Annotated in this window: 51 protein-coding genes and 1 tRNA gene (1 of these 52 running past the window's edge); 23 read left to right on the top strand and 29 right to left on the bottom strand. The window is 66.5% G+C overall.

From position 1 onward, the window contains the following. Positions 1-667, bottom strand: partial view of an NAD-dependent succinate-semialdehyde dehydrogenase gene (locus LJ754_RS13405; RefSeq protein WP_227926969.1) — the 5' end (the start) only. Its footprint begins 815 nt before the window's first position; the window shows 667 of its 1,482 coding nt (coding positions 1-667); its start codon is at positions 665-667; its stop codon lies beyond the left edge, outside the window. 146 nt (positions 668-813) lie between these two features. Next, positions 814-1,704 carry a 16S rRNA (cytidine(1402)-2'-O)-methyltransferase gene (gene rsmI / locus LJ754_RS13400; protein WP_283997677.1) on the bottom strand — a complete coding sequence of 297 codons (891 nt, stop codon included), beginning with the start codon at positions 1,702-1,704 and terminating at the stop codon, positions 814-816. A gap of 43 nt (positions 1,705-1,747) precedes the next feature. Here rsmI and LJ754_RS13395 point away from each other — a divergent pair, with 43 nt between their 5' ends. Beyond that, entirely contained in the window at positions 1,748-3,412 is a 1,665-nt protein-coding gene (locus LJ754_RS13395) for a dolichyl-phosphate-mannose--protein mannosyltransferase (RefSeq protein WP_442860333.1), read from the top strand. A gap of 42 nt (positions 3,413-3,454) precedes the next feature. Further along, positions 3,455-5,263 (top strand): AMP-dependent synthetase/ligase, encoded by a 1,809-nt coding sequence (locus LJ754_RS13390; RefSeq protein WP_227926968.1) that lies wholly within the window; start codon positions 3,455-3,457, stop codon positions 5,261-5,263. 81 nt (positions 5,264-5,344) lie between these two features. Here the strand turns inward: LJ754_RS13390 and LJ754_RS13385 are convergent, their stop codons facing one another. Together LJ754_RS13385 and LJ754_RS13380 are read right to left on the bottom strand one after the other, a co-directional pair. After that, positions 5,345-7,063: a TIGR01906 family membrane protein gene (locus LJ754_RS13385; RefSeq protein WP_227926967.1), complete on the bottom strand. Its 1,719-nt coding sequence runs from the start codon at positions 7,061-7,063 to the stop codon at positions 5,345-5,347. A 96-nt stretch (positions 7,064-7,159) separates the two neighbouring features. Next, entirely contained in the window at positions 7,160-8,146 is a 987-nt protein-coding gene (locus LJ754_RS13380; RefSeq protein ID WP_227926966.1) for a stage II sporulation protein M, read from the bottom strand. A gap of 61 nt (positions 8,147-8,207) precedes the next feature. Here LJ754_RS13380 and LJ754_RS13375 point away from each other — a divergent pair, with 61 nt between their 5' ends. Then, complete coding sequence (locus LJ754_RS13375) at positions 8,208-9,008, top strand: RDD family protein (protein ID WP_227926965.1); 801 nt, start codon at positions 8,208-8,210, stop codon at positions 9,006-9,008. Positions 9,009-9,032: 24 nt separating this feature from the next. On the opposite strand, the gene ahcY is transcribed toward LJ754_RS13375, so the two are convergent. The 3 genes from ahcY to LJ754_RS13360 all read right to left on the bottom strand — a co-directional run bounded on the left by ahcY (position 9,033) and on the right by LJ754_RS13360 (position 11,198). Beyond that, positions 9,033-10,493 carry an adenosylhomocysteinase gene (ahcY, locus tag LJ754_RS13370; RefSeq protein WP_227926964.1) on the bottom strand — a complete coding sequence of 487 codons (1,461 nt, stop codon included), beginning with the start codon at positions 10,491-10,493 and terminating at the stop codon, positions 9,033-9,035. A 16-nt stretch (positions 10,494-10,509) separates the two neighbouring features. Then, on the bottom strand, positions 10,510-10,716 hold the full coding sequence (locus LJ754_RS13365) for a Trm112 family protein (protein WP_227914108.1): 207 nt from the start codon (positions 10,714-10,716) through the stop codon (positions 10,510-10,512). A gap of 92 nt (positions 10,717-10,808) precedes the next feature. Continuing rightward, the gene (locus LJ754_RS13360) at positions 10,809-11,198 is read right to left on the bottom strand and encodes a DUF3499 domain-containing protein (RefSeq protein ID WP_227926963.1); all 390 of its coding nucleotides are present in this window, start codon (positions 11,196-11,198) and stop codon (positions 10,809-10,811) included. A gap of 149 nt (positions 11,199-11,347) precedes the next feature. Here LJ754_RS13360 and LJ754_RS13355 point away from each other — a divergent pair, with 149 nt between their 5' ends. Then, positions 11,348-11,860, top strand: a complete 513-nt coding sequence (locus tag LJ754_RS13355) for a metallopeptidase family protein (RefSeq protein WP_227914106.1) — start codon at positions 11,348-11,350, stop codon at positions 11,858-11,860. 10 nt (positions 11,861-11,870) lie between these two features. Here the strand turns inward: LJ754_RS13355 and LJ754_RS13350 are convergent, their stop codons facing one another. From LJ754_RS13350 to LJ754_RS16770, 3 genes are read right to left on the bottom strand one after another with little or no spacing between them, the layout of a single operon-like run. Then, positions 11,871-13,508, bottom strand: coding sequence for a DUF5719 family protein (locus tag LJ754_RS13350; RefSeq protein WP_227926962.1), 1,638 nt, complete (start codon positions 13,506-13,508; stop codon positions 11,871-11,873). Next, entirely contained in the window at positions 13,505-16,915 is a 3,411-nt protein-coding gene (locus tag LJ754_RS13345) for a glycosyltransferase (RefSeq protein ID WP_227926961.1), read from the bottom strand. The genes LJ754_RS13350 and LJ754_RS13345 overlap by 4 nt, the downstream gene beginning before the upstream one ends. 29 nt (positions 16,916-16,944) lie before the next feature. Beyond that, complete coding sequence (locus LJ754_RS16770; RefSeq protein ID WP_229960803.1) at positions 16,945-17,484, bottom strand: WhiB family transcriptional regulator; 540 nt, start codon at positions 17,482-17,484, stop codon at positions 16,945-16,947. Positions 17,485-17,816: 332 nt separating this feature from the next. Here LJ754_RS16770 and LJ754_RS13335 point away from each other — a divergent pair, with 332 nt between their 5' ends. Beyond that, positions 17,817-18,545: a TIGR03089 family protein gene (locus LJ754_RS13335; RefSeq protein ID WP_227926960.1), complete on the top strand. Its 729-nt coding sequence runs from the start codon at positions 17,817-17,819 to the stop codon at positions 18,543-18,545. On the opposite strand, the gene LJ754_RS13330 is transcribed toward LJ754_RS13335, so the two are convergent. Beyond that, positions 18,523-19,077, bottom strand: a complete 555-nt coding sequence (locus LJ754_RS13330) for a GtrA family protein (RefSeq protein ID WP_227914102.1) — start codon at positions 19,075-19,077, stop codon at positions 18,523-18,525. The two genes, LJ754_RS13335 and LJ754_RS13330, sit on opposite strands and share 23 nt — an antisense overlap. A 234-nt stretch (positions 19,078-19,311) precedes the next feature. On the opposite strand from LJ754_RS13330, the gene LJ754_RS13325 reads away from it, so the two are divergent. From LJ754_RS13325 to manA, 4 genes are read left to right on the top strand one after another with little or no spacing between them, the layout of a single operon-like run. Next, the gene (locus tag LJ754_RS13325) at positions 19,312-20,430 is read left to right on the top strand and encodes a 5-(carboxyamino)imidazole ribonucleotide synthase (protein WP_231706355.1); all 1,119 of its coding nucleotides are present in this window, start codon (positions 19,312-19,314) and stop codon (positions 20,428-20,430) included. 3 nt (positions 20,431-20,433) lie between these two features. After that, the gene (gene purE / locus LJ754_RS13320; RefSeq protein WP_227914100.1) at positions 20,434-20,964 is read left to right on the top strand and encodes a 5-(carboxyamino)imidazole ribonucleotide mutase; all 531 of its coding nucleotides are present in this window, start codon (positions 20,434-20,436) and stop codon (positions 20,962-20,964) included. 9 nt (positions 20,965-20,973) lie between these two features. Further along, a complete protein-coding gene (locus LJ754_RS13315; RefSeq protein ID WP_227914099.1) occupies positions 20,974-22,590 on the top strand; it encodes an LCP family protein in 1,617 nt (538 codons plus the stop codon). A 47-nt stretch (positions 22,591-22,637) separates the two neighbouring features. Then, positions 22,638-23,963, top strand: coding sequence for a mannose-6-phosphate isomerase, class I (gene manA / locus LJ754_RS13310; RefSeq protein ID WP_227926958.1), 1,326 nt, complete (start codon positions 22,638-22,640; stop codon positions 23,961-23,963). Between the two features lie 41 nt (positions 23,964-24,004). Here manA and LJ754_RS13305 read toward each other — a convergent pair whose 3' ends face one another. After that, positions 24,005-25,033: a lipid II:glycine glycyltransferase FemX gene (locus LJ754_RS13305; protein ID WP_227926957.1), complete on the bottom strand. Its 1,029-nt coding sequence runs from the start codon at positions 25,031-25,033 to the stop codon at positions 24,005-24,007. Between the two features lie 131 nt (positions 25,034-25,164). Between LJ754_RS13305 and LJ754_RS13300 the strand changes: the two genes are divergently transcribed. Next, entirely contained in the window at positions 25,165-26,040 is an 876-nt protein-coding gene (locus tag LJ754_RS13300; protein ID WP_227926956.1) for a tryptophan-rich sensory protein, read from the top strand. Positions 26,041-26,121: 81 nt separating this feature from the next. Here the strand turns inward: LJ754_RS13300 and glpX are convergent, their stop codons facing one another. Next, a complete protein-coding gene (gene glpX, locus LJ754_RS13295; RefSeq protein ID WP_227914095.1) occupies positions 26,122-27,162 on the bottom strand; it encodes a class II fructose-bisphosphatase in 1,041 nt (346 codons plus the stop codon). Positions 27,163-27,350: 188 nt separating this feature from the next. Here glpX and LJ754_RS13290 point away from each other — a divergent pair, with 188 nt between their 5' ends. The 5 genes from LJ754_RS13290 to LJ754_RS13270 all read left to right on the top strand — a co-directional run bounded on the left by LJ754_RS13290 (position 27,351) and on the right by LJ754_RS13270 (position 32,759). Beyond that, positions 27,351-27,953 carry a DUF4245 domain-containing protein gene (locus LJ754_RS13290; protein ID WP_227926955.1) on the top strand — a complete coding sequence of 201 codons (603 nt, stop codon included), beginning with the start codon at positions 27,351-27,353 and terminating at the stop codon, positions 27,951-27,953. Between the two features lie 74 nt (positions 27,954-28,027). Continuing rightward, positions 28,028-28,669: a carbonic anhydrase gene (locus LJ754_RS13285; RefSeq protein ID WP_227914141.1), complete on the top strand. Its 642-nt coding sequence runs from the start codon at positions 28,028-28,030 to the stop codon at positions 28,667-28,669. A gap of 61 nt (positions 28,670-28,730) precedes the next feature. Further along, positions 28,731-30,152: a class II fumarate hydratase gene (locus tag LJ754_RS13280; RefSeq protein WP_227926954.1), complete on the top strand. Its 1,422-nt coding sequence runs from the start codon at positions 28,731-28,733 to the stop codon at positions 30,150-30,152. Positions 30,153-30,288: 136 nt separating this feature from the next. Continuing rightward, the gene (locus LJ754_RS13275) at positions 30,289-31,032 is read left to right on the top strand and encodes a TetR/AcrR family transcriptional regulator (RefSeq protein WP_227926953.1); all 744 of its coding nucleotides are present in this window, start codon (positions 30,289-30,291) and stop codon (positions 31,030-31,032) included. After that, the gene (locus LJ754_RS13270) at positions 31,029-32,759 is read left to right on the top strand and encodes an MDR family MFS transporter (RefSeq protein WP_227926952.1); all 1,731 of its coding nucleotides are present in this window, start codon (positions 31,029-31,031) and stop codon (positions 32,757-32,759) included. Before LJ754_RS13275 ends, LJ754_RS13270 begins: the two co-directional genes overlap by 4 nt. Positions 32,760-32,908: 149 nt before the next feature. On the opposite strand, the gene LJ754_RS13265 is transcribed toward LJ754_RS13270, so the two are convergent. From LJ754_RS13265 to LJ754_RS13250, 4 genes are all read right to left on the bottom strand, one after another. Then, the gene (locus LJ754_RS13265) at positions 32,909-33,379 is read right to left on the bottom strand and encodes an NUDIX hydrolase (protein WP_227926951.1); all 471 of its coding nucleotides are present in this window, start codon (positions 33,377-33,379) and stop codon (positions 32,909-32,911) included. A 4-nt stretch (positions 33,380-33,383) separates the two neighbouring features. Further along, complete coding sequence (locus tag LJ754_RS13260; RefSeq protein ID WP_227926950.1) at positions 33,384-33,902, bottom strand: prepilin peptidase; 519 nt, start codon at positions 33,900-33,902, stop codon at positions 33,384-33,386. Positions 33,903-33,962: 60 nt separating this feature from the next. Further along, complete coding sequence (locus LJ754_RS13255; RefSeq protein WP_227914088.1) at positions 33,963-35,285, bottom strand: PhoH family protein; 1,323 nt, start codon at positions 35,283-35,285, stop codon at positions 33,963-33,965. 171 nt (positions 35,286-35,456) lie between these two features. Further along, complete coding sequence (locus LJ754_RS13250; protein WP_227914087.1) at positions 35,457-36,218, bottom strand: isoprenyl transferase; 762 nt, start codon at positions 36,216-36,218, stop codon at positions 35,457-35,459. A gap of 178 nt (positions 36,219-36,396) precedes the next feature. Here LJ754_RS13250 and trhA point away from each other — a divergent pair, with 178 nt between their 5' ends. After that, positions 36,397-37,149, top strand: a complete 753-nt coding sequence (trhA, locus tag LJ754_RS13245; RefSeq protein WP_227914086.1) for a PAQR family membrane homeostasis protein TrhA — start codon at positions 36,397-36,399, stop codon at positions 37,147-37,149. Here the strand turns inward: trhA and LJ754_RS13240 are convergent. The 3 genes from LJ754_RS13240 to mca all read right to left on the bottom strand — a co-directional run bounded on the left by LJ754_RS13240 (position 37,146) and on the right by mca (position 40,617). Continuing rightward, positions 37,146-39,296, bottom strand: a complete 2,151-nt coding sequence (locus LJ754_RS13240; RefSeq protein WP_227926949.1) for a thioredoxin domain-containing protein — start codon at positions 39,294-39,296, stop codon at positions 37,146-37,148. The genes trhA and LJ754_RS13240 overlap by 4 nt on opposite strands. Positions 39,297-39,307: 11 nt before the next feature. Then, positions 39,308-39,637 (bottom strand): hypothetical protein, encoded by a 330-nt coding sequence (locus LJ754_RS13235; protein WP_227926948.1) that lies wholly within the window; start codon positions 39,635-39,637, stop codon positions 39,308-39,310. A gap of 62 nt (positions 39,638-39,699) precedes the next feature. After that, the gene (mca, locus tag LJ754_RS13230) at positions 39,700-40,617 is read right to left on the bottom strand and encodes a mycothiol conjugate amidase Mca (RefSeq protein ID WP_227914083.1); all 918 of its coding nucleotides are present in this window, start codon (positions 40,615-40,617) and stop codon (positions 39,700-39,702) included. Positions 40,618-40,673: 56 nt separating this feature from the next. On the opposite strand from mca, the gene LJ754_RS16765 reads away from it, so the two are divergent. Together LJ754_RS16765 and greA are read left to right on the top strand one after the other, a co-directional pair. Next, on the top strand, positions 40,674-41,138 hold the full coding sequence (locus tag LJ754_RS16765; protein ID WP_227914082.1) for a DUF4307 domain-containing protein: 465 nt from the start codon (positions 40,674-40,676) through the stop codon (positions 41,136-41,138). A gap of 237 nt (positions 41,139-41,375) precedes the next feature. Further along, the gene (greA, locus tag LJ754_RS13220; RefSeq protein ID WP_227914081.1) at positions 41,376-41,867 is read left to right on the top strand and encodes a transcription elongation factor GreA; all 492 of its coding nucleotides are present in this window, start codon (positions 41,376-41,378) and stop codon (positions 41,865-41,867) included. A 22-nt stretch (positions 41,868-41,889) separates the two neighbouring features. Here greA and LJ754_RS13215 read toward each other — a convergent pair whose 3' ends face one another. From LJ754_RS13215 to LJ754_RS13190, 6 genes are all read right to left on the bottom strand, one after another. Beyond that, positions 41,890-42,468, bottom strand: coding sequence for a rhomboid family intramembrane serine protease (locus LJ754_RS13215; RefSeq protein WP_227926947.1), 579 nt, complete (start codon positions 42,466-42,468; stop codon positions 41,890-41,892). 3 nt (positions 42,469-42,471) lie between these two features. After that, on the bottom strand, positions 42,472-43,713 hold the full coding sequence (gene ilvA / locus LJ754_RS13210) for a threonine ammonia-lyase (protein ID WP_227926946.1): 1,242 nt from the start codon (positions 43,711-43,713) through the stop codon (positions 42,472-42,474). A 2-nt stretch (positions 43,714-43,715) separates the two neighbouring features. Further along, positions 43,716-45,023 carry an AI-2E family transporter gene (locus tag LJ754_RS13205; RefSeq protein ID WP_227914078.1) on the bottom strand — a complete coding sequence of 436 codons (1,308 nt, stop codon included), beginning with the start codon at positions 45,021-45,023 and terminating at the stop codon, positions 43,716-43,718. A gap of 48 nt (positions 45,024-45,071) precedes the next feature. Further along, a complete protein-coding gene (locus LJ754_RS13200; protein ID WP_227926945.1) occupies positions 45,072-46,055 on the bottom strand; it encodes an aldose 1-epimerase family protein in 984 nt (327 codons plus the stop codon). Positions 46,056-46,103: 48 nt separating this feature from the next. Further along, positions 46,104-46,820, bottom strand: a complete 717-nt coding sequence (locus LJ754_RS16975) for a GAF and ANTAR domain-containing protein (RefSeq protein ID WP_227926944.1) — start codon at positions 46,818-46,820, stop codon at positions 46,104-46,106. A gap of 267 nt (positions 46,821-47,087) precedes the next feature. Beyond that, positions 47,088-47,927, bottom strand: coding sequence for a Bax inhibitor-1/YccA family protein (locus LJ754_RS13190; RefSeq protein WP_227926943.1), 840 nt, complete (start codon positions 47,925-47,927; stop codon positions 47,088-47,090). Between the two features lie 346 nt (positions 47,928-48,273). Here LJ754_RS13190 and LJ754_RS13185 point away from each other — a divergent pair, with 346 nt between their 5' ends. The 4 genes from LJ754_RS13185 to LJ754_RS13170 all read left to right on the top strand — a co-directional run bounded on the left by LJ754_RS13185 (position 48,274) and on the right by LJ754_RS13170 (position 52,387). After that, entirely contained in the window at positions 48,274-49,581 is a 1,308-nt protein-coding gene (locus LJ754_RS13185; protein ID WP_227927032.1) for a branched-chain amino acid ABC transporter permease, read from the top strand. Between the two features lie 15 nt (positions 49,582-49,596). Beyond that, a complete protein-coding gene (locus LJ754_RS13180) occupies positions 49,597-50,577 on the top strand; it encodes a branched-chain amino acid ABC transporter permease (RefSeq protein ID WP_227926942.1) in 981 nt (326 codons plus the stop codon). Between the two features lie 119 nt (positions 50,578-50,696). Then, entirely contained in the window at positions 50,697-51,644 is a 948-nt protein-coding gene (locus tag LJ754_RS13175; protein ID WP_227927031.1) for an ABC transporter ATP-binding protein, read from the top strand. Then, positions 51,641-52,387 carry an ABC transporter ATP-binding protein gene (locus LJ754_RS13170; RefSeq protein WP_227914073.1) on the top strand — a complete coding sequence of 249 codons (747 nt, stop codon included), beginning with the start codon at positions 51,641-51,643 and terminating at the stop codon, positions 52,385-52,387. Before LJ754_RS13175 ends, LJ754_RS13170 begins: the two co-directional genes overlap by 4 nt. 193 nt (positions 52,388-52,580) lie before the next feature. Here the strand turns inward: LJ754_RS13170 and LJ754_RS13165 are convergent, their stop codons facing one another. Further along, positions 52,581-54,128 carry an HNH endonuclease signature motif containing protein gene (locus tag LJ754_RS13165; RefSeq protein WP_227926941.1) on the bottom strand — a complete coding sequence of 516 codons (1,548 nt, stop codon included), beginning with the start codon at positions 54,126-54,128 and terminating at the stop codon, positions 52,581-52,583. Between the two features lie 241 nt (positions 54,129-54,369). Further along, positions 54,370-55,761, bottom strand: a complete 1,392-nt coding sequence (locus tag LJ754_RS13160; protein WP_227926940.1) for an ABC transporter substrate-binding protein — start codon at positions 55,759-55,761, stop codon at positions 54,370-54,372. 209 nt (positions 55,762-55,970) lie between these two features. Between LJ754_RS13160 and LJ754_RS13155 the strand changes: the two genes are divergently transcribed. Beyond that, positions 55,971-56,525 carry a hypothetical protein gene (locus LJ754_RS13155; RefSeq protein WP_227926939.1) on the top strand — a complete coding sequence of 185 codons (555 nt, stop codon included), beginning with the start codon at positions 55,971-55,973 and terminating at the stop codon, positions 56,523-56,525. A gap of 55 nt (positions 56,526-56,580) precedes the next feature. Here LJ754_RS13155 and LJ754_RS13150 read toward each other — a convergent pair. Further along, positions 56,581-56,654: transfer RNA gene (locus tag LJ754_RS13150), tRNA-Leu, on the bottom strand. Positions 56,655-56,786 lie beyond the last annotated feature (132 nt).

Below are 56,786 nucleotides of genomic sequence, written 5' to 3'. Positions count from 1 at the left end.
CGTCGCCTGCTGCGGTGGTCGGCACAACGTTAAGCACACCTGCAGGCAGGCCCGCTTCCATCATGACGGCGGCGAATAGGGCGGAAGTCAGCGGAGTAAGCTTGGCGGGCTTGAGCACCATGGTGCAGCCGGCAGCCACGGCCGGGGCGATCTTGCGGGTGGCCATGGCCAGCGGGAAGTTCCACGGCGTGATCAGCAGGCATGGTCCCACCGGTTTCTTGTTCACCAGCAGGCGGGACTTCCCGTCCGGTGACATGCTGTACCGTCCGGAGACCCGGACCGCTTCCTCGGAGAACCAGCGGAGGAATTCGGCGCCGTAGGCCACCTCACCGCGGGACTCGGCCAGCGGCTTGCCCATTTCCAAAGTCATCAGCAGGGCAAAGTCTTCGGTGCGTTCGGTGACCAGCTCAAAGGCACGGCGCAGGATCTCGCCGCGTTCCCTCGGGGCGGTTCGTGCCCAAGCGTCCTGCGCAGCGGCGGCGGCGTCCATGGCCAGTGCGCCGTCTTCGGCTGAGGCGTCGGCGATGCTCAGCAGGGTCTTGCCGGTGGCGGGGTCTTCGACGTCGAACGTGCTGCCTGTCGACGCGTCCCGCCACTGCCCGTTGATCAACAGGCCGGTGGGGACCTGCGCCAGGAGTTCGGCTTCACGGTCTGCGGGAATACCCATGGGAATTGCCTCCAAAGTTCATCGGATACTGCGGACGCTGCGCCCGCAGTTCCCTTCACCGTAGGCTTCCCGGCCCGGCCGTGTAAATGCGGAGGCGCACTGGCCACCGGCCGAACCACTGTGCATCTGCCCAGCCGCGTGGTTGGTCAGTTCCGTGCTGCCAGCACCGCAGAGTACAGTTCCCGCTTGCTGATGCGGGCGTCCTCGGCGACGGCGGCAACCGCGTCCTTCAGCCGGATGCCCTGCTCTACGAGTCCGTTCACCGCGCCCACGTGGTCCGCGGCCTGCTCGGGGGCGGCATCCGGTGCGCCTTCCACCACGACGGCGATTTCCCCGCGGACGTCTCCGGCCTCGGCCCATTCCAGCAGCTCACGCAGGGGTCCGCGCAGCACCTGCTCATGGAGCTTGGTCAGTTCACGGGCTATGGCGGCCCGGCGGTCCGAGCCGAAGGCCGCATCAAGTGCCCGCAGCATGGGTTCCAGGCGGTGCGGTGCTTCGAAAAAGACCATCGTCCGCTGCTCGCCGGCGAGCTGGGCCAGCCGCGTGCTGCGCTCCCCCGGCTTACGCGGCAGGAAGCCCTCAAAGCAGAAGCGGTCCGTGGGCAGTCCCGAGAGGGCAAGCGCCGTCAGTACCGCTGACGGGCCCGGAGCAGCCGTCACCGTCAGCCCTTCCGCCGCCGCAGCCTCCACGAGCCGGAACCCGGGGTCGGACACGGCCGGCATTCCGGCGTCGGTGACCATCAGCAGCGTGCTGCCGCTGCGGACCATTTCCAGCAGATCTGCGGTGCGGGTCGCCTCGTTGTGTTCGTGGTAACTGATAATCCGCCCGCGCGTCGTGATGCCCAGTGCGCTCACCAGCCGGTGCAGGCGCCGGGTGTCCTCCGCGGCGATGATGTCGGCGCTTTCCAGCAGGCCGATCAACCGGTTGGTTGCGTCTCCCATGTTCCCGATGGGAGTTGCGGCCAGGACAATTTGCCCGGACCCTGCCCCGCCTTTGTCCGCGTTGCCTGTATCTGTGTCCGCCGTACTGCCGGATATCTTGCTTGAGTCCACCCTCTAACCCTACGCGACAGGCTATAGAGTGGGGCGCGTGAGTCTCACCGCTGCCCCGAGAACCCGCCGCGACGCACTGTCCCGGCTTGAATCCCCGCAACGGGCAGTGACCTACGAGGCACTGCGGGAACGCTTGCTGGGTACCCTGGCCGTGCCGCTGGGCCGAGCCGGCTGGGTCCTGCCGCTGCTGATGGCCCTCCTGGGCGGCGTACTGCGCTTCGTCCGCCTCGGGGAACCCGGTTCGCTGGTGTTCGATGAGACGTATTACGTCAAGGACGCCTACTCGCTGCTGCAGTTCGGTTATGAACGGGAGTGGCCCGAGGACGCCAACGACGCGTTTAACGCCGGCACCCCGCAGGCACCGCTGGACGGGCCGGAATATGTGGTGCATCCGCCTGTTGGAAAGTGGATGATCGCCCTGGGCATGGCGCTGTTCGGTGCGGACAACGGATTCGGCTGGCGGTTCGGCGCGGCCCTGACCGGGACCCTGACGGTCCTGCTCCTGGGGCTGATTGCGGCCCGGCTGTTCAGTTCGGCGACCCTGGGCGGGCTCGCCGGAATGTTGCTGGCCGTGGACGGCCACCATCTGGTCCATTCACGAACCTCGCTGCTGGATGTTTTCCTAACTTTCTGGCTAGTGGCTGCCTTCGGTGCCCTGCTGCTGGACCGCCGGGACGGGCGGCTGCGCCTGGCGCGCGCCTTGTCCCGGGCGGCCGCGCCCCCGGGCGCCGCGCCCCCGGGCGCCGCGGGCAGTCAACTGATGGGCGGGCCGTGGCTGAACGGGCCATGGCTGCTGTGGCGGCCCTGGCGGCTTGTTGCCGGTGTATGCCTGGGCCTGGCGGTGGGCACCAAATGGTCAGCCCTGGCCTTTGTTGCCGTGTTCGGGCTGATGACCGTGCTCTGGGACGTGAACGCCCGGCGGCTGGCCGGGATTACGCGGTGGAAGGGTGCGCTGCTGCGCGACGGCGGCCCGGCCTTCCTGACCGTTATTCCAGCTGCCCTGCTCACCTACCTGGCCGCCTGGACCGGATGGTTCCGATCCGATGACGCCTACAACCGGCAGTGGGCGGCGGAGAACCCGGACGACGGCCTGAACTGGCTGCCGCAGTCGCTGCGGTCCCTGGCCGAGTACCACCGCAGCGCGTACGCCTTCCATAACGGGTTGTCCTCCGAACACAGCTACTCGGCATCCGCCTGGACGTGGCTGTTTATGGGCCGGCCAACCTCCTTCTATTACGAATCCTCCGCCAACGGCGAGGGCGGCTGCACGGTGGACAGCTGCTCGTCCGCAGTCACGTCCGTGGGGAATCCGCTCATCTGGTGGGCGGCGGCACTGTCGCTGCTGGTGGTGCTGTTCTACTGGGCAGGCCGGCGCGACTGGCGGGCCGGCGCGGTGCTCTCCGGAGTGGCTGCTGGATACCTGCCTTGGTTCGCCTATCCTGAACGGACCACATTTTTCTTCTACGCTGTGTCCTTTGAACCGTTCCTGGTGCTGGCCCTGGTCTACGTCCTCGGTCTGGTCCTGGGCCGGCGCACCGACAGCACGCGGCGGCGGCGCACGGGTCTGCTGGTGGTCGGCTGCTTCGCAGCCGCGGTCCTCCTCCTCTCGGCGTTCTTCATGCCGGTTTGGACGGCCGAAACCGTCCCGTATTCTGTCTGGCGGCTGCGCATGTGGATGCCCAGCTGGATTTAAGTCTCGTTATCCATGTGCTCCGGCACAGAAAGAGAGGGCTAAGTGCGCGAATCCGCCACTGACCTCCTGGTTAGTCTTCCCGCAGAATCCAATGTCACGGATCTGTTGCTCCAGATGCATGCGAAGGACCCCGCCCGCGTGCTGTACGCGGTCAAGAACGGCAGTGAGTGGGAAGACATCACCGCCGCACAGTTCCTGGCGGCAGTGACCCGCCTGGCAAAGGGGCTCATTGGTTCCGGAGTCCGCCCCGGCGACAGCGTGGCCGTTATGTCACGGACTTCCTACGAGTGGACCGTTGCCGACATGGCCAACTGGTTTGCCGGTGCAGTGACCATTCCGATTTATGAAACGTCCTCCCCGTCCCAGGTGGAGTGGATCCTGGCCGACTCCGGCGCCCGCCACGTCTTCGTCGAAGATGAGCGGAAGGCCGCCGTCGTGCAGTCAGCCCTTTCAGGGTTGGAAGGCGAGTTCGCCGTGTGGATGATGAACGACGGCGACGGCGCCGATTCGCTCACCGCCCTGGCCGCAGCCGGACACGGTGTCAGCGACGACACCCTGGAAACGGCGCGCAGCACCGCGAACCTCGAGGACACCGCGTCCATGGTCTACACGTCCGGGACCACCGGACGGCCCAAGGGATGCGAAATCACGCACGGCAACTTCGCCCTCTTCGGCGTCAACGTGATTGAAGTGCTGCCGGAGATGCTCAAGGTCCCCAACCCGACCACTTTGATGTTCCTGCCCCTGGCCCACGTCCTGGCCCGCGCGGTTCAGGTGGGCTGCCTGCACGCGGGCGTGAAGGTTGGCCACTCCCGCAGCGCGTCTGATCTGATGAGCGACCTCAAGACCTTCTCCCCGACGTTCCTGCTGGCCGTGCCGCGGATCTTCGAAAAGATCTACACCGGCGCCCAGGCTTCGGCCGAAGCGGCCGGCAAGGGCAAGGCTTTTGCCGCTGCCTCGGCCACTGCCATTGCCTACTCGGAGGCGGTGGATTCCGCTGCCCGCGGCGGCCGCGGCCCCTCCGTCGCGCTCGCCCTCAAGCACAAGCTGTTTGAACGGCTGTTCTACCCGAAGGTCCGTGCGGTCCTGGGCGGCAACGCCAAGTTCGCCATTTCCGGCGCAAGCGCGCTGAGCCCCATGCTGGCCCATTTCTTCCGCGGCAGCGGCGTGACCGTCCTGGAGGGCTACGGCCTCACCGAAACCACGGCCCCGGCCAGCGTCAACCAGGCCACCCGCGCCCGGGTGGGCTCGGTGGGGCTGCCCATGCCGGGCACCACCATCCGGATTGCCGACGACGGCGAAGTCCTGGTCCGCGGCGCCGTCGTGTTCAAGGGCTATCACCGCAACCCGGAGGCAACCGCCGACGCGTTCGAGGGCGAGTGGTTCAAGACCGGCGATGTGGGTGTCCTGGACGACGACGGGTTCCTGCGCATCACTGGCCGGAAGAAGGACCTGCTGGTCACTGCCGGCGGGAAGAATGTGGCTCCGGGTCCGCTGGAGGAAAAGATCCGCGAGAACCGGCTGGTCTCCCAGGCCATTGTGGTGGGCGAGGGCAGGCCGTTCGTTTCGGCGCTGATTACCCTCGACGACGAAGCCCTGGCGGCCTGGAGCCGGGAGAACGGGGCGCCGACCGGGAATGCCGGAGACGACCCCCGGGTCCAGCAGATGCTGCAGGAGGCCGTGGACGCCGCCAACGCGACGGTTTCCCGGGCTGAGCAGATCCGCAAGTTCACCGTGCTGCCCAAGGACTTCACCTTGGAATCCGGGCACCTGACGGCCACCTTGAAGCTGCGCCGCAACGCCGTGATTGCCGACTACTCCGACGAGGTTGAGAAGCTGTACGCGAAGTAGTCTCCGCCAATAGGAAATCCCCCGTACCGTCCAGCGGTCCGGGGGATTTTCTGTGTGCCGTGCGGCGTCAGCTGCCGGGGCCTAGAGCGCGTTCAGCGACTCTGCGTAGCGGCGGCGGGCGTCCTCGCGTGCCTGGCGGACACGTTCCCGGCGGGCTTTGGTCGGCCAGCAGCAGGCGAGAACTGCAGCGCATGTCAGCAGCACCAAGGCGGCGATCACAATTCCTGCGTCCATCCAGAACTGGGCCGGGAACAGCCGGATCAGTGTGTCGTCCAGGCGGAAGGTCCAGTTGCCGTTCGCAAAGAAGATGCTGTGCACCTGTGTGAAGAACTGTTCCCAGCCCAAGACGGCGAGGACCACCAGCACGGCCATCAGCGCCAGGGTCACCAGGGCGCCGGCGAACAGCGAGCGCCGGATACCGCCGGGGCTGCGGCGGCGGAGGTACAGGGCTGCGGCCAGGCTGAGCAGCAGCATCACTGCCGCGGCCGTGAAGGCGGCCGTCAGCACGGTTTTGACGTCCGCCATGTGGCTGACCTCGCTGGCGAGGTACAGCGGTTCCCCGCCGCCCCCCATCAGGTCGCCCAGATACCGCGCCCCGCTCAGGTTTGAAAGATAGTCCACGGCATATGAGCCATATGTCATGCGGTCATCCCGTGAGAAGCCGTAGGCGTCTTCGGGGAAGCCCGGACGGTGGTATTCGGCCCACAGGAACAAGGGTGTGGCAACGGCTCGGATGGCCGCAGCGAGCACCATGACCGGGAAGAACACGGCGATCATCACCTGCAGTACACGGGCAAGCACCGGCTTGCCGGCAGCTGCCTTTTCGCGTTCCTTGGCCCGCCGCTCGACTTGCTCCGGCGACACCGCGGCACCGTCCTGATCGGCCGGGTCCCGGTCAGTGTCCTCCGGATCCGTGTCCTCCGGATCGCTGTCGTCGGGGTGATTGTTCTCTGTATCAGCGAGGTTCCGGTCCGTGTTCTCCGGATCTTCGTTGTTCGGGAGGGCGTCGTCGGCGTGGCCGTTGGTATCGGCACTGCTGCGGTCCGTCTGATGATGATCGGCAGACACGGCTGCGGCCGTCACGGCAGCCCCGGGCACGGGCGAACCGCTTTCGGCCGGCTCGCCAGCGTCTGCGGTGCCTTCCTTCCGGTCCCCGGGCCGGGCAACGCCGCTCAGGTCCGGAAGAGTGCTGGCCCGGCGCATGGGGAGCTCGCTGCGCTGCGCCAAGCTCGGATGGCCGCCCGGGACGGTTTCCGTCCCGTGCGGCGACGGCGACGCCTCCGGGTCGGGGCGCTGCTCGGTGGCGGGGCGCTGCACGGTGGCGGGAAGCGCGGTGGTGGGAACGACGGCTGCGGGCGAGTCCGTGTCTGCCGATACCGCGTCCGGCGTGCCGGCCTCAGCATGCTCGGTGTCCGGCGTGCCGGCCTCAGTATGCTCTGCGTCCGGTTGGCCCGTCTCGGCCGGCTCTGTGTCGGGTCCGGCCGGAGACGAAGCGTCTTCCCGTTTCCCGGCATCCCTGCCATCCCCGGCATCCCCGGCGCTTCCGGTGGATTCCGCAGATCCGGCAAGGCTGTTGAATTCGGCATCCCAGTCCGCGTGTTCGTCCGGGCCCGGCAGGGAGGCAGGTCCGGCCGCGCCGGCCGCGCCGGCCGCCCGGGCCGAATGGGATCCGGACCGGGAGCCGATGCGGTTATCCGGCCCGGCAGGCGCGGATTCGGCGGCACCGTTCTGAGGCTCTCCCGGTGTCGTTGGCCGATCCGTGGGGGTTTCGTCCTGGCTTGCCACTGCTTCCTCTTTCACTACCCGGATTTCACTACCCGAAACTGTTCTCGCTGGTCTTACCTCGACCCTACCGGGACAGTGCGGGTCGTGTGCGCACGCCACCCCGCCCGCAGCTTAGGCAGTCAGCGCCTCGGCGCCGGCGTCGCGCGCGGCAAGGTCCCCCCGGTGTCCGGCACGGTAGGCCCTGCCGCCCAGGATCAGGGTGTAAGCCCAGTAAGCACAGAACACCAGGAACCCAATTGAAAGGCGCAGCCATGCAGGCAGCGGGCTTGGGGTCACGAACCCTTCCACCAACCCGGATACAAACAGCACCAGGATGAGGCCAAGGCCCACGGTTATCAGGGAGCGTCCTTCCCTGGCCAGCGCTGCCATGCGCGGCGTCCGGCCCGGCGCAACCAGGGCCCAGAAGATCCGCAGTCCTGCGGCCCCGGCTATGAAGATGGCGGTCAGTTCCATAAAACCGTGCGGAAGGATGTACGTGAAAAAGACATCCAGGCGCCCGTGCGCCGCCAGCAACGCGCCGGACATCCCCACATTCACGGCGTTTTGCAGGAGGATCCACGGCACCCACACTCCGGTGACGCCGAAGGCCACCGACTGGAGGGCGATCCAGGCGTTGTTGGTCCAGACCATTCCGGCGAAGCCGACGGACGGGTTGTAGTAGTCCACGAAATCTTCTTCGGCGTATTGGCGCATTTCAGCCTCCGTGCCCATGGCTGCCAATACTCCGGGGGTGTTCAGCGCCCACCACCCGCTCAGCCAGGCCACCAGGACAAACGCTGCCCCGATGGCGGCGGTGAGCCAGCGCACCCGGTAGAACGCGGCAGGGAGGGAGTACAGGAAGAAGCGTGAGAGGTCCGTGAGCGCAGCGGAGCGGTTGCCGGTGAACTTCGTACGCGCCCTCGCCAGGCGCATCGAAAGCCCAGCGGACAAAGGCCCTTCCGGGGCCACGGAGCGCACTATGGACAGGTGTGTTGAAGCGCGCTGGTACAGCCGAAGGAGCTCATCCGCTTCGGGGCCGCTGAGGCGGCGTCGGGCAGTGAGCTCGTCGAGGCGCATCCAATCGGCACCGTGCACGGCGGTGAAGGCATCCAGGTCCACGGGTACACCCTAGCGGGTCGGTACAGTGGAGCTCACCAACGGCTTTGGAGGAGGCACACGCGTGAGCAGCATTGTTACCGGCGAGGCAGTGGTCCTGGAGCTCCGCCCTGCCGGTTTCGCGCCCCGGATGCTTAGTGCCCTCATCGACGTTGCCGCCTCCGTCGTGGTATTTGTGCTCCTTGTGCTGGCGCTCGGCGGGATTGCCGCCAACGCGGATGAATCCCTCTTCCAGGCACTTCTGGTGGGGTCCGTGGTGCTCGTGTTCGTTGTGGCTCCAGCCGTCGTCGAAGCGGCCAGCCGCGGCAAATCGCTGGGGCGGCTGGCCCTGGGGCTGCGCATAGTGCGCGACGACGGCGGTGCGGTCCGGTTCCGGCACGCCATCATCCGGTCGGTCACGGCCGTTCTGGAAATCTATACGCTCTCCGGTGCCCTGGCGGTTTTCGTGGCCGTCTTCAATGACAAGTCCAAACGGCTCGGCGACGTGCTGGCCGGAACCTATGCCCTGCAGGAGCGGCTCCCGGCCGCCGCACCGCCTCCGGTGCTGACCCCGCCCGAACTTGCCGGTTGGGCGCGTTTGGCCGACCTTGGCCGGCTCCCCGATCCCCTGTCCTTCCGGATCTCCCGGTTCCTGGCGCAGACCGGCGGGATGTCCGGGCCCGCCAGGACCGCGCTTGCCGCCGAACTGGCAGCGGAAACGGTGCCTTACGTGTCGCCGCAGCCACCCATGGGCACCCACCCCGAGGCGTACCTGCGGGCCGTGACCGGAGAGCGGCGGGATCGGGACTTTGCACGTCTGCACCGGGCCCGCGGATCCGCTGCAGTGCTGGCCGCACGGCTGCACCGGACGCCGTTCAGCCGTTAGGCCCCAGCCGTCAACGGCTCCGGTTCAGTACCGGTAATGGTCCGGTTTGAAGGGACCGGCGACATCCACGCCCAGGTAGTCGGCCTGGCTTTTGGTGAGCTCAGTCAGCTCGACGCCGAGGGCGGACAGGTGCAGGCGGGCCACTTTCTCGTCCAGGACTTTGGGCAGCACGTACACCTGGTTGGCATAGGTCCCGTCGCCGTGGCGGGTGAAGAGCTCAACCTGGGCAATGGTCTGGTTGGCGAAGGAATTGCTCATCACAAACGAGGGGTGGCCGGTGGCGTTGCCCAGGTTCAGCAGCCGGCCTTCGGAGAGCACGATGATGCTGCGCTGTTCGTCCGTGCCTTCATCGAAGACCCATTCATGTACCTGCGGCTTGATTTCGACCTTGCGGATACCCGGGACCCGGGCCAGCCCGGCCATGTCGATCTCGTTGTCGAAGTGGCCCACGTTGCCCACAATGGCCTGGTGCTTCATGGCAGCCATGTGCCGGGCCATGATGATGTCCTTGTTGCCGGTGGTGGTGATGAAGATGTCGCCCTGGTCCAGCACGGATTCCAGCCGGGCCACCTGGTAGCCGTCCATGGCCGCCTGCAGGGCGCAGATGGGGTCGATTTCCGTCACGATGACGCGCGCGCCCTGGCCGCGCAGTGCTTCCGCGGCGCCTTTCCCGACGTCGCCGTAGCCGCAGACGACGGCGACCTTGCCGCCGATCAGCGTGTCCGTGGCCCGGTTCAGCCCATCCGGCAGGGAGTGCCGGATGCCGTACTTGTTGTCGAACTTGGATTTGGTGACGGAGTCGTTGACGTTGATGGCCGGGAACAGCAGTTTGCCTTCGGCTGCAAGCTGGTACAGCCGCAGGACACCGGTGGTGGTTTCTTCGGTGACGCCGCGGATACCCTTGGCGATTGCGGTCCATTTGCCGGGGTGCTCGGCGAGGCTGCGGCGCAGCCGGTCCAAAATGACCGTGGACTCGTAGGAGTAGCCGTCATCGTCCGCCTGCGGATTCTCCGGCACGAACCCGGCTGTTTCGAACTCCACTCCCTTGTGCAGCAGCAGCGTCGCGTCACCGCCGTCGTCCAGGATCATGTTCGGTCCGCCGGAGCCCTCAGGCCAGGTGAGGATCTGTTCCGCTGTCCACCAGTAGTCCTCAAGCGATTCGTTCTTCCAGGCGAATACCGGCACCCCTGCCGGGTTGTCCGGGGTACCCTCCCCCACCACTACTGCGGCGGCGGCTTCGTCCTGGGTGGAGAAGATGTTGCAGGACGCCCAGCGCACTTCGGCCCCCAGGGCCGTGAGGGTCTCGATCAGCACAGCGGTCTGCACCGTCATGTGCAGGGATCCTGCAATGCGTGCTCCGGCCAGCGGCTGGCCGGGACCGTATTCGCGGCGCAGCGCCATCAGCCCGGGCATCTCGTGTTCGGCCAGGCGGATCTGGTGGCGTCCAGCTTCTGCCAGGGACAGGTCGGCTACCTTGAAATCCATGCTTCCGCCCGCTCCCCTAATCCGTTGCTGCAGGAACGGGACCGGTGCCGCCGGTGGCGGACGGCTTCAACATCACGGGAATGCCCTCCTCCAGCCGGTAGCGTACCCGGGCCCCGGAGGTGTCAGGGGCAGTGGAGAGCAGTTCGTCGCCCTCCTGCACAAGGCGGGAACCGGTAACGGGGCAACGCAGGACCGTTAGCAGTCCGGCAGATAGTGTGGCCATGGGACGGCACTTCCTCACAAGTCAGAACACGTCAGGTGCCGCGGCTGGCGGCGCATCACAGCCAAGCCTAACCCCTGGCCCCGGCGCAGGAGCTAGTTCTGTTCGCGCAGGACCCGCAGGTGCGCGCGGCGCGACCCGGGGATGTCAGCGGGCGGCTCCAACGCATGCTTGCCGCTGCGCTTGGGCTCATCGTCGTCCTCCGCCGGGGTCTCGGCGAACCGCTCCCGTACGGCGTCCACAAGGGCCGACAGTTCGTCGCTGGTCGGCGTCCGGGACTGTCCGTCCAGGTTCAGCCGGACCAGCTCCCATCCCATGGGGGCGGTGAGGCGGGCGGAATGGCCGGCACACAAATCGTAACAATGGGGCTCGGCGTACGTTGCGAGCGGCCCCAGCACTGCAGTGGAATCGGCGTAGACGTATGTCAGGGTTGCAACCGCCGGCTGGCGGCATGCTGATCTGGAGCACTGACGTAAGGATTCCACGGAGGACCACTTTACCCGCTCCCCGGCGACGACGGTGCAGGCGCGCCGGGCCCCCACGGTGCCGGGGATTGGCCGGCGGCCGGATGCCCGCTGTTATTGCCCCCGGCGACGGGGTCCCGGCACCCGGGGGCAGCGGTTAGAGTTCTTACATGTCCATGGGATCTTCGCTGCGGGTGAGCCTCGATGATGAGTCGGGTTCGGCTGCTGTGTCCTCGTCCGGCTACTGGGTCCGCTCCTTCCGGCAGCGCCGCCGCAACCGGCACGGCCGCGGGCTGCGCGGGGACCTGATTCCGCCGCATCTGGCCGGAGCACGTACCCGCTCCGAGCGGTTCGACGAGTGGGTCCTGGAATCCGCACAGCGCCTGGAACGGCTGTGGGGCGAGCGGATCCAGAGCTACCAGTTCGTGGTTACGGAAATCCCTCCCCGGCTGGAGGACCTGGCCCGCGAGGGCGGACCCATCCCGCTTGGCGCGGCCACCGCGTCCGCGCCCGGCCGCCCGGCGGTCATCACCATTTACCGGCACGCCGTGGAAACCTCGGCCCGGGGACTGGTTCCGGTCAGCGAACTGGTCCATGACGTGATCGTGGAACAGCTTGCCGGGCTGATGGGCATGGACCCGGAAACCGTGGATCCGGCCTACGGCAGGTTCCGTCCGCTGTAGCCCGGCCGGATTAGTTCCCCACGCCCACCTGGACCCTGTTTGCGCCTGCATTGCCCTTGGGCAGGACCAGCACGCTGAGGCCCCTGTCCCCTTCGGTCACCACCTGCGCTCCGTATACCGGTGCGCCGGTGGCGCGGACCAGGACCGCGACGGGCGAGGTGCCCAGATCGGCCGGAAGGACCGCCGTGGTGGACCCTGCGGACAACGGCAGGATCTTTTCCGCCTGCAGCGACCCGTCCGCCGATACGGCGGCGAGGCTGAGCTCCGCGGCTCCCGCGGGGGCAGCGAAGGACAGAACCGTGTTGGCCGAGGCCAGCACGGCCAGGTGCTCGCTGCCGACCCGCTCCCCTGCACTGGCCACGGCCAGGTCGGTGCCTGCACCGGCATCGGTGCCGCGGGTGACGACGGCGGCCGCCGCCACGGAAACGTCGGAGGAAATGTCCAGCGTGTAGGTTCCCTCGGGCAGTGAATCCAACGGCAGCTTGGTCACCGTCCCGGCTGCGGCGTTGTAACTGCCCCCGCCTTCAAGGTTCACTTCGCCGGCCGCTGAGAAAACGCGCACGTTGACCACGGCGTCTGTTGCCCCTGGCACGGCCACCTGCAGGGAGGGAGTCACGGACGCGTACCCGTCGACGGCTGCGAGCTTTCGGGTTGCCTCCGGGTTTTGGATGAAGACGCCGCCGACCACCTGGTTGGGCCGCGGCGCCGTTGTCGGCTGGATCAGTTCCACCCCGCCCGGGGTCAGGCCGCGCAGCAGGCTCTGCGAGATCACTGCCGAGACAGGCCCGCCGGAGCTGCGGACCCGGACCGCCAGCGCCTCCTGGTTCGCGGCCAGCCCGGCCAGGACCACCGAACGGGTCTGCCCGGGAGCAACGGAAATGCCGCGCGTCCCGGGCCCGTCCAGCGGACCCGCCGGACCGTAAAGTTCCAGGTCCACCGCCGCGGCCGTCTGCGAGGCGTTGGTCAGCTGCAGCACGGCGGTTGCCCCCACAGTTGTCCGGGCACCCACCAGCCACTGGTCGTTGGCCGGTGGCTGGCAGTTGGCGGCGGCCAGGCCGGACAGGTCGCCGTCGGTGGCGGCATAAGTCATGGCTGCCCCGGCGGTCGGCTGCAGGGCTCCCTTGGGATCGGCGCTGAGTACGGTTGCCGCCGAGACCTGCTGGTCCCGGGCGACGCCGGCAGTCCGTGTGCCGGCCAGCGGCACCTGAGTTCCTCCGCCCATGCGCAGCAGTACGGAGCCGTCCTTGACGGACGCCAAAGACGCGGCGGGCAGCGGGTTGCCTGCTGCCGGAAGGACGACGGCGTTGACCACGCTGCGTGCGGACGAGGACTCGGCACTGAATTCGGCGTCGGTGCCGGCCACGTTGCCCGAGAGCAGCCGCAGGGGTTCCGGGCATACCCCGGTCAGCGGCCCGGCCGGCACCTCCGCGTACGGTACGTCCACGGCGCGGCCGGCTGTACCGGTACCGGCCAGGCTGGAACCGGCCACCAACGCTCCGGCACAGGCCAGCAGCAGGACTCCGCCGGACCAGCGGCCCGCTGCCCGTGCCCGGGAAGGCCGCGCGGGAGCGGTCTTCCGCCCCCGTTCCTTCACGGTCTGCTCGCGTGCGGTGGGCTGGCTTTCAGGGCTGGACTTCGTTTCGCTCATGGCTGGTTCCCCTCCCGGGTCCGGTTTTCGGGCCCGCTGCCGGCACCGGTGCGGACAGGGGAAGGCGAAGCGCCGTCCTGCGCCGGAACTTCAGCGGGGGCGGCAGCGGCCGGCCCGTCCGGTCCGGCGGCATCCGTTTCGCTGCCGCCCGCGGCGGTGCTGTCCGCAGCATCGGCACCCGCGTGGCGTTTGCCCGGCAGCCGGATTGTCCTGCCGGCACCCGGAGTAGGCAGTGCCAGCAGCACGGTCAGGCCAATGACCAGCACCTGCAAGGCCTCGACCCAGGGCTCCCAGGGCGAGCGGTAGGCAATAACCAGTTCCCCGCCGTCGGCCGGAAGTTCAAAAGCCTGTTCCCAGCCCCCCTCCGTTGCCGCAAGCGGACGGCCGTCCAGGGTGGCCTGCCAGCCGTCATCGGCGCGTTCGGCCAGGACAAGTGTGCGCCCCTGCACACCGGCCTCGAGGGTGGTGCGCACCTCTTCAGTATGTGAGGGCACAGCTGCTGCCGTGCTGCCGTCGGCGTTCAGGATCCGCACCCGCGCACCCAGCCCCGACTGTGTTTCGGTCCCGGCATCGTTGAGCGGCTCGGTCACGCGCCACAGCCAGCCCGCGCCGGTCTGTCCGACGGCGGCCAGGCCGGGCACGGAATCCATCCGGCCGGCCAGCAGCTCAGCAGCGGTATCGGACTCCTGCAGGACCACGAATGCCACGCCGAGCCGGGCAAGTTCAGCCCGCGGATCAACTCCCGTGCCGGCGGTGATTACCGCAACGGCCCGGCGCAGGTCCGCGGTGGCCGGATCGTCGGCGCCCGGCGTGCCGGGAACGCCTTCCAGTCCGCGGGCGGCAGAAACGGTGGAGAGCTGTTCCAGTGTGGTGCCTCCGCCGCGCATAAGGACGGCGGTGACATTCCCGTCGGCGTCGGCGTGCAGGACCAGGCTGCGGGACTGGGCGTCTCCGTAGCCGGCATCGGCTGCCGTGGCTGGGAGGGTTCGTGCGGGGGCGCCCTGCACGGCGGTTTCCAGTCCCGGCAGGATGCCGGCGTCGTTTGGACCGCCGTTGGCGGCGGTGCCGGGGAATCCATTGCCGGTGAACTGCGGGACCGCCCACAGGGCAAGGCTGGCGGCGGGTCCGGCGGCCAGGACAAGCCCGAGGACCACGGCAAGGGAACGCCTGCTGCGCGGCGGCCGGCGCGCGTGCACCGGCGCGGGGCTACCGGGCAGCACATCCGCGGCGCAGGCCAGCGCGGCGCCCAGGAGCAGCAGCACGGTCGCTGAAACCAGGGGGCCGGCGAACGCGGTGACCACGGAATCAGCAGTGGCGGCCGTACCCAAGTAGGACGCCGCGGCGTTAACCGCCAGTGAGGTGACAGCCAGGATCCAGGCCAGCCGGGCGAGCCGGGCCGTCCTCGTCCGGAACAGTCCGAGAGCGGCCAGCACCACCACGGGCGCGCCGATCAGCAGTGCCAGGACCAGGTTCCACGGACCCTGCGGGAGCAGGCCGGAAAGGGTGCCGTCAACGGTAAACGCCACGGGGTAACCCAGCAGCTGCTGCCACGGTTCGGAACGGTCAAAGGCCAGCGGGACTCCGGGGTCCGCCAGGACAGCGCGCAGATGGTCCGGTGCGGCGGACAGTACCTGCGGCAGCAGGAGCGCGGCAGGCGGGAGCAGGGACCACCAGAGGGTCCGGGCACGGCGGCGCAGGGCAAGCGTCAGGATCAGGACCGCGGCCACCGCAAGGACAAAGAGAATCGGCGCAGCTGCGGTAAGGACCGCCAGGAGCAGCCCCGCGGCGGCAGCTGCCGTCCAGGACGCTGCCCGCCCGGCGCCGGCGGCAGGCGCCGGCTTGCCGGCACCCACCGCACGCGCAACGGCGAGGACCGTGAGTGGAAGCAGGATGTGGGCGATCATGCTGCCCAGCCGTCCGCTGCCCAGGGCCGTTTGGAACGCGGGTACGGCGGCCCAGAAGACAGCTGCCCAGAACCGCAGGCCGCGATGTTGAGTAAAGACCCCTGCCGCGAACCAGGCACTCAGCCCGGCCAGGGGCAGGGCGAGCATCAGCAGGACGAGCACGGCGGTGTTCCCGTTGCCGAATCCGGCCATGGCCAGCAGGGACAACACAAACCCGAAAGGATCTCCGTGGGCGGGGTAACCGGAGCCCGCCTGTGCCCACCATCCGGTGGCCGCATCCCATATTCCAGCCACCCCCGGACCCAAGGGCAGGAGGGCGCCGCCGGAAGCAGCTGGTACGCCAATCAGGCGGTGCAGGCCCGTGAGGGAAGCTGCGGCCAGCAGCAGGGCCCCGGCCAGAGCGCCGAGGCCGACCCAGCTGCGGCCGGATCCTTCAAGGGCAGCAAAGTCATCACTGGCGTCACCGGAGGGGACGTATTCTTCCCCGCCTGGACCGTTTGGACCGGTATGTGCCTCGGTCAGGGTCCGGCGGTGTTCGCGCACTTCCCTGCCGGTGCTGCGCAGGGCGTTCACGGCGTTGCGGGGGCGTGTCCTCGTTGAGGCTGCACGCCGGCGGGAACGGTAAAGATCCAAGGGGCGGCAGACGGCGGCAACGCTTGTGACCAGCGACGCCGCGGCGTATCCGGGATCCTTGGCCAGCATGCCCAGGAAGAACCGGCCAATGCCGCCAAGGACAGCCCCCACGGCGAGGAAGGGCACCTGCCACAGCGGCGCGTGCTTGAGCCGGAGGAAGATCTCGGCCCTGCGCGCGGCAGCTTCCGATGCCGCCGGGTTGGGGCGGTCGCCGGCATGGCGGACTCCGGCGGCGGGAACCACCACCACGCGGTTTCCGGCCAGCCTGTTCCGCCAGCAAAGGTCAATGTCATCGCCGCTGCCGGGCAGGGCAGGGTCGAATCCGCCCAGTTGGTCCCAGGCGTCCCGGCGGATGAGCATACCGGCCGAGTTAACGGCAAAGATATCGCTGCGCGAATCGTATTGGCCCTGGTCCAGTTCGTCGGCGTCGATCAAGGTGAGCCGTTCGGCCCAGCGGTTGACGCTGATCCCCACGTCCATGAGGCGGCGTTCGTTATCCCAATGCACCTGCTTGGCGCCCGCAATTGTGACCGACGGCGCCCGCTCCACGGCCAGGAGCAGTTCCTCCAACGCCCCGGGGGCGGGTGCTGAATCATCGTGGAGCAGCCAGATCCATTCACTGGCCGGATCACGGTCGGCCCCGCCCCGCTTGGGGAGCTCGGCCAGCCCTGCTTTCACCGCGGCGCCGAACCCGCCGCGCGCGGGAGCGGCGATGACTGGGCTGCCCACGGGGAGGCCCAGCTGCAGCAGGGAAGCGCTTGCATCGGTGGAGCCGGCGTCAACGCCGATGCAGAAATCTGCCGGCCTGCTCTGTGCCGTCAGTGCGGAAAGTGTCTCGGGAAGGAACCGGGCGCCGTTGTGCGAAACCACAACAGCACAAACATGGACGTGCGAAAGAATTAGACTGCCTGCTTCCGAAGCCGGCGGCGTTCACGCTCGGACAGACCGCCCCAGATGCCGAACCGCTCATCGTTGGCCAGTGCGTATTCCAGGCACTGTGACCGGACATTGCATGCGGCGCAGACCTTCTTCGCGTCGCGGGTGGACCCGCCCTTTTCGGGGAAGAACGCCTCTGGATCGGTCTGGGCGCACAGTGCGTCCGCCTGCCAGCCAAGCTCGCCCTCGTCCGCGTAGTCTTGGCCGAGGCCGGGAAGCCCGATCCAGACGGGCCGGGTTTCAGGTGCCGCGGGGAACAATGAGACCGGCGGGTCGAGGACGGTTTCCTCTTCCTCCGGGGCTTCAGCCAGCGCCTGGTGGGCAGCGAGGAAGGCAGTGGCCTGATCCTCAATCGAACCGGCAGTATCCCGCCGGTACCGCTCGGCAGCAGCTGGATCAGCGGGATCCACGTACCAGTCAACGGGGACGCCCCGTGAACCGTAGCTGGCGGTGGCCTGCTCAGCAATGACGGTACTGTCCTGCGATTCTTCTGCTTGCCCCATGGAGTCCTCCCGGTGTTACTGCCCCAGCGGCGGCTGTGTGGTGGAGCCGCAGGCACTGGGCCTGCGGGTCCTCCATATGGCTGGAACAAATCCGATACCTAATTACACGCGTGTAATACGACTCCGTCAAGCTGTTCAGGCATCTTATAGAGTTCATTGAGCGGATGCGAGGAACGCCACGCCCGGGATCTGCACCATTTTCCGGGCGCGTCGCACTTTACAGAAGCGCTGCGGCAGTGGGAATGAATTTTCCCGCGCCACCCGCCGGTACCGCACCGGAGCCGATCCGCACCGCACGGATCGGCAGGACCTACGAAAGAGAGCACTTGATAATGAGCACGCCGGCATCCGCCCTGCTTTCGGGCCTGCGCACGCAGCAGGCCACTTCCCCCGCCCTGATTTGGTACGGCAGCGGAGGGGAACGGATCGAGCTGTCGGGGAAGGTGCTGGACAACTGGGTTGCCAAGACCGCCAACTTCCTCGTGGACGAACTCGACGCCGAACCCGGGCTGAGGCTGCGGCTCGATTTGCCCGTCCATTGGAAGACCCTGGTCTGGGTCCTGGCCGGCTGGCAGACCGGCTGCACGGTGGTGTGGGATCCCGAGGGCAGCTCCGCGGCAGCTGATGTCACGGTTACCGCCTCGGCGCAGTCCACGGGCCCGGGGACCGTGGTGGCGGTGGCGCTGGGCGCCCTTGACCTGGCCTACCCGGCAGACCTGGCCCCCGGCGTCGTCGACTATGCCGCGGAGGTACGTTCGTATGCTGATACCTACCTCGAGGGGCCGGCGCCGGACGCCTCAGTGCCTGCACTGGAGGTCCACGGCGGCACGTCGGCAGCCCTGCTGCAGGGAACAGTCCCCTACAGTGCGCTGCCTGCCGGCGGCGAACCCGCCGGAACACCCGGCGTCCTCCTGGCAGCCTCCGCGGACCTCCCGCTGGTGCTTGAGGCTGCCCTGCAGACGTGGGCTTCCGGCGGCGCGCTGGTCCTCACCGGCGAAGGGGTTGATCCGGGCGAGAAGGTCCTGGCCTCGGAGCGGGTTACGAAGCGGTTGGAGGCCTGATAGCCCCGGTCCGGGGCGCCGGATCTTCGCGCGGGGCTGCGGGATCATCCAGCAGCTCGTAGTCCTGCTCGAAACCGGGCTCATCATCCAATTCGGCGTTAAAGACCCAGAAGCGGTAGGCAAAGAACCGCAGGACGGTGGCCACTCCAATGCCGATCACACCAGCCAGGAACAACAGGTTCTTGTCCTCTATCCCCATGGGATAGCGGGCAACCCAGGTGAAGCCGGTGGAGATCAGGATGCCCACGCCGTTGATCAGGATGAACAGCCCGAGTTCACGCGCCACATTGTCTTGGCTGCGGCGCCGGCGGAACGTCCAGTAGCGGTTGGCCACCCAGGAGAACATGGTCGCCACAACGGCGCCGACAAAGCGTGCCTTGACCTCACTGCCGGACATGGGTCCATGCATCAGATACAGGGTCAGCCCGTTGTCGATGAGGAAGGCCAGGGCACCCACGGTTCCGAACTTGGCAACTTCCCGCCAGAACAGGGAAACAAGGCCCCGAAGCCGAGATGACAGCGATGTAAACATGACCCTCCGAGGCCGATCCGCGACAGGGGCCCGCAAAAACGGCGGACTGCTGCCTACACCCGACGCGCGGACGCGCGGCGGTCAAGTAAGCAATATTACCGCCGGTTTATGGGAGTTTGCTCGGGACTGTGGCATGTCCGGGGGTGGCGGCGCAGGATGCACAGGGCTTTTCGGTACCCTTAAGGCGTGGATTTTCCAATTATCGGTGTGATAGGTGGCGGCCAGCTCGCCCGGATGATGGCCCCGGCGGCCACGGCACTCGGATTTGAGCTGCGCGTGCTCGCCGAGGGACCCGATGTGTCGGCGGTGCCGGCAGTGGCAAACGCCACGGTCGGTGATTACCGGGACCTGCAGGTCCTCGCGGACTTTGCCGCCGGCGTCGACGTGCTGACCTTCGACCACGAACACGTACCCGGCGGGCACCTGTCGGCACTGGTGGAGAAGGGATTCAACGTCCAGCCGGGCCCCGACGCCCTGATCCATGCCCAGGACAAGCTGGTCATGCGCGCCGCCGTGGAACGGCTGGGCCTGCCCAACCCCGGCTGGGCCGAGGTTGCCGACGTGGAGGAGCTGGCAGCCTTCGGCGAGTCGATCGGCTGGCCGGTGGTCCTGAAAACCCCGCGCGGCGGATATGACGGCAAGGGCGTGCGGATAGTGGCCGACGGCGCCGCAGCGCGGGAATGCGCCGACTGGTTCGGTGCCGGCCCGCTGCTGGCTGAAGAGAAAGTCCCTTTCACCCGTGAGTTGTCCGCCCTGGTAGCCCGGACTCCCGGCGGGCAGAGCACGGCCTGGCCCGTGGTCCACTCCATCCAGGTGGACGGCGTGTGCGACGAAGTGATTGCTCCGGCACAGGACCTTGATCCCGCGGTAGCCGAAGCTGCCGCAGCTGCGGCGCTGCGCCTGGCCGAGGAACTCGGTGTGACTGGCGTAATGGCCGCGGAACTCTTCGAAACCCCCGGCCGCGGTCCCGGATTCCTGGTCAACGAGCTGGCCATGCGTCCGCACAACTCCGGGCACTGGACCATGGACGGTTCCCTGACCGGGCAGTTCGAGCAGCACCTGCGGGCCGTTCTGGACCTGCCGCTGGGCGCCACCGGACTGCTGTCCGGGGCAACGGTCATGAAGAACTTCCTGGGCGGACCAAATCCCGATCTGTTTGCCGCCTATCCCCTGGCCATGGCTGCCGAACCCGCCGTCAAGATCCATACCTACGGCAAATCGGTGCGCCCGGGACGTAAGATCGGGCACGTTAATGCCGTCGGCGCCGCTGGCGACCTTCCCGCACTCCGCCGCAGCGCCGGCCGGGCAGCGGCCATCATCCGTGACGGCCGCGACCCCCTGAAGGAGAACTGAAGTATGCCCAACCGTGCTACCCCGCCGCTGGTCGGCCTCGTTATGGGCTCGGACTCCGACTGGCCGGTCATGGATGCCGCTGCGGCGGCGCTGGCCGAGTTCGGGATTCCCTATGAGGCCGACGTCGTCTCGGCCCACCGTATGCCCGAGGACATGCTGGACTACGGCAGGGAAGCACACCGGCGCGGACTACGCATCATTATTGCCGGTGCAGGCGGCGCCGCCCACCTGCCCGGGATGCTCGCCTCAGTGACACCGCTGCCGGTCATCGGGGTACCCGTACCCCTGAAGTACCTGGACGGAATGGACTCGCTGCTCTCGATTGTCCAGATGCCCGCCGGCGTGCCGGTGGCGACGGTCTCCATCGGCGGAGCCCGGAACGCGGGCCTGCTGGCCGTGCGGATGCTGGCTGCCGGCACCGACCCCTTTGCTGCCCGGCTGCAGCAGCAGTTGATCGAATTCGCTGCTGGCCTGCGCCAGAGTGCCATGGCCAAGGGCGCCGCCCTGCGCACGTCCCAGACCGGCACGGACTAAGGGCAGATCATGGACCAGCGCCACGCAGCCGATCCAGGCACGCCCTACACTGACCCCGTCCGCTATCCCCAAAGCGCCGCATACGGGGTCCGGACCAAGCGGGCCTTCATCCTCCTGCTGCTGACCCTGGTGCTGCCCGGCGCAGCCCAGGTGGTTGCCGGCGACCGGAAGCTGGGCCGGCGTGCCCTGCGGGTCAGCCTCACGGCATGGGCGCTGGTAGCGGCCGCCGTCGTCATTGCCCTGACCAATCGGGCCCTGCTCATCAATATTTTGACCAACCGCTGGGCGTCGCTGCTGATCATGCTGGCCCTGGTGGTGCTGGCCGTGGGCTGGGCACTGCTGTTCCTGAACACGCTGCGCATCATCCGCCCTCCGCTCCTGCAGCGCGGCGTCCGCCCGGTGGTGGCCAGCGTCCTGGCCCTGCTGATGGTCGCCACCAGCGGCAGCCTTGCCTACGGCGCGTACCTGATGAACGTCTCCCGCCATGCCTTCGACTCCATCTTCGCCTCCGGTCCGTCCCTGGACCCGGTGGACGGCCGGTACAACTTCCTGCTGATGGGCGGCGACGCAGGCGAGGACCGCACCGGACTGCGGCCGGACAGCATTTCCATGTTCAGCGTGGACGCCAAGAGCGGCCACACCGTGGTGTTCAGCATTCCGCGCAACTTCCAAAACGCCCAGTTCCCGGCGGATTCCCCGCTGTCCGATGTGTACCCGACCGGCTATGACTGCGGCGACGAGTGCATTATCAACAGCCTGTACCAAACGGTGACCGAGAACTACGCGGACCTGTATCCCGGTTCCCAGGATCCCGGGGCCGAGGCCATGATGGACGCAGTCAGCGGCACCCTGGGGCTGGAGGTCCAGGGCTACGTGATCGTGGACATGGACGGCTTCTCCACCCTGGTCGACGCCATGGGCGGGATCAAGGTCAACGTAGGCGGCTGGGTGCCGATCACCGCCGGGGAAATTCCCGGAACGAACCGACACTATCCCCCGGACGGCTGGATTCCCCCGGGCACGCAGACCCTGGACGGCTACCACGCGCTCTGGTACGCCCGCTCCCGGGAGTTCGTTACCGACTACCACCGGATTTCCCGGCAGCAGTGCGTGCAGCAGGCCATGGTGGCGCAGATGGATCCCGCGACTTTGCTGACCCGTTTCCAGGCCATTGCCTCTGCGGGCGAGCAGATCGTGGAGACGGACCTGCCGCAGGACCAGCTGGGCAGTTTCGTGGACCTGGCACTGAAGGCCAAGGGACAAACGATGGAGCGGATGACCATCGGCCCGCCGGACTTCGGTCCGGCAGCGGACAACTTCGTGACCTACCCGGATTTCAACCTGATCCATGCCCGGGTCCAGGACATGCTGGACGGCACCTCCGAACCGGCAGCCCCTGCTGAGGAGGCACCCGCTGAGGAGGCCGCCCCTGAAGAGGGCATGGATGCCGGCACAGAAGCCGGCGGAACAGACGGCGAGGCAGCGGACGGAACGCCTATCACCGAGGTTCCCCAGGAGGAGACGGAAGAAATCACCGTGGAGTACCTGCAGTACCTGGCGGAGATCCAGGACGATGCGACGCTCGGTATGCTCCTGAACAACAACGGTGAGTGCAGCCCGGGCTAGTCCTGCACTGCTTCGCATCCGACTCACCTATCAGCCGAAAGAGACCCATGTACCTGCTCCGGAATACGCTCCGACCCTATGCATGGGGATCAACCACGGCCATGGCCGAACTGTTCGGCCGGGAGCCCTCCGGGGAGCCGGAGGCAGAACTGTGGATCGGAGCCCATCCGGGCGCACCGTCGGCCCTGGTGCCGCCGGTGGACGGGGCACAGACCCTCGACGAGCTTATTGCCTTGGATCCGGAGGCCGCCCTCGGCGCGGATACAGCAGCCCGGTTCGGCAGTGAGCTGCCCTTCCTGGCCAAGATCCTCGCAGCCGGCTCTCCCCTGTCGCTGCAGGTCCATCCCACGCCCGCGCAGGCCCGCGCCGGTTATGCAGCCGAAGAGGAAGCGGGTGTGGACCGCGGGGCGAGGGAACGCAATTACAAGGACGGGAACCACAAACCGGAGATGATCTTCGCGCTGACGCCCTTCGAGGCGTTGTGCGGTTTCCGGAACCCGGAGGAGGCAGCGCAGGTTTTCCGGGCCGTCAACGGGGCTATTGCCGCCGAGGGACGCCCGGTCCCGGAACTGCTGGAATGGATTGTTGCGGAGCTTTCTTCCGGCCACCCGGCGGCCGACCGCCTGCAGTCCGTCTTCCAGACCATCCTCAGCGACGGAGAATCCGTCCGGCCCGCGGTGGAGGAGGCGGCCGCTGCCTCGGCATTGTTGTCCGCTGCCGGAACCGAATTTGCCCGTGAGCTGACAACTGTAGCCGAGCTGCAGGGCTTCTACCCGGGTGATCCCGGGGTCTTGATCTCCCTGCTGCTCAACCGGGCCTCCCTGAAGCCCGGCGAAGCGATCTACCTCCCCGCCGGCAACGTCCACGCCTACCTGAGCGGCCTGGGCGTGGAAGTCATGGCGGCATCGGACAATGTCCTGCGCGGCGGCCTGACCCCCAAGCATGTGGATGTCCCGGAACTGCTTCGGACCGTGGATTTCCGGCCGCTGGGCATTCCCTCGCTTACGGCCGGACACACCGCGGACGGGCAGGAAGTCTTCCGCCCGCCCTTCGAGGAATTCCAGCTGCAGCGGATCGAGCTGGCCCAGGGGCCGGACACCGGCCGGGACCTTCCCGCCGAAGTTCCGGTGCTGCAGAACGGACCCGCGGTGGTGATCTCCGTCCGCGGCAACGTTGCGCTGTCCTCCCCCGCCGGCAGCCTGGTCCTTGAACCCGGGCAGAGCGCTTTCCTGCCGGCCGGCGATGCGCCGGCCTTCCTGCGGCTCGCCTCCGATTCGGCGCAGCACGACGACGCCGCGCTGGCCTTCGCCGTTACGGTCGGGTCCGCCCCGGCCAACGGCGGGGATGAGCCCCGGCTGGACCTGCCGGCCTGATCCCGCTGCCGGCCTGATCCCGCTGCCCGCCTGATCCCCGGTTAGGGGCGCAGCCGGCCCTTGAGGCCTGCAACGACGGCGCGGGCCTTCCGCATGCCTGTTTTGGCCAGCGGCAGTGCGGTGGCGAAGACCGGGTAGAGCGGGGAAAGCGGCTTGTCCCAGGTGCCCGTCAGCAGGTCCTCGTGCTTAGCCCAGCCCATCTTGAACTTGGACACGCCGTCGTTGAGCAGCCCGTTGAAGTCGTAGCGGGTAATGCCGCGTTCCTTCATGTCGGAGATGGCGTGCCATTTCAGCGCGTAGTTGGCCCGCAGCCGCTCGCCTTCCTCGGTCATCCCGCCGTAAAGCTCGAAGGCCGTGTAATCGCTGGCCGAGAGCCACAGGAACGCCACCACGTCCTCGCCGCTGAAGGCGGCATACACCGGCGAATCCTCGCCGAGGTTGTCGAAGATGTCCAGGTAGTAGGCGTCTTCATGGATTCCGAAGTTCGCCCGCTGGGCCGTGAGCTTGTACACAGCCAGGCACTTGGCGATTTCCGCACGCTCCACCCGGCGGAAGACCAGGTCCTCCCGCCCGGATTTGCGGATGTACTGGCGGTGCTTTTTGCTCATGTCCCCGGAAAGGTCGTCCAGGCTGCGCTGCAGGTCCAGGATCAGTGTCCGGCCAATCAGGATGGTGTTCTCGCTCCGGCGGAAACCGAGTCCGGGCAGGCCTGCGGAGAGTTTGCCGTCCTCATCCCAGTCCGGCTCGATGGACAGGGCCACGGCGGAGTGCGCCGTCTTTACATAGTCACTGACCGCATCCAACACCTCCAGCTCCCGGCCCGGCTCCCCCTGTGGTCCGCGCGGGATGTACGCCAGGGCGCGGAACGGGAAAGGCAGCGCGCGCAGCAGCACCTGGGCGCAGCCCACCACGGTGCCGGCGTCGTCGCTGACCAGGACGCGGTCCACGCTCCATCCGTGCTCCGCCTTGGTTTTGCCCCAGCCCCACAACTGCTGGGGGTGGCCGCGGAAGCGGTTGACGGTTTCGTTCCAGGAAGCGGTTTCGGAGCAGGGAGTAACGCGCAGTGTCATGCCTTCAAGACTACTTGGCTCCCCTGCCGGGGGCCGAAACGGACGGCACCGGCGGCGGCTAACCGTGCGCGGCAGGCAACGGTCAGGCCACCGGGCGGGTCATGGGTGGGGATGGCTTGCTAGGCTCGACTATGGCTGCTTCCTCTTCCATTCCCTCATCCGGATCCCCCTCCACCGCCAGTCACCGCGGGGCGGACCTTGCACGCCGGATCACCGTCACCAGCTGTTTTGCCGTCTGCATTATCGGCTCCATGATCGGCGTGGGCGTTTTTGGCGGCACGCCCGTGGCGGAAGCCGCCGGCGGTGCGCTGAGTGCCGATGCGACATATCTGGCTCCGGCCGGCACGGCCTTCTCCATCTGGTCCGTGATTTACACCGGGCTTGGCCTTTTCACGGTCTATCAGTGGTTTCCGTCCCAGCGAGCCTCAGGCCGGCAACGTTCCCTGGGCTGGCTGGTTGCCGCGTCGCTGCTCTTGAACGCCGCCTGGATCCTCTCGGTGCAGGCCGGGTCGGTGCTGCTCAGCGTGGTGGTGATCGTGGCCCTGCTGGCCGTCCTGGCCGAGTGTTTTCGGCGCTACGCGGTCCTGCGGACTGCACGCACCGGCGGCTGGCCGGAATGGATTGCAGTGGATGGCGCGCTGGGCCTCTATCTTGGCTGGGTATGCGTAGCCACAGCTGCGAATACCGCCTCTGCGCTCACCTCCGCAGGCTTCCGGGGTTTCGGGTTGCCTCCGGCCCTCTGGTCTGCTGCCGTGCTTGCCGTTACGGCCGCCGTCGGCTTCGGGCTGGGTGCGGCCGGACGCGGCCGCCTCGCTCCGGCGGTTTCACTCGTGTGGGGACTGTCCTGGATAGCGGTCTCCCGGGTCAACGGCGGACTGGAATCTGTTCCCACCGCGGTGGCCGCCGCCGCAGCGGCAGTTGTGGTGGCTGCCGCCACCCTGGCTATCCGCTTCCGTGCCGGCCGTCCGGGAACCAGCGCCGCGCCCCGCTCCGGCCGGCCGGCCTGAGACGCGTCCTCCGCAACAAAGCGTCCCCGCCGGAAGTTTCCGGCGGGGACGCTTTTGGTACTGGGGCGCGAGGCCTGCGGACTAGTTGGCGCGGGCGTAGGACTCCCACTTGTGAGCCTGGTGTTCGCCGTCCACCACGCGGATAGTGCCGGACTTGGAGCGCATCACGATGGACTGGGTCAGGACGCGGTCCTTCTTGTAACGGACCCCGCGCAGCAGATCGCCGTCGGTGATGCCCGTCGCAGCGAAGTAGCAGTTATCGCTGGTGACCAGGTCATTGGTGGACATCACCCGGTCCAGATCATGTCCGGCGTCGATTGCCTTCTGCTTCTCGTCATCGGAGGTGGGCCACAACCGGCCCTGGATAACGCCGCCGAGCGTCTTGATGGCGCAGGCGGTAATGATGCCTTCGGGAGTGCCGCCGATTCCCATCAGGGCATCGACGTCGGTGCCTTCGCGTGCAGCGGCAATGCCGCCGGCGACGTCGCCGTCCATCAGCATCCGGGTCCGGGCACCGGCGTCGCGGATTTCCTGCACCAGCGGCTTGTGCCGGTCACGCTCGAGGATCATGACGTTGAGCTGGTTGATCTTTTTGCCCTTGGCCTTGGCAATCAAGTGGAGGTTCTGCTTGACCGGCAGGCGCAGGTCCACCATGTCGGCGGCTTCCGGGCCGGTCACGAGCTTTTCCATGTAGAACACGGCGGAGGGATCAAACATGGTGCCGCGCTCAGCGACAGCCAGGACGGCGAGGGCGTTGTTGATGCCCAGTGCCGTAAGGCGGGTGCCGTCAATGGGGTCGACGGCAACGTCGCACAGGGCGCCGGTGCCGTCGCCAACGTGCTCGCCGTTGTAAAGCATGGGCGCTTCGTCCTTCTCGCCCTCGCCGATGACCACAACGCCGTTGAAGTGGACGGTGGAAATGAGCGAACGCATGGCGTCCACTGCTGCGCCGTCGGCGGCGTTCTTGTCGCCGAAGCCCACCCAGTGGCCGCCGGCAATGGCGGCTGCCTCCGTGACACGGACCAGTTCGAGAGCCAGGTTGCGGTCCGGCTCCGAATCTCCGACTGCTAGTGCGGGGGAAAGTGTTGAGTACTGGGCACCTTTGGACACGTCAAACCTCATCTTTGAAATTTCGATGTAAACCGTCTGCGGACACCCGTTGGAGCAGATGACCTTTCTCCGATCATAGTCTGAGTGGCTTTTGCCACCACCCGGCGACCGGATATCTGCGGCCCGGTTTGACCCGGCCGGTTTGTCGGAGCGGGTTTTGCGGAGTAGGAGTTCAGCGCCGCATAAGAGAATATGGAGGGGTGAGTGAAACGCAGCCTGATCCCCAGCAGCCCCAGCAGGCCGAAGACGCGGTGACGCCGGTCCTGACCACCAAGCAGGCCAAGCGGGCCAATGCCACCGTGATGGGCATGCTGATCGCCACCGGCCTGACGCTGGCGCTGTGCCTGGTGCCGGTGCTGCTGAATCCGTCCCCCAAGATGCAGGCACGCAATGTCGATGTCACAGCTGCGGCCAACCAGGCTGCCGGGGATGCCGGCTACAGCCCGCTGGACCCTGAGCTTCCCGATGGCTGGACGGCCAATTACGCGCGTTGGAACACCGGAGAGAACAACGGCGTGCCCACGTGGGAGGTGGGATATGTCACGCCTGGAACTGAATTTATTGCCCTCACCGAGACCAATGCGGCCAATCCCACCTGGGTGTACGAGTCGACCGGCGACTCCGCCGTCGCCGGGGAACGGCAGGCCGGCGGAGTGACGTGGGAACTGCGGGATTCCTCCAGCGGGAAGGCATCCATGGTGGCCGAGGTCGAGGGCCTGACCGTGGTGCTCACGGGCTCCGGAGAGCTGAGCGAATTCGATGTCCTGGCCGAGCACGTGGTGGAGGACCTGCGCGGCCACTGATGCCGGGCGCCAAGGAAAGCACTACGGCGTCCGGCCGCCGAAGGAGTAATCTCGGAACCGTGGAGACAGAAAAGATGATCACCCCCGCCCAGGCCTGGCAGAAACTGCGTGAAGGCAACGAACGCTTTGTTGCCGGGAGCGCCAACCATCCGAACCAGGACGCCCCGCGCCGCAGTTCACTGGTGGAGGGCCAGAATCCTTTTGCCGTCATCTTCGGCTGCTCGGATTCGCGCCTCGCTGCGGAAATCATCTTCGACCTCGGTCTTGGGGACGCCTTTGTAGTCCGCACCGCGGGCCAGGTAATCGACGACGCCGTCCTCGGTTCCCTTGAATACAGCGTAGGAACGCTCAACGTGCCGCTGATTGTGGTTCTCGGCCATGACAGCTGCGGCGCGGTCACCGCTGCGAAAGAAGCAGTGGACACCGGCGAAACCCCCACCGGATACGTGCGTTCCCTGGTGGAGCGGATCACCCCGTCCGTACTGGCCTCCCACCGGAAGAACCTGTTTGAGGTCAACGACATGGTGGTGGAGCACACCAAGCAGACCGCCGAGCGCCTGGTGGAGAGCTCGCGGGTCATCTCCGACGCCGTGGAGGACGGACGCGTGGCCGTCATCGGTTTGTCCTACCGCCTGGCCGAGGGCAACGCAGAGCTGGTCTCCGGGTTCGGCGCACTGGAACACCCCGCCGTCCTGCGTTCGGCACTGCCCAAGTAGTGGTTTGCGCTGCGGCGCAGCGGTTTCTACTGCGGCGGGTCGGGACACTAGGCTTGGGGACATGACTTCTGACACCTCCGAATATCGCATCGAACACGACACCATGGGCGAGGTCCGGGTTCCGGCCGCCGCCCTTTACCGTGCACAGACGCAGCGCGCGGTCGAGAACTTTCCCATTTCCGGCACCATGCTGGAAACCTCGCACATCGAAGCGCTCGCCCGGATCAAGAAGGCCGCTGCGACTGCCAACGCCGAACTGGGGGTGCTCGACGAAGAGCGCGCCCGGGCCATTGAAAAGGCAGCCGACGCCGTCGCCACTGGAATGCATGACGGCCACTTCCCCATCGACATCTTCCAGACCGGTTCGGGTACATCCTCGAACATGAACACCAACGAGGTCCTCGCCGAGCTGGCTACCCGTGCTTTGCGGGACGCTGGCAGCGAAACCACCGTCCACCCGAACGACCACGTTAACGCGTCGCAGTCTTCCAACGACGTTTTCCCCACCTCCGTGCACGTGGCAGCTACGTCGGCACTGCTCAACAACCTGATCCCGGCCCTTGACCACCTTGCCGTGTCACTGGAGCGCAAGGCCGAAGAGTTCAAGGACGTGGTTAAGTCCGGACGGACCCACCTGATGGACGCCACGCCGGTAACGCTGGGCCAGGAATTCGGCGGGTACGCCGCCCAGGTCCGCTACGGCATCGAGCGGGTGCAGGCCTCCCTCCCCCGCGTGGCGGAGGTCCCGCTTGGCGGCACCGCCGTCGGCACCGGCATCAACACTCCGGCCGGATTCCCGCAGCGGGTCATCGAACTGCTGGCCGCCGACACCGGACTGCCGCTGACCGAAGCGCGCGACCACTTCGAGGCACAGGCCAACCGTGACGCCCTGGTTGAGGTTTCCGGCATGCTGCGCACCATCGCCGTATCCTTTACCAAGATCGCCAACGACCTGCGCTGGATGGGATCCGGCCCCAACACCGGACTGGGCGAAATCGCCATTCCCGACCTCCAGCCGGGCTCCTCGATCATGCCGGGCAAGGTCAACCCCGTCATTTCCGAGGCCGTTATGCAGGTGGCCGCACAGGTAGTAGGCAACGACGCCGCCGTCGCCTGGGCCGGCACGTTCGGTTACTTTGAACTCAACGTCGGCATCCCGGTGATCGCCGCGAACCTGCTGGAGTCCATCCGGCTGCTGGCCAATTCTTCCCGCGTAATGGCGGACAAGATGATTGACGGCATCGAAGCCAACGTTGAGCGTGCCCGCTATCTCGCCGAAGCATCCCCGTCCATCGTCACCCCGCTGAACAAGTTCATCGGCTACGAGAACGCGGCCAAGATCGCCAAGTACTCCGTCAAGGAAGGCAAGACCATCCGTCAGGCCGTTGAAGACCTGGGTTACCTGGAACGCGGCGAACTGACCGAGGAACAGTTGGACAAGGCCCTGGACGTCCTCTCGATGACGAAGCCGCCCCAGGCATAGCAGGCAGCACAAACGCCGCCTGCAGCACGCCACGCGCAGCTCCGGCGAAAGGGCATCCGGTTTTTCCGGGTGCCCTTTCCCGTCCCTCTCCTGATGGAATTTGCACATGCCAGTCCATAGTGCAAACATTTACCGCGTGAGTAATAGTGCAACAAATGAGGACTGCGGGGGCCTGCGGGAACGCAAGCGCACCGCCACCCGGGCTGCCATAACGGCTGCTGCGCGCACCCTCACTGCAGCCAAGGGCGTGAACGGCTTCACCGTGGAACAGCTCTGTGAACGGGTCGGCATTTCCCGCCGGACGTTCTTCAACTACTTCCCCGCCAAGGAAGACGCCATCCTCGGCTCGCCGGCTGACGACCTCCCGGAGGACCTGGTCCGGCGCTTCATTGAGGGCGGCGCATCATCGGCACCCGGGACACTGTCCTCCACCCTCGTGCCGGACTTTGTGGAACTTGCGGTCGGCATGACCGAGCGCATGGCTATGTCGCGCACGGAAATGGCCCAGCTCAAGGAGGCCATCAGCGCCGAGCCGCGGCTGATTTCCAAAGCCATGCACGGTTCCCGCGAAGCCGAGGAGGAATTCCGACGGATGGTTGCGGCCCGGGAATCCCTTCCTGCGGACGATCCGCGCATTGCCGTCCTGGTGGCACTCTTCGGAGCACTCGTCCAGCGGGCCGGCATGGTCTTCTTTGACCCGGCCAACACGGCGTCCTACCGCAGCACGCTCGTCACCGCGGTGAATGCCGCCGTCGAAGTGTTTTCGGCAGCGGAACCGCTGTCCCTGCCCGCCGAACCGTCTTCCTTACCCGCCCCCACAGGTTCCACCGAACCCGTTGATTCCCCTGACCCCGCCAACCCCGCCAAGGACACCGAATGACAACCACCGCGAAAAGCGCCCCCGGGCCGCTTTTGCTGACCCAGAAACGCATCTGGATCATTTTCTCCGCACTGATCGCGGGCATGCTCCTGTCCAGCCTCGACCAGACCATTGTCTCCACGGCCATGCCCACCATCGTCGGGGAACTCGGCGGCGTCGAGCACCAGACCTGGATCACCACCGCCTACCTGCTGGCGACCACCATCGTGATGCCGATCTACGGCAAGTTCGGTGACGTACTGGGCCGGCGCAACCTGTTCCTGTTCGCCATCGCGCTGTTCACCGCCGCGTCCGTTGGCTGCGCCTTCGCCACCGATTTTTGGGGCTTCGTGATTTTCCGGGCCATCCAGGGCCTGGGCGGCGGCGGCTTGATGATCCTCTCCCAGGCGATCATTGCCGACATCGTGCCGGCGAACCAGCGGGGCAAGTACCTCGGACCGCTGGGCGGCATCTTCGGACTGTCCGCCGTGGCGGGGCCGCTGATGGGCGGCTTCTTCGTTGACCACATGACCTGGCAGTGGGCCTTCTACATCAACATTCCCATCGGCATCATTGCCTTCCTCATTGCGTTCTTCGCACTCACACTTCCCACCAAAAAGGCGGAAAAGCGGATCGACGTCGGAGGCGTGGTGTTCCTCTCCATTGCAACCACCTGCCTGATCTTCTTCACCGATTTCGGCGGCCGGGACGACTACGGCTGGACGGACCCGGCAACCCTGCTCTTCGGCGCGGGGATGCTCCTGGCGGCCCTGATCTTCGTAATGATCGAGCGCCGCGCAGCCGATCCCATCATTCCGCTCAGCCTCTTCCGGAACCCGATCTTCGTCAACAGCACGGCCATCGGTTTCACCTTGGGCATGGGCATGTTCGCGGCCCTGGCCTTCGTCCCCACGTTCCTGCAGATGTCCACCGGCACCTCCGCAGCCGTCTCCGGCCTGCTGATGCTGCCGATGATGGTGGGCATGATGGGCACCTCGATCTACTCCGGCCTGGCCATCACCAAGACCGGCAAGTACAAGAAATACCCGATCATGGGCGCCGTCCTGATTATTGCGGCCATGCTGTGGATGACCACGCTGTCCGCCGACACTCCCGTCTGGGTGATCTGCGCGCAGCTGTTCGTATTCGGCGCGGGCCTCGGCTACATCATGCAGGTTGTGGTGCTGGTGGTGCAGAACTCCGTTCCGGTGGACCAGATCGGCACCGCGACTTCCAGCAACAACTACTTCCGGGAAGTCGGCGCATCACTGGGTGTCGCGATCTTCGGTGCGATGTTCACGTCCCGGCTCGCGGACAAGCTGGAAGCAACCTTCGCCGGTGCAGGGTTCGATGCCTCTGCCGCAGGGGAAGCAACGGCCACCCTGCAGCCTTCCGTGCTGGAAACCCTTCCGGAACCGCTCCGGGACGGCATTGTCACCGCCTACGCCGATTCCCTTGCCCCGGTGTTCTGGTACCTGATCCCATTCCTGGTGATCGCCCTGGTCCTGGCCTTCTTCCTGAAGCAGATTCCGCTTTCCGACGTGGCCGGAATGGTCGCGCGCGGGGAAGCAGTGGGCGGGGAAGAGGCGGACCGGCTGGAGGCCGAACGCCTGGCCGCACTCAACGGCACCGCTCCGAAGTCCGGACACGCAGATCCCTCGGCCGAAGCCGTGCCCCCGGCGACGGAGACTACGGGAACGCGGGTAGCCCCGGAGCAGGCTCCGGAGAATCCCTACCGCGAGCGGTAACCGCCCCCGGGACGCTCTTCGTCCGGAACTGGGTTGGAACAGCCGAAAGGGGCCGTCCCGCTGCTGCGGGGAGGCCCCTTTCGGCTGTTCAGTTGTTCGGCTGTTCTGTTGTTCGGTTGTTCGGCTGTTCGGCTGTTCTGAAGCCCTGCTCAGCGCTGGAAGACGGGCACGCCGTCGGCGGTCAGCGCCAGGTCGATGAGCATCTTGTGCCGGTCACTCAGCGGCGGCAGGTTCTCCAGTGCGAACCAGCCCACCTCGGTGGACTCGTCGTCGTTCACGCGTGCCGTGCCGGAAACGTACCGGCACTTGAACGCCAGGTTCAGGAAGGAACATACATCCCCGTTGGGAAAGGTGACCGGGCCGTGCGCGCCAACATGGATCAGGTGCTCGATTTCAGCCCTTACCCCCGTCTCCTCCTCGACCTCGCGCAAGGCGCCGGGACCTGCTTCCTCCCCTGGATCCAGCATGCCGGTGACCAGCGCCCAGCGGCCGTTGTCGGAGCGGCGGCCCAACAGCACCTGCCCCTCGGAGTTGAACACGACGGCGGTCACGCCGGGAAGCCACAGCGGATCGTGTCCGATCCTCTCACGCAGGGACAGGACAAAATCAGGAGTAGGCATGCCTCTACTGTAGGCCGGGCGCCAGCATAGCCGCGGCGGCACCCAGGAGCATGAACGGCCCGAAGGGCAACGTGGAGGATGCCGTCCCGCGCCGGGAAAGGATCAGCCCCAGGCCCCATATCCCGCCGAACACAAACGCAGCCACGGTTCCCGCCAGCACGTGGCCCGGCCCAAGGAAACCTAGGTAGAGCCCCAGGAGCCCGGCCAGTTTGACGTCGCCAAGGCCCAGCCCGGAAGGATTCAGCAACCGCAGGACGAAAAACCCGGCCCCCAGACCAGCAGCACCCAGCAGCATGCCGGCAATCCGTCCGGACTCCCCGACGGCCAGCGCAGCGGCGGCCAGCAGGGCTCCAGCCACGGGATACGAGGGAAGCACCAGCGCATCCGGCAGGCGCCGGGTGCGGATATCGGCAGCGCTCAAGCGGACGGCCAGCACCGCAAACCATGCCAGCGCCAGGCCCAGCAGCCAGCCGGCATGCATGCCGCCGGGAGCAGTCCAGTAGTCCGCCAGTGTGCCAGCCATGGCTACACGCTATGCCCCGGGCCCGGGCTGTGCAGGCGACGTCCTCCAGATGTGGACAAGCTAGCCGATCTGCCCCTCTTCCAGCAGTTCCGTCACCAGGGCCGCAATGGGGGAACGCTCGGACCGGGTGAGCGTAATGTGCCCGAACAGCGGGTGTCCCTTCAGCGTTTCCACCACCGCAGCCACGCCGTCGTGACGGCCCACGCGCAGGTTGTCCCGCTGCGCGACGTCGTGCGTCAGGACGACCTTGGAATTCTGGCCGATGCGGGAGAGCACGGTGAGCAGCACGTTTTTCTCCAGCGACTGCGCCTCATCCACGATCACGAAGGAGTCGTGCAGGGACCGGCCCCGGATATGGGTCAGGGGCAGCACCTCGAGCATGCCGCGGTCCAGGACCTCCTCCACCACTTCCGGCGAGACCAGTGCCTCCAGCGTGTCGAACACAGCCTGGCCCCAGGGTCCCATCTTTTCCGACTCGGAGCCGGGCAGATATCCCAGCTCCTGCCCGCCGACCGCGTACAGGGGGCGGAATACCACCACCTTCCGGTGTTCCCGGCGCTCCAGGACCGCCTCCAGTCCGGCACACAGGGCCAGGGCGGATTTGCCGGTCCCTGCCCTGCCGCCCAGGGATACTATGCCCACTTCCCGGTCCATCAGCAGGTCAATGGCCAGTCGCTGCTCCGCGGACCGGCCGTGCAGGCCAAAGACATCGCGGTCCCCGCGCACCAGCCGCAGCCGCTTATCCGTACCTACGCGGCCCAGGGCCGAGCCGCGCCCGGCCATCAGCACCATTCCGGTGTTGACCGGAAGATCCGCTGCCTCAGGGTGGAACAGCGGCTGGTGGTCATACAGAAGCGCCATGTCGGCGTCAGAGATTTCCAGTTCCGCCACTCCGGTCCAGCCGGTATCGCGCACCAGGCCGTTGCGGTACTCGTCCGCGTCCAGTCCCACGGCCGAGGCCTTGACCCGCATGGGCAGGTCCTTGGACACCACCGTGACGCTGCGGCCCTCATCGGCCAGGCTTTTGGCCACCGCCAGGATCCTGCTGTCATTGTCGCTGCCCCGGATCCCGGCCGGCAGTACGTCGGTGGAGACGTGGTTCAGTTCCACCCTAAGGACTCCGCCGCTCTCCCCCAGCGGTATGGGTGCGCCAAGTCCGCCGTGCTGCACCCGCAGCTCATCGAGCAGCCGCAGGGCGTTCCGGGCAAAGTACCCGAGCTCGGGGTCCTGGCGTTTGCGCTCCAACTCGGTGATGACCACCAGCGGGAGGATTACTTCGTGTTCGGCGAACCGCAGGATCGCCCGGGGATCGGACAGCAGTACCGATGTGTCCAATACAAAGGTGGTGCGTTCCAAGGCCTGCACAAACTGGTCAGCTGCCACTGCGGACTCCCATCAGGGGCCGCCCCCGGGCCCCGGTTGCTGGACTGTGCTGCGTTCCGGCCGGCTCCGTGCTGACCGCTAGCACCAAAGTACGCCCGCCCGGTACCGGGCGGCAGCAGGACACGGCCCTCCCCCCGGGGAAGACCCCAGGCTCTTCGCGGGGAAAGGCTGTCAGGAACCGAAGCGCCGCTGCCTGCTGGCGTAGTCACGCAGGGCACGCAGGAAGTCCACGCGCCGGAAATCCGGCCACAGGGCTTCGCAGAAGTAGAACTCGCTGTACGCGCTTTGCCACATCAGGAATCCGGAGAGCCGCTGCTCGCCGGAGGTGCGGATGACCAGTTCCGGATCCGGCTGCCCGCGGGTGTAGAGGTACTCGGAAATCCGGGTGACCGAAATCTCGCCTGCGACGTCCGTAATTGTCTTGCCCTCGCTGTCGGCGTCCTGCAGCAGTTCCTTGACGGCGTCAACGATCTCCCGCCGTCCGCCGTAGCCGATGGCCACGTTCACGTGCATTCCGTCGGCGTCGCCGGTGCTGTTCCCGAGTTCGGTGAGCTGCTTCGCCAGCCTTTCGGGAAGGATCTCGAGGGCCCCCACAGGCTGGACCCGCAGGTTGCCCTCTTCACCCAGCCGGTCCAAGGTGTTCCCGATGATGTCCAGCAACGGTTCAAGCTCGCCAGCGTCACGGTTAAGGTTGTCGGTGGAGAGCATGTACAGAGTGACCATACGGACGCCGAGTTCCTGGCACCAGCCGAGGAATTCGAGGATTTTATCCGCTCCGGCCTGGTGCCCGTCGCTGGTGGGAGCACCGGCGAGTTTCGCCCACCGCCTGTTTCCATCGACCATCACGCCGATGTGTTCGGGCAGCCGCGCCCCGCTGAGGGACCGACGGAGCTTACGCTCGTAGAGGGCGTAGACAACACCGGGGAATTTCATAGCTTGCCTCACCTGCCAGGTCCGGGCGGAGCAGACGGGCTGCTGCAGCCCGGGTCTGCCTAAAGAAGAAAAAATCTTCTCCTAGGCTACCGCTAGCTCGCCCCGGCAGCGCGCAACCCGGCCCTGCCGCCCGCTTACCCAACCGTAAGTTACCCGATCGTAGGTTAGAATTTCCGTTATGGATTCGTCATCATCTTCCGCACGGCCACACGGCGTCCCCGCTCAGCATGATCCCGACTCCCGGGTAGCCCCGGGCCCGTTGGAAAGTGTGGTTGAATCCCTCGCCGAAGAACTCGAAGTCAAGCCGCGCCTGCGCGGCTGGTTCCATGCAGGTGCTGCGCCGCTTGCGCTGGCAGCAGGCATTGTCCTGGTAATCCTCTCCCCCACAACCGGCACCAGGATCGCCTCCGCTGTGTACGCTTTTACCGGTGTACTGCTGTTCGGCGTGAGCGCCGTCTATCACCGCGGCAACTGGTCACCCAAGGTCAAGAAGGTACTCAAGCGCCTGGACCACACCAACATCATGCTGGTGATTGCGGGTTCCTACACCCCCCTGGCCTGGGCACTGCTGCCCCGGGGAAGTGCGACAACCCTGCTGTGGCTGATCTGGGCCGGCGCCCTCGTGGGCGTCGCCTTCCGGCTGCTGTGGCTGAACGCGCCGCGCTGGCTGTACACCCCGGTCTACATTGCGCTGGGCTGTGCCGCGCTCTTCTACATTCCCGACTTCTACCGTGCGAGCCCGGCGGCTGCATGGCTCATCTGCGTGGGAGGAGCCATGTACATTGCAGGAGCGGTCATCTACGCCATGAAGCGCCCCAACCCGTCAGTGGAATGGTTCGGCTTCCATGAAATCTTCCATGCCTTCACGCTGGCAGGGTTCGCGTGCCACTACGTGGCAATCATGTCCGCCGTGCTCGGCGCGGGCCACTAGGGCTGCCGGTTCCCGAACTGTTCGGCCAACGCTTCCGGATCAGACACCGGCCGGCTGCAGACCATGCCGCGGCACAGGTAGGCCAGGGCTGAGCCCTCCGGCGCTCCTCGGTCCCTTAGCAACGGGACGGAGGAGTCTCCACCGGTGCCCGCACCCTCCCTGAAGGCCGTCACCACAGCCGGTCCGCCGGCGGCCCTCCCTGTCCGGAGCAGGTGCTGCACCAGCTCCGAGTCGGTGCCGGTTACGGCCAGTTCCCGGGGCCCCTCCAGCGCCTGGGCCAGCACCGAGAGCGCCCAACCGCCGGCGCGGGGCGCACGGGCTCCCACCACCTGCACATGGGCCAGGAGTGCCTCGGCCAGGGCGCGGTGCCGGGAGGAGCCGGAATAGGCGGCGTAGGTCACCAGCACACCGGCGAACAGTGCGGTACCGCTCGGAGCAGGCCCGTCCAGCGGGTCCGCGGAGGCCACCGCTCCCTGCGCCGCAGAGAGCTGTCCGGTACGCACCGCGGTGTCCTGCAGGACGCCGTCGGTGATGAACCGCTGTTCGGCGGCCAGGACCAGTTCCTCGGCTGCACGGTACCAGCGCTCTTCCCCGGTGGCTGCGAAGAGGGCGAACAGGCCCTCGGCCACCCCGGCGTAGTCCTCGAGCAGCCCTTCGATCCCCCGGGCCGTGCCGTTGTGCGACACCCGGATGAGGACCCCGTCCCGATAATGGACCCGCAGCAGGTACTCCGCCGCGTTCCGGGCCAGGTTCAGGGCCCCGGCATGGGGCAGGGACTCGGGGCCCGCGCCGGCGTCGTCAGCGTCCGCCAAGGCCAGGGCTGCGTCGGCCAGGCCAGCGATAGCCAGTCCGTTCCAGCCCGCCACCACCTTGTCGTCGCGTTCGGGTTGCGGCCGCGAGTCGCGCGCCGCCAGCAGGGCCGGGCTCCAGCGCAGCCACAGCTGCTCCTCTTCCGGGTCGAGGCTTCGCCCGAAATGCAGGGTGGATCCGCCCTCCTCCATCCGCCCGGTCTCCAAGTCCAGAAGATCCAGCACTGCGTCTGCCTCGGTGCCGGCACCCGCCCGGGCCAGTACGGCTCGCAGTTCCTCGCCGGTCCAGACGTAGGTGGCTCCTTCCCGGCGCCGGCCGTCCACCACGGTGTCGGCGTCCAGGGACGAAGCGAATCCCCCGCCGTCCACCAGGAGGCGTTTGGCCAACCAGCCGGCAGTATCGGTACTGACCCGCAGGGCGAGACGCCGCTGGGCCGGGGCGGGCGCCAAGCGGCTCCAGTGCGCGTAGAGCCGCAGGAGCTGGGCGTTGTCGTAGAGCATCTTCTCGAAGTGAGGCACGGACCAGGCGCGGTCCACCGTGTATCTGGCGAAGCCGCCTTCCAGCTGGTCATACAGTGCGCTGCGGGCCATGGTTTCAAGCGTGCGGTCCGCCAGGGCGGCAGCGGCGCCGGACCCGGCCCCGCCGCCGGCTCCGTAGGTCAGCAGGAAACGCAGTAACGGCGACGGCGGGAACTTCGGGGCACCGCCCAGCCCGCCGAAGCGGGTGTCTTCCTGCTCCCCTACGGCTGCGACGGCGGCCGGCAGCACCTCCGGCGACAAGGCGCCGGAGGTGCCGGGAGCGAGGTCCAGAGCTCCTACCAGGCGCCGGTTCCCGTCCTGGGCCGAGGCCAGGTGGGCGGCAATCTGCGCCGCGCTGGTTTCCACTTCCTCCGGCCGGTCCCGCCACGCCGAAGAAACAGCTTCAAGTACCTGCCGGAACGCGGGCACCCCCTGCAGCTGCTGCGGCGGGAAGTAGGTGCCGGCGTAGAAGGTTCGGCCGTCCGGCAGTGTGAAGACGCTCATGGGCCATCCGCCTTGCCCGGTCAGGGCCTGCGTGGCGGCCATGTACACGGCGTCGACGTCGGGCCGTTCTTCCCGGTCCACCTTCACCGAGACGAAGTGCTCGTTCAGGTAAGCCGCCGTTGCGGCGTCCTCAAAGGACTCATGGGCCATGACGTGGCACCAGTGGCATGCGGCGTACCCCACCGAGATAAATACCGGGACATTGCGGCGGCGTGCTTCGGCGAAGGCTTCCTCGCCGAAGGGCCACCAGTCCACCGGGTTATCAGCGTGCTGGCGCAGATACGCCGATGCCTGGTCCCGCAGTCTCCCGGCCATGGTTGGTACTCCTAATGCAGGTGCTTCCCGGAGCTGTCCGGGTCTGAGGGGTGCGAACCTTCCGCCGGGGTCTGCCCGGAGGAAGCAGGGGCGGCGGTGCGCCCGCCGCGTCCGGCTGCCGCTTCGCGTTCGAGCAGTTCCGTTGCAAGCTGCTCGCGGTAGCGGACGCGGCGGATGCGCTTGGTCATGTCGCGGATCAGGAAGACGATCGCAATCACCATAAACAGGGTGAAAATGAAGCCCAGCAAGCCCGGCGTGACGTCCTTCGGGTCCACCCCCGGCGCAAGCGTTTCATCGGGTGCCGGGGTGACGGCAAGAGGCAGGCTGTACAGGAAGTTCACGGTATATCTCTCTCTAAGCTCACTCTGTGCCGAGACGGCAGCGGATCAGACGTCCCCAGCCCCTATCGTATGCCAGCAAACAGGTCGGTCTCGGGGAGTTCGGTTTCCACCCTGGACTCGATCAGGGAGTAGTCCTCCCACGGCCACACCTTGCGCTGCATGTCCGCGCTGACCGCGAAGAAGAAGCCGTCGGGGTCCACCTGGGTGCGGTGGCTGCGCAGCGCCTGGTCCCGGACCTCGAAAAAGTCCCCGCATTCAATCTGCGTGGTTGTGGGATGGGTTGGTACCGGCGGCTGGTGGCCCTCCGTGTCGGTCTCCTGCGAGGCGGCGATCCGCTCGGCATACGGGGACTGCAGTCCTGCTTCTTCCAGGGCGAAGTGCAGGGCGCGGAAACGTTCGGGGTTGAAGGCGCGGTCGTAGTACAGCTTCAGCGGCTCCCAGGCCGGCCCGGTGCCCGGGTAGCGTTCCGGGTCGCCGGCAGCTTCGAAGGCCTCCACCGCCACCTTGTGCGCCATGATGTGGTCGGGGTGCGGGTAGCCGCCGTTTTCGTCGTAGCTGACAATTACATGCGGCCTGAACTCGCGGACGAGCTTCACCAGCGGCGCGGCAGCCCGTTCCAGCGGCTGCAGTGCAAAGCACCCGAAGGGCAGGTCGGGAAGCGGATCACCCTCGGGCAGACCGGAGTCGGCAAAGCCCAGCCAGCGGTGGTGAATACCCAGGGCGGCCTGGGAGGCGGCCATTTCCCGGCGCCGCAGCCCGGCGAGGTCGCGTTTGCCCGCAGGATCGTTCTCCGCTCCGGGGTTAAGGATCGAGCCCTGTTCACCGCCCGTGCAGGTAGCCACCATGACTTCGACGCCGGCGGCTGCGTAAGCGGCCATCATGGCTGCGCCCTTGCTCGCCTCGTCGTCGGGATGGGCGTGCACTGCGAGCAGGCGCAGCGGCTCGGCGGGCCGTGATGTGGTGCTATCGGGGGCAGACAAGGCAACTCCTGTGGTCAGCGGAATGTGGCGGTGGAATCGGCGGCTAAAATGGGCATGTGAGCACACCGTTTGGTCAGCCCGAGAAGTCGGCACCCCAGCAGCCGGACGTTTCCACGTCCGAGTCCAGATTAGCCAATCGCTACGGCGCTCCAAAGCGGCGCCTGTCCCGGCGGGCCGGCATCATCATTTCCTCGGTCGCCGTGGCCGCCGCCGTCGTAGTGGCGGCCCTGATGAACATCCCCTCTTCCGCAGGTACGGTGACGTCCAAAGACGTCGGGTTTTCCTTCCCGGAAGAAGGCCGCGCTGTGGTGGATTTCCGGGTGGATAAAACCCCCGGCTCAACAGCGGCCTGCGCGGTGCAGGTGCTCAACGAAAGCTACGCCGTCGTGGGTTGGAAAACAGTGATCCTGGGTCCGGATGTGCCCGCGAGCAGCGCCCAGAAGCAGGAGCTGCGCATCGATTCCCCCGGCGTTACCGGCGGTGTCGGCTCATGCTGGCTCGTGGAGGGATCCGGCGAGTAGCCGCCGGACCGTCTTAGCCCGGCATCTTGGGTTAAGCCCGGAGGCAAACTAGTATGGGAACCACGAATAGCCCCGCCCAGGTGTCCGGGTCCTGTGAACTGCAGAGAATATCTGTGAATTGCAGACCAGCCCGGTCCCGCCCGGCGGGGTCTTTGCTTGTCAGGCCAATCCGGCCGGCGGGCAACAAACAGCCACGCCGGACCAATCGGTGGTCCGGATGTACTTAAGGAGATACCCGTGTCAACCAACAGCGCATCTGTCGCCTGGCTCACGCAGGAGTCTTACGACCGCCTGAAGGCGGAACTGGAACACCTGTCCGGCCCCGGACGGACGGAGATTGTTGCCCGCATCGAGCAGGCACGCTCTGAGGGCGACCTCAAGGAAAACGGCGGCTACCACGCGGCGAAGGAAGAGCAGGGCAAGACCGAGGCCCGGATTCGCCAGCTGACCCAGCTCCTTGAAACTGCGCACGTTGGCGAAGCACCGGCCGATGACGGCATTGTTGAGCCGGGCATGCTGGTAGAAGCCCGCGTGGCCGGCGACGTCGAGACCTTCCTGCTGGGCAGCCGGGAGATCGCCGGGGACAGCAGCATCGACGTCTACAGCGAAAAGTCTCCCCTTGGCGCGTCCATCTCGGGCCTGAAGGTGGGCGATTCCACCACGTACTTGGCCCCGAACGGCAAGAGCATCCCGGTGGAGATCATCTCCGCCAAGCCCTACGCCGGCTAACTTCCCCTCAAAGCGGGCCTTCCTACGGGAGGGCCCGCTTTTGCGTTGTGCCGGGGCTGTTCCGCAGGAGAACGGCGGCAAGCACACCGCCGGCGGCGCCGAACAGATGCGCCTGCCAGGAGATACCCAGCGCCGTGGGGAACACGCCCCAGAGGATGGACCCGTAGATCAGGAACAGCACGGCGCTGAGCAGGATCTGGACAATGCTGCGGTTGTAGAAGCCGCGCACCATCAGGTAGGCGAACAGTCCGAACACCACGCCGGACACACCCACCGTCAGGCCGCTCCCGAAAAGCCACACGCCTATCCCGGAAGCCAGCCAGGAGATGGCCAGGACCCAGGCGAACCGGCGCATCCCTTCCAACAGGGTGAGGAAGGAAAACACAATCAAGGGCAGCGTGTTCCCCACCAGGTGCCCAAAGCCGGCATGCAGCAGCGGAGCGAACACGACGCCGTCGAGCCCCTCCACGTGGCGGGGCAGGATGCCCAGCAGCGGCAGAACCACAGGCGAAAACACCATGGTGAGCAGGTAAACCGCCCACAGCAGGGCGGCGAAACCGAGCGAACCGATCAGGGCGGTCCGGGCCCGTTGGGCGAGCACGGGTCAGCCTTCCAGCACCATGGGCTGGAAGCCTTCCGCGCGCAGGTTCTTCAGGACCAGGTCGCAGTGCTCGTGGCCCTTGGTTTCCATGTTGATGGTGATTGCCACGTCTCCCATACTGATGGATCCTCCTACCCTGGTGTGGTCCACTCCGGTGACGTTTGCATCCGCATCGGCAATGATCCGCGAGATGGTGGCCAGCGAGCCTGGACGGTCGTCAAGCAGGATCCGGACCACGAGATAGCGTCCCGCGGCGGCCAGGCCCCGCTGGATGACCTTCAGCATCAGCATGGGGTCAATGTTGCCGCCGGACAGGATCACGGCCGTGGTGCCGGGATTCTCGATCTTCCCGTCCATCAGGGCAGCCACCCCCACCGCACCGGCGGGTTCAACCACCATCTTGGCACGCTCCAACAGGAAAATCAGGGCCCGGGCCAGGGAATCCTCGCTGACGGTCACTACATCGTCCACCAGCTCCCGGATGATCGAGAACGGCAGCTGGCCCGGCCTGCCCACGGCAATTCCGTCCGCAATGGTGGACACCCGGGTCAGGGGCACCAGGGCGTCCGCCGCCAGCGACGGCGGGTACGACGCCGCATTTTCGGCCTGCACTCCGATGATCCGGATGTCCCGGCCCAGTTCCCGTGCCCGGGACTTAACGGCGACGGCGACGCCAGCGAGCAGCCCTCCGCCGCCCACCCCCATGATGACGGTGTCCAGGTCCGGAACCTGTTCCAGGAGTTCCAGTCCGATGGTTCCCTGGCCGGCCACCACGTCCACGTTGTCGAACGGATGGACAAACACAGCACCGGTTTCATCGGCGTACCGCTGGGCCTCGGCGAGCGCTTCGTCTACGTTGTGGCCGTGCAGGACAACTTCTGCGCCGTGTCCCTGCGTGGCCGCCAGTTTCGGCAGGGCCACCCCGTGAGGCATGTACACCCGTGCGGCAATGCCGAGCCTGGCCGCGGCAACCGCCACCCCCTGGGCATGGTTTCCCGCTGAAGCGGCCACCACGCCGCGGGCCTTGTCCGACGGGGAGAGCTTGGCCATGCGCACATAGGCGCCCCGGACCTTGAAAGACCCCGCCCGCTGCAGGTTTTCACACTTGAAGTACACGTCCGAGCCGGTTTCCCGTCCCAGCGCACGCGACACCTCAATGGGGGTCTGCGCGATCACGCCGTCAAGCAGTTTGGCAGCGGCTTGGATGTCATCCAGGGTTACGGGCAGGTTGGGCAGATCTGTCAAAGTCAGTGCTCTTCCTTCGGAACAAACGCGCGTTCGGGGTTATGTTCATGGTCGCTCTCGTCACTGCCGGCTCCGGGGGTCTTACCGCCGGTCCCGGAGTTCCCGTCTCCGGCTGCCCCGTCCCCCGGATCGTTGCCGTGGAGATCCGGCCCGGAGTGCGGACCGGCGCCGAACTGCTCTTCCACGGCCGGGTCATTTTCCCAGTGCCGGGCGGCAATGTACCGGACCACGGCGTTGAGGATGGCCAGCAACGGGACTGAGAACAGGGCCCCCGGAATGCCTGCGGCCAGGGTCCCTCCGGTGACGGCAAGGATGACGGCGAGCGGATGGAGCGAGACGGCACGGCCCATCACCAGGGGCTGCAGGATGTGCGATTCCACCTGCTGGACTAACAGCACAATGCCGAGCATCACCAGCGCATTGACCCAGCCGTTGGCCACCAGGGCCAGCAGCACCGCCACGAAGCCGGTCACGAAGGCTCCAACCAGCGGAACGAAAGACCCCAGGAACACCAGTACGGTCAGGGGCAGGGCCAGAGGCACGCCGATAAGCGCGGCCAGGCCGCCGATGCCAACCGCATCGATCAGGGCAACAACCACCTGGACACGCACATAATTGACCATGGAGTCCCAGCCCTGGATTCCGGCACCGTAGGCCGCGGGCCGTGCCCGCCTCGGCAGGAGTCCAGCAGTGAAGCGCCAGATCCGGGGCCCGTCCAGCAGGAAGAAGATCAGGGCGAAGATGGTCAGCAGCACGCCTGCGGCAAAGTGTCCGGCACTGCTGCCCACGCTGAGGGCGCCGGAAACGATGCTCCCGGAGTTCTCCTGCAGGGTGTCACTGGCTTCGCTGAACAGTGAGTCGATTTGGTCCGTGCTGATGTGAAGCGGCCCGGATGACAGCCAGTCCTGGATCTGCCGGACTCCTGCCATGGTTTCGCCCCACAGGTCCTGGAAGCCCAGGGCCAGCTGACGGCCTACCAGGGTCAGCGCGGCGGTAATGAGCCCCAGGAACGCCAGGAGGGTCACTGCCACCGAAAGTCCGCCCGGCAGTCTGTTCCGGCGCAGCCAGTTGCTCACCGGCGAAAGCAGTCCGGCGAGCAGTGCGGCGATCATCAGCGGAATGATGAGCAGCGAAAAATGGCTCAGGACCCAGATGAGCCCCGCCCCCACTATGAGGACTATGCCCAGCCGCCAGGCCCAAGCTGCGCTTACCCGCAGGGCGAAGGGGACATCTTCCCCTGACCGGACTGGATTCGCTGCTGCGGCCTGCAGCGCCCGGGGCGCAGCCGCGCGGCGTGCATGGGATTTCATGGGGCCATCCTTCCACACCCTGCTGGTGGTGAAGCTGACTTTACGCGGCTATTCCGTGCTGTTACCGCCGCGGTCCGCTGATCCGGCCCGGATACCCCACTGCGCATCGAAACTCCCGCCGGGCGAAAGCCAGGCCAGCCCTTCCCCGGAGTTCAGCGCGTTGGCCGGAGCGGTCATCGGTTCCAGCGCCACGGCGCAGTCTTGTCCGGGGAACTTGTCCGTGACGAAAACATGGACATAGCCGCATTCGGGTCCGGTCCAGAGGCTGACGGTACGCCCGTCCGGCGCAGTGAGTGTGTGCCGGTACCCGGGTTCCCCGCCTCCTCCGGTCTCCGTTCCGGCCGGCTGGAGGTCCGTGTAGGCACTGTCCAGATCCAGTCCGCCCACGCGTTTTCCTGCGCGCAGGTCGGTTTCCCCGGCGGGTTCCTCCCTGCCGTTGGGGATCAGGCGTTCATCGGTGGTGAGCCTTGCGTCAGCTGCAACGGTCAGCACCAGGTCTTCCGTGGGCACATCTCCCAAGCGCAGGAATGGATGCGCGCCCAGGGCGACAGGTGCGCGCGACGTTCCCAGGTTGGTGAGGCTCTGGCGCACCGCCAGCCCGCCGTCGTCGTCCAAGCCGTAGCGAACGGTGTGCAGGAGATGGAACGAATACCCGTGCTGCGGGAAGATTTCGGCGGACAGGACCACGGATGCCTGGTCCTGCTCGCGGAGCGTGTACCCGGTGTTGCGCAGCAGCCCGTGGCTGGCGTGGCCGCGCGACGGCTCGGTGATGTCCAGCTGCTGCTCCGCACCGTCCAGGGTCCACAGCCCGTCCGCCACCCGGTTGGGCCACGGCGCAAGCAGGACACCGTTGGCCGAGGGCGGTATGGCGGTATCCGGGTAGGACTGAAACAACTCCACCCCGTCCACGGAGTAGTGCCGCAGCGCTCCGGCGAGGGAACCGATCACCGCCCGGGCGCTGCCACGGCTGATCTCGTACTGGGTGCCGGTAGCCGGGAGGGCCGCTGCATGTTCAGTGCCGGTTCCATTCATGGGTTCAACGTTACCTAAGGGCTCCGGCTCCGGTCCCCTCCAGGGAAGCTACTCATCGAAATGGGTATCAACCCGGTCACTGACCGCTGCCACGACGCCGGCGGCCACATTGCGAATCTTGATGTTGCGGCTGTTGGAGACGCTGCGCAGGATGTCGATGGCTGCCTGCTGGCTGCAGCCGTTCTGTCCCATGATGATGCCCGCAGCCAGGTCCACCACCGTGCGTGATTCCAGTGCTGCCTGGAGATTCGCTGCCTTTGCGGTCTGCATATCAAGGAGCAGGGCAAGGCGCAGGGGTTTGGCGGCCGTCGCCGCGAAACCGCGGACAGTGCCCGTTTCGAGCGGTCCGAAGGAATTCGGCCGGTCCGAATAGCACGCCAGCACCCCGCGCTCCCCCGCCAGCGGCAGCGCAACGGCGGCAACCGAACGTACGCCTGCGGCACCTGCACCTGCACCTGCCACTGCGGACCACCGCTGCTCCGCGCGCACATCCGGAACGACGGCGTCCGGGCCACCGCCCAGCACCGTCCCTGCCGGGCTGCCCGGTCCGAAGCCGGCCGCCTCCGCCGCCAGTCCGGCGGACCGGGCGGACAGCAGGGGCCGGCGGCTGCGGTTCACCGCCAACGCGCATCCGCCCGGGGCCGCGAGCCCCAGCCGGCTTGCGGCTGCTTCCGCAGCACCGGCCAGGAACACCTCCGGATCCCAGTCGCCCAGCAGGACGTCAAGTAGTTCTTCCAGCACGGATTGCCGGTCATGTTCGGCCACCGAAGACTCCTTTTCCAGCAGGTGCCCGGGCCTTGGCCGTGTGACCTGTTCCGGGTCCCGCTGCTCCCCATGCAGGGACCGCTCCCCACGCGGGCCATAGTAGGTACGGCCGGCGGCGGGTGCCCAGAGTAAGCGCCCAAATTGGTTTCTAACGGCCGGGCGGCAGCGGCCCGTTAAACAGCGGAAGGCCCGCCGGCGTAATGCCGGCGGGCCTTCCAATACGGTCCGTGTGTTGCTGCGGGACTGTACGCAGCTGGTTCTGGGTGGTTAGTCGCTGCCGCGGAGAATGGCCAGCAGCCGGATGATCTCCACGTACAGCCATACCAAGGTGACGGTGAGGCCGAAGGCCGCCGTCCAGGAGTAGCGCTCCGGGGCACCGGCCTTGACGCCCTGTTCAATGGAGGTGAAGTCCATGACCAGGGAGAAGGCAGCCAGGCCGATGGCCAGCAGGCCGATGAAGACGCCCATCGGGATGCCGAAGATTTCCACTCCGCGCAGGCCCCACGGATCATTTACGCCGCCGAAGATCATCAGGCCGACGTTGATCAGGGAGAAGACCGCGTAACCGATGATGGCGATCATGAAGAACCGGACAGCCTTGGGGGTCGCACGCACCTTGCCGCTGCGGAACAGCACCAAGGTGACGGCGAAGACCGCGAGGGTGCCCAGTACCGCCTGCAGCCCAACGCCCGGGTAGGCGTTGTCGAGGACGGCTGTCAGCCCGCCGAGGAACATTCCCTCCAGGAACGCGTAGGCAAGGATCAGGCCCGGTACGGGTTCGCGCTTGAAGGAGTTGACCAGGCCAAGGACGAATCCGCCCAGTGCGCCCAGCATCATCAGGCCCATGCCCATGGACGGGAGGACGAAGGTGGGGACTGCTGCGCCCACCAGGACTGCCGCGAGGCAGAACACCGTCTTCATGATCACGTCGTCATAAGTCATCCGACCCATGTCCGAAGGCTTTGCCGACGGCGCCGTGTACAGATCCTGCAGCTGCTGCGGGGTCATGTAGGTGTTATCCGTTGCCAGCGACCCCTGGGCTGCTCCGCCACGGGTCTGGGAACGGAAGTTCTTTCCGTTGAAAACCGGATTTCCGCCAAGTGCCATGAAAAGTGTCCTCCATCTGGGGGGCTGTTTAGGGTCAGCCTACCAAAGTCCAACGAACGGCCGGGGCCGCGGATTCCCGCAAATACGCCTCTTTAGGTAACGGTTCGGTCGAGGCGGGTCCCCTCTGGTCCTGCGGTCTTGCGCTGCCGGCAACAAAGTCGTTACGGGATCGCGACATACGGGCAGGGACAAACGTCACTGCCTGAAACATTCTGTGGGTAGCATGTTCCCCAATCGGTGACCTGAGTCACATCTACCCGCCTGCGGACCGCTTTTGCGGTGCCGCAGCCCTGCGCGGAGGTTTCGGAACTTGGCAAGAACATCGGCGCTGACCCGGTATTTGGGGATGCTGGCAGCGGTGGCGGCGATGTTCGCTGCCCTGCTCTTCGCAGCCCCTGCCGCTCACGCAACTACAACCAGCCCGTCGGACGGTGCCTCAGCGCCGGCCACCAGCCCGGGACCCACGGACGGCGCTGAATTCCGTGACCGGATCAGCGGCGTCATCAAGAATGAGGGCACCCCGCTGGAAGGGGTGAAGGTCACGGCCACCGGCAACGGATACGAGGGTGAAGCCGTTACCGGAGCGAACGGTTCCTGGTCCATCGGGGTGCCCGAACAGGGCGCCTATGAAGTGGAACTCGATGAATCCAGCCTCCCCGAGGGCGTAGCCCTCGCCGAAGGCCAGAAGAACCCGCGGACGGTGACATTCGCCGGTACCAGCAACATCACCACCCTGTTCCTGCTCGGCGAGGGAATTGTCCTGCAGCAGGAAAGCTTCGGCTCGCTTCTGGCCGAGCGCGCCGTTGCCGGGCTGAGCTTCGGCCTCTTGCTGGCCCTGAGCGCCGTCGGCCTCTCACTGATTTTCGGCACCACCGGCCTGACCAACTTTGCCCACGGTGAAATGGTGACCCTGGGCGCGGTGTTGGCTTTCGCTTTCGCCGCCATCGGGCTTCCGGTTTGGGTGGCCCTGCCTCTGGCGGTGCTTGGCGGTGCCGCCTTCGGATACGTGCAGGACGCCGGCATCTGGAAGCCGCTGCGCCGGCGGGGTACGGGACTGGTTCCGATGATGATCGTCAGCATCGGCCTTGCCGTCGCCGTCCGCTACACCGTCCTGTTCTTCTTCGGCGGCGGAACCCAGCCGCTGCCCGGTTCCCAGAGCCCCGTCCTGGAGCTGGGCCCGGTGTCCATTCCCCGGAACACCTTGGTGTCCCTGATTGTCAGCCTGGCCGCGATTTTGGTGGTAGCGCTGCTGCTGCTCCGGACCAGGATCGGCAAGGCCACCCGGGCGGTTTCGGATAATCCCGCACTCGCGGCTGCTTCAGGCATCGATGTGGACCGCGTGATCCGGCTGGTCTGGGTCATTGGCGGTGCGCTGGCTGCCATGGGCGGCATTCTCTGGGCCTACTACCGTCCGGGAGTTTCCTTCAATATGGGCCAGCAGATTCTGCTGCTGATCTTTGCCGGGGTTACCCTCGGCGGTCTCGGCACCGTGTTCGGAGCGCTGGTCGGTTCCGTCCTTGTGGGGCTTTTCGTGGAAATCTCCACTCTTTGGCTGCCGGCTGACCTGAAATACGTCGGCGCGCTAGTCATCATGATTCTTGTCCTGCTGGTCCGGCCGCAGGGCCTTCTCGGCCGCCGCGAGCGCATAGGTTAAGGGGCTTAGTTACACATGGATTTCGCCAATATTCTTCTCGGTGCCTTCAACGAGATCATCAGCCCCACTACGGCCGCCTACGCGCTGGCCGCTCTCGGCCTCGCCGTGCACTTCGGCTACACCGGCCTCCTGAACTTTGGCCAGGCCGGGTTTATGGCGGTGGGAGCCTACGGCTTCGCCATTCCGATCCTCTCTTTCAACGCCCCGCTGCCGTTGGCCCTGCTGATTGCCCTTTTGGGTTCTGTGGTGTTCGCGGTCATCCTGGGCATTCCCACGCTGCGGCTGCGTGCGGACTATCTTGCCATCGTCACCATTGCCGCCGCGGAAATCATTCGGTACGTCGTCACCACCAACTCGATGACCTCCGTCACCGGATCCGCCAACGGGCTCGCCGCCTTCACCGGCAGCTTCTACGACCTCAACCCGGTACCCGAGGGCAGCTACAACATCGGTCCGTTCTCCATGAACGAGCGCGACGTCTGGATCCGCATCGTAGCCTGGACGCTGGTCATAGTTGCCTGCCTGCTGGTGTGGATGCTCATCCGCAGCCCCTGGGGCCGTGTCGTCAAGGGCATCCGTGAAGATGAGAACGCCGTGCGCGCCCTGGGCAAGAACGTCTACGCCTACAAAATGCAGGCACTGATCATCGGCGGCCTTCTCGGCACCCTGGCCGGAATCATCTTCACCCTCCCCCGGGACGCCGTGCAGCCGGCCAACTACGGCACCGAGCTCACCTTCTACCTGTACACGGCCCTGCTGCTGGGCGGCATGTCCACCGTGCTGGGACCGGTGCTGGGATCGATGATCTTCTGGGCCATCCTGTCCATCACCCAGGGCGTCCTGTACGGCGCCATCGAATCGGGATACATCACCTTCATCACCACTTCCCAAGCAGGCCAGATCCGCTACATCCTTGTGGGTGTGGCGCTGATGCTGCTGATGATCTTCAGGCCCCAGGGGATCCTGGGCAACAAGAAGGAGCTGTCGTTCGCATGAGCCACCAGGCAGACCAGTCCAGTCCCGGGGATTCAGTCCGCGCCGGCGGGGCGCATGCCGCCGAGCCGATAGCCGCGCCCGTCGACACCCTCGCGGACGACGCCGTCGCGAACCCGTATATGAGCGATACCCAACCCATCGCCGCAGGAGAAACGGGTCCGGGCTGCGCCAAGCGGGATCCCATCCTCGTGGCGCAAAACGTCACCCGGACCTACGGCGGCATTAATGCCGTGGACGTGGAACACGTGGAGATTCCCCGGCACAAGATCACCGCCCTGATCGGCCCCAACGGTGCCGGTAAAACCACGCTGTTCAACCTCCTCACCGGTTTCGACACTCCCCAGTCCGGCACCTGGCAGTTCGAAGGCAAGGATCTTGCGGGCGTATCCGCCTACAAGGTGGCCCGGCTGGGCATGGTGCGTACGTTCCAGCTGACCAAGGTCATGGGCAAGCTCACCGTCTTGGAAAACATGCGCTTGGGTGCCGCATCCCAACCGGGAGAGTCACTGTGGCGGGCCCTCCTGCCGCCGCTGTGGCGCAGCCGGGAGAACGAGATCACCGAGCAGGCCGACGTCCTGCTTGCCAAGTTCAAGCTAGACACCAAGCGTGCGGATTACGCGGCGTCGCTTTCCGGCGGCCAGCGGAAGCTGCTGGAAATGGCGCGGGCCCTGATGGTCCGACCGAAACTTGTGATGCTGGACGAACCCATGGCCGGCGTGAACCCTGCCCTGACCCAGTCACTGCTGGACCACATCAAGAACCTCAAGGCCGAAGGCATGACTGTCCTGTTCGTGGAACACGACATGCACATGGTCCGCCACATTGCCGACTGGGTCGTGGTCATGGCGGAAGGCAAAGTAGTCGCCGAGGGACCTCCGTCCGAGGTGATGAAAGACCAGGCCGTGATCGATGCCTATCTGGGCGCCCATCACGACGTGGACCTTGCCGATTCCGAGGGCTTTGAAAAGCTCGAGGCGGAATTGGAGCACGACGCCGAGTCTTCGGTGGGCACTGAACCTGCCGGCACTGCCGGCGGGCGAGTCGATGAACGGAAGGACAAGGCATGAGCGCCGATGCATTCGAGGGCGATTCCGTCGTCAAGGTGACCGACCTTGTGGCCGGTTACATTCCCGGGGTCAATATCCTCAACGGCTGCAGTATTGAAGCCCGGCGAGGAGAACTCATCGGCATTATCGGGCCCAACGGTGCCGGCAAATCGACCCTGCTCAAGGCTATGTTCGGCTTGGTGAAGGTTCATTCCGGGACAGTTGTTGTCCGCGGCCAGGACTTGACCGGACTCAAAGCCAACAAGCTCGTCAGCCGCGGGGTGGGGTTCGTGCCGCAGAACAACAACGTGTTCCCGTCGCTGACCATCGAGGAAAACCTGCAGATGGGTGTGTATCAGGCGCCTCGGACGTTCAAGGAACGCTTCGACTTCGTAGCGGGGGTCTTCCCTGAGCTTTCTAAACGCCGTGCCCAGCGTGCCGGATCCCTGTCCGGCGGTGAACGGCAGATGGTTGCCATGGGCCGGGCGCTGATGATGGATCCAGCAGTACTGCTGCTGGACGAGCCTTCGGCCGGCCTCTCCCCCGTGAAACAGGACGAAGCTTTCCTGCGGGTCCATGAAATCAACCGTGCCGGAGTTTCAGTGATCATGGTGGAGCAGAATGCCCGCCGCTGCCTGCAGATCTGCGACCGAGCCTATGTGTTGGACCAGGGCAAGGACGCGTACACGGGTACCGGACGTGAGCTCATGAAAGACCCGAAGGTCATCCAGCTGTACCTGGGAACGTTGGCAGAGTCCGCCTAGTTGCCACGGCTGTCTGGCTGTCAGGGCCCGTCCCCGGGAAAGTATGCCGGGGACGGGCCCTGACCCGTCTAGAGGCAGGCTTGGGTTCGCGGGCGCGAAGTGCAGGACCGTTCGCTATGTCTGCCTTCGCTCCCCCTGCGGACGGCACGCGTGATCGGTGGGTGGGGCGGTCCTTCCGCCAGGCCCGCGAACCCTACCGCGGTGCCAGTTCCAGAAAGGGTTCGGTCCGATAAACCCGTCCCGTGGGCGAGGTCCACTCCATCACGCCCGGCGTGGGCTGGGATGCTTTCCAGAATCCCAGGGTCTTGAACCGGTGATGCCGGCGGCACAGATGTTCAAGGTTGCCGTGCTCGGTAGGGCCGCCCTTGGCCCAGTCGATGGTGTGGTCTATTTCCGTGACGGCGGTGCTGACCCTGCAACCCGGGAACCGGCAGGTCCCGTCGCGGGCGCGCAGCCAGCGGGCCAGTCCGGCGGGGACTTTCCGGCGCCTGCCCACCGCGAGGATTTCACCGGTCTTCGGATCCTGGGCCAGACCCGTCCACCCCACCGCGTTGCGGGCCAGTCGGCGGGCTTCTTCGGCGCTGATCGGACCGTAGCCGTGGAGCTCAGCCGGCTCCTCGTTGGCGCCAAAGAGGGTTTCGGCGTTGATCAGGACCATGATTTCCGCCCGCGGCAGGACCGTTGAGCCGTCGGGATCGGCATCGGCAGGTCCACTGCCTGCTCCGCCGCCTGCTCCACTTCGTGCACGGGACCGGGCCGAGCTGAGGCCGCCCATCAGCAGCTGGGCCAGGACATCGGCGCGTAGCTGGTCCGCAGTCCGGGAGTCACCGGCGGCCTGTTCGCCGCGGGCTGCAGTGCTCAAGGCTGTGTAGATTTGCTGGGCTTCCGCGGCCCGCAAGTGGGCGGACAGCCATGACATGCCGTCTTCGTCCCGGTCCAGGACGACGCGCCGCTTATCGAAGGCAGTCAGATGCCGTTCAGGAACGGTCTCCGGGTATTTGCGCTCCCTTAGCCGCCTGGCCTTGGCACAGAACTGGCTCCTCGTTACGCCCTCTGCTTTGGCCAGCAGTTCGGACTCGAACCCGGGAAGCTCCGACGCCGGAATGTTCTCACACTGGTCGAGCACCACTTGAGCGTGCCCGTAGCTGAACCGTCCGTCTTCCAATCCGGCCAGGGTGGCGGTATGGGTGCTGCAGAGCCTGTCCGCTTCGAACATCATCCCCTGCGCGGTGGTCTGCGGGACGTTCAGAATGGCTGCGCATTCCGAGGCTGCGAGGCTGAACGCGAGCCCGGCTTCTTCCCGGCCCAAATCCTTGCAGAGGCCGGACCGGAAGAGTTCCTCCATATGGTGGATCAGGCGGGCTTGCTGGGCCTGTGTCCAACGCACCAGATGCACCACGCGGGCCAAAACATCACAGGTGGCCTGTTCGTCAAAGGATTCAAGGTTCTGCAGAGCCAGTAGCCCGCTGAAACCGTCCGGAAAACCGGCGTCAAAACCTGGATCTCCGGCAGCGCCTGGATTTCCGGCAGCGCCGGCATAGGCGGTGGTGGAGGCCGCGGCGTCGAAACCACCGCCGACTTGTCCGGCGTCGTTAACCGCAACAACATGCAAATCAGCCCGGAAAACCGCGAGTGTGCGCTCCGAGTCGGAGGCATCCGCCTTATCAGCCTGGCCTTCAGCCGGCTGGTGTTTTGTGCCTGATTCTTCGGTTATCCGTTCGGCGTTTCCGAGCTGATCCATGCCTCAAGGATTTCACCCGGCACTGACGTTTCCGGGCCCAAAAGAGGGTCAAAACGGCCCTACGGGAAACTCCAAATACTCGTCTTTCGGACGCCACTCCTACCTTTATCTCCATGGTCCCCCGCCCCCGTCACACCCGGAAAACCACCAACGCCACATCGAAAAACAGATCAGCCCCGCCGGTTTCCCGGCGAGGCTGATCTGCTTGCTATTTCTACTGCCGCAGTTATCCCCGCTGCAGTTAGAGCTTGCCCTCTTCGGAGCGGCTCGGCACCGGCTTGTTGTCGGCGTCGTACTGGTAGATACCGATAAACGCTTCCGTCGGGTCGCCGTTCTCATCGAACGTGACCGGGCCGGAGTAACCGTCGTAGTCAATGTCGCCGCCGCCCCGCAGGATGGTCACGCAACCGGCGAAGTCGTAGCACTTTTCGCCTTCACCCGAGACACCCTGCAGTTCGGCTGCAATGGCCTTGCCGTCGGTGCTGCCGGCCGCTTCGGAGGCCAGCGCCAGCAGGGTAACGGCGTCATAGCTTTCACCCGCGTAGGACCAGTCCTTCAGGGCCGGATCGATCGCCAGCAGGGAGTCCTTGAAGTTATCCGAGGCGAACGGACCGGGAATGGTGCCCTGCGCCCCTTCAAGCGTTCCGGCGTCCAGGCTGTCGCTGTAGTCCGAGGTGTTGCCGTCCACAAAGAACATCTGGCTGGCGTCGATACCCTTTGACTTCAGGAGCGGAACAATGCTCTTGGCCTGGTCGAAGCTGATGATCACCACGGCATCCGGCTTCGCAGCGGCAATGGAATCCACCTGGCTGCTGAACTGGGAATCGCCTTCGTTGAACATCTCAGAGGCCACTACCTGGCCACCTGCGTCTTCCACTGACTTCTGGACGTTGCTCTGCAGTCCGGTTCCGTAGGCATCATTGAGGACAATCATGCCCACCGTCTGCGCACCGCAGCTCATGATGTAGTTGCCCAGGGTGCGGCCCTGCATGACGTCGGACGGAGCGGTTCGGAAGTACAGGCCGTTGTCATCCCAGGTGGTGAAGTCCGGCGAGGTGTTCGCGGGAGAGAACTGGATGACACCGGCGCCGGTGATGTTGCCGATAACAGTCTTGGACACGCCCGAGGAGGCGGCGCCCACAATGGCGCTGACATCCTGGCTGAGCAGGTCGTTGACCGACTGGGTGGCGATATCCGTGGTGGTGTCGCCGGAGTCGCGGTGGACCACCTCAACAGGCTTGCCCAGGACACCGCCTGCGTCGTTGATCTCCTTGACAGCCAGGTTGACGCCGGCGATTTCCGGCGGGCCCAGGTAGGCAAGGGAACCCGTTGTCGGGAGCAGGGACCCGATCTTCAGCGGAACGTCGGTGGTGCCGGTGGACGCGGGAACGGCCGAGGCATCCCCCTTGGCTCCCGGATCGCTTCCCGTGCCTCCTTCGCCCTCGGGGCAGGTGAGGACCGACGCCGCTGCGGCGTCGCTCGAACCGGTGGACTCTTCCGAAGTGGATTCGGAGTTGTTGCCGCCGCAACCGCTGGCGAACAGGGCAAAGCCCAAACCGAGGGCGGCAATCTTAGCGGTGCGGGCGTATCCGACGCCCAAGCCCAGACCGCCGGAATGGCGTAGTGCAGTCATAAAAGTTATCTCCCCGATCGAAAGGCGGGTGCCTTTGACGCAACACCAGGTGTTCCTGATTAGAAGAAAAGCTAATGGAACATTGTGTCGAATATAAGAGCCTGCGGTTACAGCCTTGTAACGCTCGTCACATTTAGGCCTCCGCGCCCTTGCGAGTAGGGGCCGTCCAGCCCTATACGATGGCTTTATTACGCTCATTTGGGGGAAAATTGCACATCCGGTCTGTAACCGCCGCCGCTTCCACACTCACTGCCGCCAGCCTGCTCCTTCTCGGCGCTGCAGCGCCGGCGCAGGCACTGTCCTGCGCGCCGGGCCTGGTGCCCGCCGTCGTGGACGGTGTGGAGACCTGCGCAGCAACCGGCGATCCCGCCCCCTACAACCCCGGAGAAAGCAGCTACGACCCGGCAACGGGCAACTACTCCGAGGCGGTTCCGGCTCCCCCCGGGTTCGAGCTGCAGCCGTCTTCACCGGCCCCGGATCCCGTCCCGACGCCGGCTGACTCCAGCGCTGCCACCACTGCTCCTGCTACAGCTCCGGCTGGAGGCGGCGCAGTTCCGGCTCCGGTGCGTGCGCCTGCTCCGACGACGGCGCCCCCTACGTCCCGGACGCCTGTCCCGTCGCCGTCGGCCACCCCTGTGTCCGGCTCTGAACGCTCATCCGCGGTCCTGCCGGCCGCAGCCGCCGTCGTGATTCTGGGCGGGCTGGCCGGAGCCCTCCTGCTGCGCCACCGCAACCGCTCCGCACGGGGCCGCAACGAGGGCTAGGGCGCTTCCCTGCCGGTGAACTGCCTGCCGGTGGAACCGCATGCCGGCTTCGCTGTACCCCAGGTCGGACTCGAACCGACAACACACCGATTTTAAGTCGGTTGCCTCTGCCAATTGGGCTACTGGGGCCTGGACAATTGCCTTCCAAGCGTACTGGAAAGCCGCGGAGGGCGGGAAACACGGCAGCGGGGGGGGGGGGCGGGGGGGGGGGGGGGGGGGGGGGGGGGGGGGGGGGGGGGGCCGAGGAGTCACTCACCCGAC

This window comes from Arthrobacter sp. zg-Y40 (genome assembly GCF_020731535.1).
Taxonomy (GTDB): domain Bacteria; phylum Actinomycetota; class Actinomycetes; order Actinomycetales; family Micrococcaceae; genus Arthrobacter_B.
Note: the sequence above shows the minus strand (reverse complement) of the source record. Positions and strands in the feature narration are given on the sequence as shown.

Excerpts from the sequence above, each read along its gene's own strand:
- ahcY (WP_227926964.1), bottom strand. The coding sequence starts at position 10,493 with ATGGATTTCAAGGTAGCCGACCTGTCCCTGGCAGAAGCTGGACGCCAC.
- LJ754_RS13365 (WP_227914108.1), bottom strand. The coding sequence starts at position 10,716 with ATGGCCACACTATCTGCCGGACTGCTAACGGTCCTGCGTTGCCCCGTT.
- LJ754_RS13355 (WP_227914106.1), top strand. The coding sequence starts at position 11,348 with ATGTCCATGGGATCTTCGCTGCGGGTGAGCCTCGATGATGAGTCGGGT.
- LJ754_RS13350 (WP_227926962.1), bottom strand. The coding sequence starts at position 13,508 with ATGAGCGAAACGAAGTCCAGCCCTGAAAGCCAGCCCACCGCACGCGAG.
- LJ754_RS16770 (WP_229960803.1), bottom strand. The coding sequence starts at position 17,484 with ATGGGGCAAGCAGAAGAATCGCAGGACAGTACCGTCATTGCTGAGCAG.
- LJ754_RS13335 (WP_227926960.1), top strand. The coding sequence starts at position 17,817 with ATGAGCACGCCGGCATCCGCCCTGCTTTCGGGCCTGCGCACGCAGCAG.
- LJ754_RS13330 (WP_227914102.1), bottom strand. The coding sequence starts at position 19,077 with ATGTTTACATCGCTGTCATCTCGGCTTCGGGGCCTTGTTTCCCTGTTC.
- LJ754_RS13325 (WP_231706355.1), top strand. The coding sequence starts at position 19,312 with ATGATGGCCCCGGCGGCCACGGCACTCGGATTTGAGCTGCGCGTGCTC.
- purE (WP_227914100.1), top strand. The coding sequence starts at position 20,434 with ATGCCCAACCGTGCTACCCCGCCGCTGGTCGGCCTCGTTATGGGCTCG.
- LJ754_RS13315 (WP_227914099.1), top strand. The coding sequence starts at position 20,974 with ATGGACCAGCGCCACGCAGCCGATCCAGGCACGCCCTACACTGACCCC.
- manA (WP_227926958.1), top strand. The coding sequence starts at position 22,638 with ATGTACCTGCTCCGGAATACGCTCCGACCCTATGCATGGGGATCAACC.
- LJ754_RS13305 (WP_227926957.1), bottom strand. The coding sequence starts at position 25,033 with ATGACACTGCGCGTTACTCCCTGCTCCGAAACCGCTTCCTGGAACGAA.
- LJ754_RS13300 (WP_227926956.1), top strand. The coding sequence starts at position 25,165 with ATGGCTGCTTCCTCTTCCATTCCCTCATCCGGATCCCCCTCCACCGCC.
- glpX (WP_227914095.1), bottom strand. The coding sequence starts at position 27,162 with ATGAGGTTTGACGTGTCCAAAGGTGCCCAGTACTCAACACTTTCCCCC.
- LJ754_RS13285 (WP_227914141.1), top strand. The coding sequence starts at position 28,028 with ATGATCACCCCCGCCCAGGCCTGGCAGAAACTGCGTGAAGGCAACGAA.
- LJ754_RS13280 (WP_227926954.1), top strand. The coding sequence starts at position 28,731 with ATGACTTCTGACACCTCCGAATATCGCATCGAACACGACACCATGGGC.
- LJ754_RS13270 (WP_227926952.1), top strand. The coding sequence starts at position 31,029 with ATGACAACCACCGCGAAAAGCGCCCCCGGGCCGCTTTTGCTGACCCAG.
- LJ754_RS13265 (WP_227926951.1), bottom strand. The coding sequence starts at position 33,379 with ATGCCTACTCCTGATTTTGTCCTGTCCCTGCGTGAGAGGATCGGACAC.
- LJ754_RS13260 (WP_227926950.1), bottom strand. The coding sequence starts at position 33,902 with ATGGCTGGCACACTGGCGGACTACTGGACTGCTCCCGGCGGCATGCAT.
- LJ754_RS13250 (WP_227914087.1), bottom strand. The coding sequence starts at position 36,218 with ATGAAATTCCCCGGTGTTGTCTACGCCCTCTACGAGCGTAAGCTCCGT.
- trhA (WP_227914086.1), top strand. The coding sequence starts at position 36,397 with ATGGATTCGTCATCATCTTCCGCACGGCCACACGGCGTCCCCGCTCAG.
- LJ754_RS13240 (WP_227926949.1), bottom strand. The coding sequence starts at position 39,296 with ATGGCCGGGAGACTGCGGGACCAGGCATCGGCGTATCTGCGCCAGCAC.
- LJ754_RS13205 (WP_227914078.1), bottom strand. The coding sequence starts at position 45,023 with ATGAAATCCCATGCACGCCGCGCGGCTGCGCCCCGGGCGCTGCAGGCC.
- LJ754_RS13200 (WP_227926945.1), bottom strand. The coding sequence starts at position 46,055 with ATGAATGGAACCGGCACTGAACATGCAGCGGCCCTCCCGGCTACCGGC.
- LJ754_RS13190 (WP_227926943.1), bottom strand. The coding sequence starts at position 47,927 with ATGGCACTTGGCGGAAATCCGGTTTTCAACGGAAAGAACTTCCGTTCC.
- LJ754_RS13185 (WP_227927032.1), top strand. The coding sequence starts at position 48,274 with ATGCTGGCAGCGGTGGCGGCGATGTTCGCTGCCCTGCTCTTCGCAGCC.
- LJ754_RS13180 (WP_227926942.1), top strand. The coding sequence starts at position 49,597 with ATGGATTTCGCCAATATTCTTCTCGGTGCCTTCAACGAGATCATCAGC.
- LJ754_RS13175 (WP_227927031.1), top strand. The coding sequence starts at position 50,697 with ATGAGCGATACCCAACCCATCGCCGCAGGAGAAACGGGTCCGGGCTGC.
- LJ754_RS13170 (WP_227914073.1), top strand. The coding sequence starts at position 51,641 with ATGAGCGCCGATGCATTCGAGGGCGATTCCGTCGTCAAGGTGACCGAC.
- LJ754_RS13165 (WP_227926941.1), bottom strand. The coding sequence starts at position 54,128 with ATGGATCAGCTCGGAAACGCCGAACGGATAACCGAAGAATCAGGCACA.
- LJ754_RS13160 (WP_227926940.1), bottom strand. The coding sequence starts at position 55,761 with ATGACTGCACTACGCCATTCCGGCGGTCTGGGCTTGGGCGTCGGATAC.